This is a genomic window from Frankia sp. AvcI1 (genome assembly GCF_001420875.1).
GTDB classification, from domain to species: domain Bacteria; phylum Actinomycetota; class Actinomycetes; order Frankiales; family Frankiaceae; genus Frankia; species Frankia alni.
Map to the genome: position 1 here is coordinate 1 of NZ_LJFZ01000035.1, position 45,656 is coordinate 45,656.

Consider the following 45,656-nt stretch of genomic DNA (forward strand, 5'->3'; position numbering starts at 1 on the left):
GTCCATCACCCAGTCGACGATGCCGCGGACGGTCTTGATCGCCGCCAGCTCCTCGACGACCTCCTCGTCCAACTCCCCCGAGCCCGCCTCCACCAGCCCCAACCGCTGCGCCAACTCCCCCAGGATCTCCGTCCGCTTGATCGAGTCGATCGACAGATCAGCCTCAAGATCCAGATCCGGCTCCAACATCTCCACCGGATAACCCGTCTGCTCCCCGATCACCCCCACCACCGCATCCGACACCGCCGACCGCTCCACCACCGCCGACCGCGCCGCCGACGCCGCGGGGACGCCGCCTGCCGCGGGGACGCCGCCTGCCGCGGGGGCGCCGCCTGCCGCAGGGGCGCCGACCGGGGGCAGCGCCGCGTCCGCCGCGTCCGGCGCGGAGGCCGGCCTGGGCACCGCGGGAGTCACCGGCGCGGCGGTGCTTCGCGCCTGCTCCGGCTGGGCCTGGCGGGGGACCGCGGAGGTGGCCACGAAGCGGTCGACGCCGTCGACGCCGTCACGCGACGCCTGGCGGCCGGCACCGGTCGGGTCGTAGCCCAGGTAGCCCAGCACCACGTCGCGCTGCGCCGCGACCAGCTCTCGGGTGGTCCGCAGGAACTCCAACACCACGGCGTCCACCGGGCCGCCACCTCCAAGCTCGGGCAGTGCGGCGGCGAGGACCGCCGCATCGTCTGTCGGGTCAACGGGAACGAACGGTGGCGCCGGGTCCTGCGGGACGAATCCGCGCACGCCCGCGATCTCCGGACGCTCCCCGCCAGGAGCTGCCCGCGCCGCCGGAGCCGGACGGGCCGCGCCGGCCACCGCCGCTCCGGACGCCGCCGCTTCGGACGCCGCCGCTCCGGTCCGTGCCACCGTCGCGGGGGACGCCACCGCGGGGGAGGCTGCCGCCTGGGAGCCTGCCGCAGGGGTCTCCGACGGCGCCGCGAGGCCGGGCCCCGCGGAGGCCACCGCGGCGGCCGCGTCTGGGCCGGCGGCGAGGGCCAGTCGGGTCGGCGGTCGCAGGGCGCCCGGCAGGAAGCGGCCGTCGGCGGTGCGCACGTAGGCCCCGTCGATCAGCCAGCCGGGCCGGCGCGGCACCTCCGCGTCGCTCGCCACCCGAGCGTCGCGACCGGCGAACAGGGGCGCCGGGTCGACACCGACGCCGGCCGCCGCGAGCTCGGCGAGCGCGAGCAGCAACCGGCGCAGCCCCGGCTCCCCCGCGACGTCGGTGGCCACGACCCGGTGCGGCCGCCCGGCGAGGATCTTGCCGACGAGCTGCGAGAGCACCCGACCGGGGCCGGCTTCGACGAAGGTCCGCACGCCGGCCGCGTACATCGCCTCGATCTGCTCGACGAACCGCACCGGTGCCGCCACCTGGCCGGCGAGCGTCGCCCGCACCTGCTCCGGTGCCGTCGGATACGGCTGGGCGGTCGTGTTGGACCACACCGGCAGCGCCGGCGCGGCGACGTCGAGGGCGTCGAGGCGGTCGGCGAGCGCCCCGGCGGCCGCGGCCACGACCGGGCTGTGGAACGCGCAGGCCACCGGGATCGGCCGGGCGGTGAGGCCGGCGCGGCCGAGGGCGGCCACGGCCTCGGCCACGGCGGCGGTCGGCCCGGAGATCACGCTCTGCCGCGGGGCGTTGTGGTTCGCGACGACGACGTCGGCCGCGACGCCGTCGAGCGCCTCGCGCACGCGTTCGACGGACGCCTGGACGGCGGCCATCGTGCCCGGGTCGTCCCCCGCCGCGGCGAGGATCGCGGCGGCCCGCGCCTCGCTCAGGCCGACGAGGTCGGCTCGGTCGAGGGCGCCGGCGGCGCACAGGGCGACCAGTTCACCGTAGGAGTGCCCGCCAACGTGGTCCGGACGGACACCGAGCCCGGTGAGCAGATCGTGCACGGCCAGGCCGGCGAGGCCGAGCGTCGGCTGGGCCGCCCGCGTGTCGGTGATCGCCGCCGCCTGCTCGGCCTTCTGCTCCCGGGTGAACGCGGCCGGCGGGAACATCGTGTCGGCCCACTGGGGGGCCAGGTCGAGCACGGCACGCAGCCGGGGGAAGGCGACGAACAGATCCGCGAGCATGCCCGGCCGCTGGCTGCCCTGGCCGGGGAACAGGAAGGCGGTCTCGCCCGGCTCGGCGTCGTCGCGGACGAACAGCCCGGCGCGCGGGTTCGCCGTGAACGTCCGCGCCGCCTCGATGGCGGCGGGCAACCCGTCGAGATCCTCGGCGACGAACGCGACCTGCACCGGGCCGCCACCGGCCGCGCAGGTGGTGCGGGCCAGGTCCCGCAGGCGGAACGGCCGCCCGGCACCGTCGTTCGTCGTGACCAGGGCGGCGAGGCGATCCAGCGCCCGGCCGGCGGCCGCCCGGTCGGCGCCGCGCACCGCGAACAGCTCCGCGGGCCAGTGGTCCAGGCCGTGGGCGGGTTCCGGGCCGCCGTCATAGGCGGACAGCACGACGTGGAAGTTGGTCCCACCGAAACCGAACGCCGACACCCCGGCGTGGCGCTGGCCGGCGGGTGCCGCCCAGGGCTTGGCGGTCTCGTCGAAGTAGAACGGGCTGGTCTCGCCGTCCCAGAAGGCGTTGGGGGTGTCGATGTGCAGGGTCGGCGGGCGCANGCCGGTCTCGACCGCCTTCNCCACCTTGATCAGCCCGGCCAGGCCGGCGGCGCACTTGGTGTGCCCGATCTGCGACTTCACCGAGCCGACCGCGCACTGGCCGGGGGTGGCGCCGTGGTCGGTGAACACCTCGGTGAGGGTGGCGAGCTCGGTACGGTCGCCGACGACCGTACCGGTGGCATGCGCCTCCAGCAGGCCGACGTCCCTCGGCGAGATGCCGGCCCGCGCGTAGGCCCGTTCCAGGGAGAGCACCTGGCCGGCCTTGCGTGGCGCGGTCAGCCCGAGCGCGCGGCCGTCGGAGGAGCCGGCGACGGCCCGGATGACCGCGTGGATGCGGTCGCCGTCGCGCTCGGCGTCGGCGAGCCGCTTGAGCACGACGACGGCGACGCCCTCGCCCAGGCTGGTCCCGTCCGCGCCGGAGTCGAAGCTGCGGCAGCGACCCTGCGGCGACAGCGCGTGCACCGAGGAGAACAGCAGGAAGTCGTGGGCGCCGGCGTGAGTGTCCACCCCGCCGCAGAGCACCAGGTCGGAGCTGCCGGCGAGCAGCTCCTTGCAGCCGGCGTCGAGCGCGGCCAGCGACGAGGCGCACGCCGCGTCGACGGTGAAGTTCACCCCGCCGAGGTCGAGCCGGTTGGCCACCCGCCCGGCGATGACGTTCGCCAGCATGCCGGGGAAGGAGTCCTCGTCCAGCTCCGGCAGGAACTCCTCGAGCTCGGCGGGCAACTGCCCGAGCAGGCCCGGCCACAGCGAGCGCAGCCCGTAGGCGCCGGACAGGTCGGTGCCGGCCTCGGTGCCGAAGACGACCGAGGCGCGGGAGCGGTCGAACGGCCGACCCTCGCCGGCCGCCTTCTGNCCGGTGTCGTAGCCGGCGCTGCGCAGCGCGCGGGTGGCGACCTCGAGGGCGAGCAGCTGGCTGGTCTCGATGCTGCGCAGCGACCGCGGCGGGATGCCGTAGGCCAGCGCGTCGAACGGGACCTGCGGGAGGAAACCGCCCCACTTCGACGGGGTGCGGCGCCCGGCGTCCTTCACCACCGCGTCGGCGGAGTAGTACACCTCGGGATCCCAGCGATCGGCGGACACCTCGCGAATCGCGTCGTTGCCGGCGACGACGTTCGCCCAGAACGTGGCGAGGTCGGGAGCGTCGGGGAAGATCGCGGACATCCCGACGATCGCGATGTCGAGAGGCTGGCCGGCGGGACGGGAGCCCGCCGTCGCCGTCGCCACCGTAGCCGCCACACCCACACCCGCATCCACGCCCGCACCGGTACCCTCACCCGCCATGTCCGCCTCGTCTCCCTCGCCGCCCGCCGGGCGTCGCGTGCCGTCGGCCGACCCGACCGCGGGCTCCTGCCCGGCCGGCACGCCGAGTTCGGCGGCCCGGTCGGCGAGACCGGCGGTGGCCCGCGTGGTCACCTCGTCGTGCAGGGCGGCGACGCTCGTGCGGTCCGAGCGCAGGGCCGCCACCTGGCCGATCATGAACATGCCGTCCCGAGCCTGCACCGCCGGGTCGACCTGGACGACCTCGGCGCCGTCGCGGAGCAACCCCTTGCTGGCCACCCGCAGCCGGCCGAGGTTGAGCGCCTCCAGCTCCTCCCACATCTGCTGGCGGGGGGTGGCGGCGGCGAGCAGCTCACGGCGGCGGTCGAGGAAGGTGTGGACGTAGGCGGACTCGACGCACCGGGTGGCGTGCCCCGGAGAGGTCTCCAGCAGCACCGTGCGCTCGCAGTCGAGGGCGGCCTGTTGGAAGCCGGGCAGGATCGCGCCGGAGGCGACGGCCTCGTCGGTGAACAGGTACGCCGTGCCCATCAGCACGCCGATGCCGGCGCCCCGTTCGGCGAGCGGGGCCGCCGCGGCGGCGACCATGGCCGCCGAACGGGCGTCGTGCACCCCGCCGGCGAACANCAGGTGCAGGCCGGCGAAGAAGTCCGGGCCGGCCTGGTCGCTCTCACCGAACGCGAGCAGCCCCGCGATCTGCGCCTCCCACAGGGGGAAGCTCGCCCGCGGCCCGACGTGGCCGCCGCACTCCCGCCCCTCGAAGACGAACTTTCGGGCCCCGTCGGCCAGGAACCGGTGCAGCAGGCCCGGGGACGGCACGTGCAGGAACGTGTCGATACCGGCCGCCTCCAGCGGCGCCGCCTGCGCCGGCCGGCCGCCGGCCACGATCGCGCACGGCGGGCGGATGTCGCGCACGGCGGCGAGCTGTGCGTTGCGCAGGGCCGCCGGGGCGAAACCGAGCACGCCCACCCCCCACGGCGCGTCCTGGAGCAGCTCGGCGGTCTCCGTCAGCAGCGTGCGGCAGTCCTCGCCGCTCATGAGCGCCAGGGCGAGGAACGGCAGGCCGCCCTCGTCGGCGATCGCGCGGGCGAACGCCGCCCGGTCGCTGACCCGGGTCATCGGTCCCTGCGCGACGGGATGCCGCAGCCCCCGCGCGGCCGCGAACGGCGCGCCGACGGCCAGCGGCCGGGTGCGGGTGGCGGCCGCGATGCCGTCCCGGATGCCCTCGCGCACCGCCCGCACCACCCCGGCGGCGCTGACGTGCCGGTCGGCCAGCGTGGCGGCGAAGGCGCCGTCCTGGCCGATCGGGAGGAACTGTTCGACCAGGTCCCGGGCGCCAAGCCGGGCCGCGACCGCGGCGGCCGCGGGAGCAGTGACCGCGGCGGCGGTGACAGCGCCGTCCGAGGCGAGTTCGCCGCCNGTGTCCCGCAGGTCCGCGGCGGGCCGCTCCAGCCGGCCGGCGAGGGCGGCGATGGGCAGATCGGGCCGGACGTAGAGCCGGTGCCCGGCGTGCAGGATCGTCTCGCTGCCGTCCATGGCCCGCACGGCGGCGGCCACCTGCTCGGGCAGCTCCACCTCGCGGACCAGGGCTAGCTGGGAGTCGAGCACGACCCCCGCCGCACCGCCCGCCACCGCCGCCGCGGCCGTCGCGGGGCCGATCCCCCCGGCGGCGAAGACGGGCACCGCGCCGCCCGCGCCGTCCCGCAGCCCGGCAGCAAGCAGGTGCTGCAGCAGGGTGAACGTGGTCAGGTCACCGACGACACCGCCGGACTCGTTGCCCCGCGCGACGAGCCCGACCGCGCCGGCCGCGACCGCGCCCCGGGCCTGCGCGACCGAGGTCACCTCCGCCCACACCCGCCGGCCCCGCCGGATCAGCTCCGCCGGCTCCCAGCGCCGGTCGGTTCCCGGGCCGCCCGCCGCGGCGGGATCGCCGGCCGAGGAACCGTCCGGTCGGGGGGCGAGCACCACGAGATCCACCGCGTCGGGCAGCTCGTCCGGGTCGACCGGGCAGTCGGCGGCGACCCGCACCCCGAAGTGTCCCGGCGTCCAGCGGATCGCATCCCGCAGGGCGGNGCGCGCCACCCGCGCCGAGCGCCCCAGGTCGAGGACGCCGAGACCCCCGGCCCGCGTGACGGCGGCGACGAGAGCGGCGGCGGGCTCGGCGAACGGTGTGATCACGACGACAAGCTCGCGTGCGTCGAGGGGGTCGAGGGGGTCAAGCGCGTCGGAGCCGGCCGGGGAGGCCTCGGGTGACACGCGGGGTGCGGTGGTCATCGGCAGGTCCTCCTGGCAGGTCGCGGCCGGGGGCAGGGNGATGAGGGGGNCGAACTAGTCCGGGTCACAGGGCCCGCCGAGGCCGTCCGATCGTCCGACCGGTCCCGCGCTCCCGACGCGCGGCCCGTCCCCGAGTCACCACAAGGCCATATCCAGGACAAGAGGCACACCCACCAAACCAACGTGATGGACACGTTCCGGACGACGGGATCGTCCACATCATCGGTGACCNCCTGGCCGGTGCCGCTGGGCGACAGACGTCCCGGGGAAGCTACATCTGCACTGACTACGCGGAAAGCGAACGGACCCCCAACAACTCTCGCGGAACTGATGCGCCNGGCCGTCGGGGCGACCGACCTGCTTAGCCGATCCGACACCGTCAACGTGCGCGGAATACTAGTCGGCTCGGTCCGGAGCACTGCACGGTGGCAGGCCAAAGTCGCGATCACACACGCGTTGGAGAGCGGCCGTGATCGCCGTGACCTGGTCGGGACCCCTTCGGCCCAGCGGTTCCCTCGCCGCCGGACATCGCCGGTGATGTCGCGGATCGGGATTACNCAGAGCCCGCGCGGATGTGCACCGGGCGACCTCATCAATCCCGGTGACGATCGGCGGAGGTCACAAATTGGTAGCACGCAGGGCGGTATCCCGGACCGCCGAACCCGGCGGTTTCCATTCGACTTCGGTCGGCTAAAGGGGTGATGAACAGTCGAGGCCACATTCCGCGGACAGGTACCGGCACTCGCAAGCCCACAAAAAAACGGAAGCGAGACTGGCACCGCGGGAGGTATCGAACCACGGGTGTGGAGCATCCGGAAATCGATCGTGGTAACCGCCGGCCGGGTCAGTCACCGGCGGTCGGGTGGCCCCTTCGGGCCCCACCCGGCTAGCGAGGGACACGGGTCAACCTAGTCACAGTGTGCCATCAGCCGCAAGCGAGGCCGAGCGGAAAGATGTCGGCGCTCATCACCGTGCCACCCAACCGGACCTGCCTGCTACGACCAGCGAGGACCAGCATCCCACAGATGGGGCATGACGCGCATCTTACGCAGAAGCCACAAAAATAATGATCTACGCCAATCGGGCGAGATGGAACCGGCCGAGCCCGCCGATGGGGCCCCGGCCAGCGCTTCCTCGGCGGCCCCGGTTCTCGGGGCGGGGCGGACGGTATCCGACGCCCCCACCCGGGCAAGGCGCGGCGGCGATCCACCACGGGCGGTTACCCGAGCTGCGCGCGGGAAGCGCGTTGCGGTGCGTTCCGCACGATCCTCAGGCTCAGACCGTGCAGAACGCACCGCAGTCCGCCACCCGCCACGCCACAGCTCGGCTCGGCTCGGCTCGGGCTTCGTTCTGGGCATGGGCGGCGCGACCGCAGTGACAGGCGGTACGAACGGCAGCGGACAGGAACGGGCGGCCGCCGACGGCGCTGCGCGGGAACTCAGGACGACCGGAAGGGTCGGCGGCAGCAGACAGGGCGCGGCGCCGCGCGTGGAGCGGGACACCGGGGCCGCCCGGGCCGGGCGAACCCCGGACATGACGCGACCGCGGGTGGCGCGGCCGGTCTCGGCCCGCGCCACCCGCGGTTCGTCGGAACTCAGTTGTCGAGGCGCGCCCGTGGCGCGTCGCGTCGCGTCGGTGCGCCGGACTTCCGCCCTGTGGGCGGGCCGACCGGCCTGCGGGCCCCATGGGTCGATGGGCACCTGGCGCCCACGCCGTCGCGGCACGGGCCGGTCTCCTCGCCGGGCATGTCCGGCCTGGTAAGGCTGCCGGGCAGGCCCGGCGTTGTGCCGACCGGTGGACGACCGNCCGGCATGAGGACCGCCGCCGCAGCCAAGCACCGACCTCCGAGGTCCGACTTGGAGCCCGACCTCCGAGGTCCGACATCGGAGCCCGACCTCCGAGGTCCGACATCGGAGCCCGACCTCCGAGGTCCGACATCCAGAGTCCGGGGTGGGAGCGGCGGCAAGGGGCGGGGGCAGGGTGCCGGGGCGGCAGCGGGCCGCGGACGCGCGACCTCGAACCGTGACCCGCCGCGTCCGGACGCTGTCGGGGAGCTCCGACGGTCGGGTCAGTTCCTCAACCGGCGAGTCAGGGCCGGGGCGGGCTGGGGGGCGCGAACGCGCTGGTCTCGCGTTGCCAGGCGATGGCGAGCTGCGTGCGGTTCGAGCATCCCGTCGCCACGAGAGCGTGGGTGAGGTGGTGCTTGACCGTGTCGATGCTGATGCACAGCGCCTCGGCGACCTGCCGGTTGGACCGGCCCTCGGCGACGAGTCGCACCACGTCCCGCTCGCGGGCGGACAGCCGTCCCGCGACGGACGGGCCGGGATCGGTACGGATGTAGAAGCGCAGCAGGTTGCCGAGATGGCGGCCGAGGACGGCGCCGACCGCCCGGTCCCGCGGGCCGAACGCGCCCGGCCGCGAGTCCAGCAGGGAAATAAGCGCGCCCACGTTCGACGGGCCGAACAGGCGCACGAGCAGCTTGGCGTGGATGCCGTGCGCGCGCAGGAAGCGCTCGAGGCGCATCCGCACCTCGGGACGCTCCGGAACGCCCAGGTCGTCGAGGGTGGCGAGGCCACGCTCGCGGACCGAACGCAGGCTTTCCGGGTTGCTCAGCGCCTCCAGCTCCCGGTAACGCTCCATGTACGGGCCGGCGAGGCGCAGGGCGAGGCCCCGGCCGGTGGGCCGGGCGTCCTGGAACGCCGTCTCGATCGAGGAGCCCAGGAAGAAGGCCGAATGGCGATAGCCCAGGTGGCGGGCCATGCCGTCGAGGGCCAGTTCACGGAAGGAGGCGAGCGAGGAGGCACGCTCGCAGTCCTCCACGACGCGCAGGATGCCGCGCAGCTCGGCCGCGCCGAGTGCGAGGTCCCGCGGCATCGGGGCGCCCGCGCGGGCGGCCATGCCGGGGCGCATCGGCGCACCCGGAGCGGTCCGGGCGGCGGGCGCGCCCGGGACCTCACCGCGTCCCATGGGGGACCCGGTCAACGGGGGCCCGGAGCGGGGATGCGACAATTGACGAGCAGCAGCGCTTCCCGTGCTCGTGGTCGGTGCGGGGTGCCGTGCTGGCGCCGCGCGATGTGGGGTCGTCGGCGGAGCGGGTGAGCTCGCCGAGGCTCGCCTGGCGATGTGACCCGCCATGCCTATCTCGGTGGATGTGTCCACGGTCACGCCGATTCGCGGCCGATGGGGCGCGTCCTCGCCGATAGCATCGGTCGAGCGGGGAACTCGGTCGGTCACGCGTGCCTCCGGGGGTCAGACTCAGAATCAAACCGGGCGGTAGCCCGGCTGTGGCGATGCCACCGGGTGAATTTCCGGTGAAGATGGACATGTTCGGCAAGCGTAGGGCCCACCTCCCTCGCTACGCCACCAGTTGCCCGCGCCCCTCATGCGCGCTCGAGNCAAACCCACCGCTTCGGTGGGAGAATCNCGCCCCCAACCCGGCCATATATTTCCCGGGCCGCCACCCTCGCGCGTGAAGCGACCACTTCGCGTGATTTTTCCCTCCCGGAACCATCCCCTAAACGGGCCACCTCGCTAGCGGTATGCGGGCCCTGNGGCCCCCCGCTCGCCCCGCCCAGGCCGGGATCCAGCCCGTCGACGGGCAGACGGCGCCACGGACGCGAAACGTTCCCGCTGCCCGTCACCCTCCACAATGGGTGACCACCCACCCACTAAGTGCCTCGCCAGCATGGGCCATCGTCACCGAGGGTATTGATATAAGCGTCCCACCGTTTCGGCAGGTGCACCTCCGCCGGTCCCCCGCGAGGTCCCACGCCCACGACGCATCCCGCCGCATTCGCGAAGACCCGGTACGGTCTCGCGCCACCGATGCCCTCCCGCCGAAGCCGGGCGACTGGCGACCATCCCGGTCCGCCACCGCCCCGCGCGCGGGACGAACGAGGTGAACAACTGATGACCCTGGGTCTGTCGGTCTTCCTGGTTGTGGTGGGTGCCACGTTGCGATATGCCCTGACATGGCGAGTAGTCGGGGTAGATCTCCCGGTTCTGGGGCTGATTCTGATGGTCGCGGGGATCGTCATCTCGGTCATCTGCGTGCTCCGCGCCGTCGTGCCACTCCCGACGCGGGCCGCGACTCGCGAACGCGGCGCCGGCCTGCGCAGTTGGCCCGCCGACGCCGACGGCCGGGGCCCGGCGGGCGGTCGGCCGCCGCGTCGGACGATCCCGATGGCCGACGGCCGACAGGGGGGAATCGTGCGGCCCGCACCCGTCGATTCCCTGACCGTTCCAGATGCGCCCGGCGTCGCCGCCTCGTTCCCCGTCTCGGCTGCGGACGCGGACGCATTCTCGGAGCCGTATCCGGACCTTGCGCGACACCCGTATCTCAGGCTGGAACAACACGTGTTCGGCGACCGGGCCGAAGCCGACGAGCCGGTCGAGCACCGCGACGAAGCCGGGATCTGAGTCGACCGAGGCCGTCTTCAGCGCGTCAGGTCCTGGACCGGCTCGCGGCAGGCCCAGGACCGGCTCAGAGCAGGTGGAGTTCGCGGGCGCGGTGCACCGCGTCCCGGCGCCGCGGCACGTCGAGCTTGCGGTAAATGCTCTTCAGGTGCGTCTTGACGGTGTTCACCGAAACGTAGAGCTCGGCTGCGATCTCGGCGGTCGTCAGCATCGTCGGCAGATAACTGAGAACCGCGAGCTCCCGATCGCTGAGGCGGTCGCCGGCCGCCGGGCCCCCGCCGGGCCGCCGCCGGGCCGGTTCCCGGGACCACCGGTCCGACGCCTCGGGCGCTGACGCGCGCGGTGGCGTTCCACGGACCGGGCCCAGGTGCGGACCCGGATACGCGCCGCCGGGGGACCCGGGCGGCGGCGGGCGGCGCCAGTCGGGGGCGCCCGTGCTGCCGCGCGCACCGCCCCGGAGGTGGGGCGAGCCCGCTCCCACCGCCGGCGGGCCACCGACGCCCGGTGCCTTGGGCGAGCCGACGACGGGCGTCCCCCGCTCGGGCTCCGACCGGCCGGGCGGCGGCGCGTACCCCCCGCTCGGCCGGGAACCGCCACCGTGGCCGGCGCCGGCTCGCCCCGGCGGCGTGTCGCCGGATGCCGGCCAGGGCAGCCGACCGCCCGCGGCCGCGGGCCGGGCCGGCGGGACCGACCGGGCTGGAGCGGGCACCAGCACGCTCGAACCCCGTGTCCCGGTCTCCGGCGCGATCCGGCGCTGGTCGACGCCGGGCCTCGGGGGGATCTCGGCCTCCGCGACCACCCAGGTGCCGCCCGCACCGGGCCCGCCGGCCGGCCCACCTCCGCTCGCCCGGCCGGCTCCGCCCACCAGACCATCTGCACCCACCAGGCCATCTGCACCCACCAGGCCACCTGCGCCTGCCCGGCCGAGCCCGCCGAGCGCGGCAGGTCCACCGGGCGCGGCGACTCCGCCCGTCGCAGAAACTCCGCCTGCCGAAGGGGCTCCGCCTGCCGAAGCGGCTCCGCCTGCCGACATCGCTCCACCGCCCGGTCGGTCGCCGGGCGCCGCCCGCCATGCCGCGGCACTCGCGGCCGACGCGGCCGCGGCACGCAGGGTGTCGACGAACTCGGGATGGGCGGCGGCCAGCCCCGGATGCGCGTCGAGCAGCGCCAGCAGTTCATCGCCAAGATCGAGAAAAGGCGCGGCCAGTCCCTCGTCCTCGGCGAGGATCAGGGCCCGGGCGAGCAGCCCGGTTGCCCGAGCATGATCGTTTCGGCGGGCAGCCGCGACGGCCGCGAGCGCGCAGGCGGCGACGACCGGACCGCCCCCGCCGCCGTCGGCGCGCAGCAGGCCGGCGACCGCGTTCTCGGCCGCGTCCAGATCCGCGCACCCAAGATCAGCCCGTGCCATGGCCAGCGCCAGGACGTGGTCCGGGCGCCGGCCGTCGACGGGGCGCCCCAGCACCTGCCGCGCGGCCTGGGCGTTGCCGACCGCGAGCAGCAGGTCGACCTCGACGGCCTGCCACAGCGACACACACAGCGGCGGCCCGGCCGGATGGCCCCGCCCGCCGAGCAGGCGGCGGGCGGCACGAACGTCGTCCGGACGACCCCGCCGGCACCGTGACCGCGCGTCCAGCACGACCACGAGATCGAACAGATGCGGCGGGTGCCCAGGCCCCAGCCCGGACCGGGCAGCCTGGAGATGGCCGACCGCCCGCTCCCCGTCGGCCCGGGCGATGGCCACCATCGCCATCGCGAGATGCGCCTCGACCACACCGGTCACTCCCGGCGGACAGGCGACGATCCCATCACCTTCGGTCGCGCCGAGCTCCTCGGCGAGCACGGAGACGGAACCAGTCGTCACGTCGCCCCCTCCCACCGTGGTCACGGGACGGGTCGCCTCGGCGGGGTGGTCGCTCGGCTCTCCGACCGCGGCGAAGACCACCGCGGCCGCCGACTCGGCCAGACGAAGCCGGCCTCGCAGCGCGTAGGCGAGTGCCAACGCGCCGGCCGCGGACATCTCGACCATCCGGGCGCCCGCCAGCCGGGCCGTCTCGACCGCCTCGGTCAACGCGTCCACCGCAGGCTCGGCCCGGCCGAGCCACAGCTCTGCCCGCCCCCGCCCGCACCAGGCCAGCGCCGTGACGATCCCGCCGAGACGATCGTCGTCCAGGTCGGACGAGCCGAGCGGCCACGCCGGGCCCCGGCGGTCCGGCCGACCACCCTCACCACGGGCCAGGGTCGGTGCGACGCGAGCGGATGACGGCAGGTCGCCACGCCCGGCGGGCCGATCGGCGGGGCCGGTGGCCTGCCCGTCGCTGCGGGCGGGGTCGCCGGCGCGCGAGGGCACGCCCACCCGCCGGCCGGCACCCCGCCGCTGGCCGGCGCCGCCTTCCGGGCCGCCGCGCAGCAGGCGACGCGCCACCCCGAGCATCTCCTCGCCCGCTCCCGCCAACTCGGCCCGACGCAGCTCGACGAGATCAGCCTGGGTGGACAGCGAACGACGCCGGGGAACCGCCGCCGCCGCGATCGCCGCGCGCGCCATCTCCAGGCACCGGGTCGCCTTCGCCACCCGGCCGTGACGGAGATGCCCGACCGCGGCGACCAGCGCGCATTCGGGCGCCCACGATGCCCACGACGCCGGCATCGTCGCGAGGGTCGGTTCGAGCCCGAGCGCGCCGCCGGACAGCGCGTCCACCACCCCGACGCCGTCGACGAGCAGGCAGGACGCGTACCACCAGTCCCCGGCCCACGCCGCATGCCGCACCGCCTCGGCCGGCCGGCGGTGCGCGGCGAACCACAGCGCCGCTCGCAGATGCAGCTCGTCGACGTCCTCCGTGCGGTCCCGGGTCAGCTCGGCGCGCAGCAGCGCGGCGAACAGCCGGTGGTATCGGAACCGGATCCCGTCGCGGTGCGCCACCACGAAGCCCGACTGTTGCTCGATCTCCGCGAGGACCTGCGACGGGATGGCAAGGTCCGCCTCGCCCACCACGGCGTCGGCGAGCGGACCGGTCATCGACTCCAGCACGCTGGTACGCAGCAGAAAGCGGTGGACCGCCGGGGGTTGGCGGGCGAGCAGTTCGGCGCGCAGGAACTCGGCGATCTCCGGTATCGCGACCAGCGAGGCCGACGGCGGATCCGGATCCGCAGCCCGCAGCCGCCCCCCGAACGGCGCCCACTGCGGCGCGGAGGCCGACGACGCCCACGGCGAGGACGCTTCGGCCCGGCCACCGGCGCGCTCTGCGCCGAGCGCGCCGCCGAGTCGGGCTGCCGCCCCGCGCCCCAGGGCGCCCGCCGCCAGGCGCACGCCGGCCGGCCATCCTTCGGTGGCGTGCAGCAGGCCGCCGACCAGCGCCGCCGTCGCCGACACCCCCTGCGCCCGCAGGAGATCCGCGGCCTCGGACCGGGTGAACGCCAGCGCGTCGGCATCGATCTCGGTGACGTGCCCGGCGGCGCGCAGCCGGTGCAGCGCCACCGGCACCGTCCGACCCACCAGGATCGTCCGGGCACGCTCACCGGCCTCGTTGACCAGGAGCTCCAGCCCGTCGAGGTCGCTGCCCCCGCGCAGGAGGTGGACGTCGTCGAGGACGAGCACGAACGGCGCCGGCAGGTCCGCGAGCAGGTTGGCGAGCTGCCGGTAGCCGTGGTCGGACGGGTGGTGCGCCGCGGCGGCGCCGGGACGGGCGAGGTCGGCGCCGGCCGGGATGAGCCCGGCGCGGCCGAGACCGTGCAGCAGCTGCGGCCACAACGGCACAGTCGGACCGCCGGGAACGGCCGGCGTCGCCGCCGGATCAACCCGGATCCAGACGAGCGGTGGCTGNGCGGGCCGAGCGGCGGCCCAACCGGCGAGCAGCGTCGTCTTGCCCCACCCGACCGGGGCCCGGACCACGGTGAGCGGACGCCTCACGGCCTCNTCGAGTGCCTGGCGCAGTCGGGGCCGGTCGAGGCAGTCGGGCGGGGGTGTCGGCACGACGAAGTGACCGCGTACCAGGGGCAGGCCGGCGGTCACGACGGGCCGGGGCGCCGCACGGCCGCCCGGACGGCTCACGGTCTCGTCCGGACGAGCCCCGTCCTGATCCGGATCGGGGATGACGCCGCTCGGTCCGGGCAGGGAGTCCCGACCGGGCACAGAGTCCCGACCGGGCACAGAGTCCCGACCGGGCACCGGGCCCAGACCAGGCACAGGGTCCAGACCGGGGGCGCCCTCGGCCGAGCCGAGAGGGGCCCGGTGGGCGGCTGCAACGGGACGGGGCGGGACAGCACCGGGCACCCGTGACTGTTCGTCGAGCATTCCACACCACCCCCACGGCAAGTTACCCTTGGTAGTGGTACAGCTACTCAGCCGTATGGGCAACCTGTTGTCCACCGGCGGTGACACCATCGCGGGCCAAGCACTGGGCAGGCCGGACGGGCCCGGACAACTCGGCGTGTGACCGTTCCCCGAGCCGACATCCGCGACGCCGCCAACGGCGGACAGCTCGGCGGCGAGCCGACGAGGAGCGGGGGCACCAGGTCAGGGACCCGCGTTCGGGTGTACCGATCAGCCCCGCGACTCGCGCCGGACGGCTCTCGATGCCCGTAGCGCGGCGCCGGCGGCGGCGAACAGCACGGCAGATGTTGACGAACAACCAGGTGCCGCGCCGCTGGTAGGGGGTGCCCTGCCGGCCGGCGGCGAGCTGGCCCAGGATCAGCCACCCCGGCAGGCCGAGACCGACAGNGAGGATCACGAGGCGGCCGGCGAGCGCCACGCCCCGGGCCGCCTCGTCGATCGGCAGACGACAGTAGACGAGCAGGACGGCGGCCACGGTCACGAACGCGGTCGCGGCACGCCGCCCGGCGTGGGTTCGCGCCCCGCCGGGGTCATCCCCGTCGCGGCCCTCCCCCGGTGCTGGCGGTGCTGGTGATCAGGGCAGTGCTGGTGATCAGGGCGGTGCCGGCGTCACTGGTACTGGCGGACCGGACGGGGGCCGCGGCGGGCCGACCGGGGGCGTCGGATCGGTCGTGACGCCCGCCGTGTCGGCCGCCGCAACTGGCGTTGCACCGTGCCGACCGCCGATCCCCCGGCCCTGTCAGGCCGCGCAGTCCGAGCAGACGATACGGCGCGGATCCGCAAGCTGACTGCGGTGCTGCACCAGAAAGCACTGGGTGCAGGTGAACTCGTCCGCCTGCCGAGGAAGCACCCGCAGCGACAGTTCCTCGTCGCGGACCTCGGCGTCGGGCAGGTCCAGTTCGGCCTCGAGGGCGTCCATGTCGTCCCCGAGGTCCGCCGCGGCGCCCGCGCGCTGCGCCTTGAGCGTCTCCAGGCTCTGCTCCTGGAGCTCGTCCTCCTCGACATCCGTGCTTCGCCGAGCGTCGAAGTCACGAGCCATGCGTCTCCTTCCTTTCCCTGCCGTCGTTCACCCAGGGGTTATGCCAACCCGCGGGTGATGGTTCCCGCCGAACACGGGGAGCCATTCAACACGGCACCCCGGGACATCGGCTGGCTACGGTACGCAATGACCCCGAGGATGGGGGATGCAGTGCCTTATGTCCGCATTCCCGGTGCCTCCGCCACATCCAAGGGTCCCGGCCGGAACGCGGATCTCCAAAGCCGAGCGAAGGATACGGGGCGCAACCGCGTCAGGCCAGACAGGGGGCCGTCGGCGCGGTGTCGCTCCCACCACATTCACGACCGGACGTCACGACCCGGGCGGATCGCCTCCATCCCGATCGATGCGGCACCGTACACCACTCGGGCCCGGGGGCAGCGCCGGGTGGTCGGCGGATNGCGCCTGCACACCCGGCCGGGTTGCCCTCGCCCCGGGGCGAGGACTCAGAGATAGAGACCGGCGAGCCCGTCGTCGAGCCGCTCGGNCGCGACGGCGTGCACGTCCCGCTCCCGCAGCAGGACGTAGGTGGTCGAGTGCAGCTCGACCTCGGCGCGGTCCTCGGGATCGAACAGCACCCGGTCGCCGACCTGGATGGTCCGCACCGCGGTCCCCACCCCGACGACGTCGGCCCACGACAACCGCTTGCCCATGTGCGCCGTGGGCGGGATGACGATGCCGGCCTTCGACCGCCGGTCCACCGCGTCCTCCCGGGGCTCGACGAGCACCCGGTCATGAAGAAGCCTGATCGGCAGCGCGCCGGCCTGCATGACACCCGCCTGCGTGCCCGCCCCGGCCGCGCCGCCGCCCCCGTTGACACCGCCGGACACAACGCTCACAGGGTCGGACACTACCCGCCCGCGCCGGGCTCGCGGCACCCCCGGCGGTCTTTGCGTGCGGACGGCGCACCGTGGGTGCGTCCGACGGATCCGGTCGCCGTCCATCTCGGGCGTACGGCCCGGCNCCGCGCCGCCCCGGTTCGGCGTCCGCGGTGTCGGCGCACCGACCCGGATCGCCGCACACCGATCCGGATCGCCGCACACCCATCCGGATCGCCATCGTGCGACCGATTGACCTGGGGTAACGAGGTGATGCACTCAATCGGCGTTGCCGGCATCGAGCGCTTTCGGCGCAGAGCCCTGCGAAACCTCCCCGGATGGGGAATGGNCCCCCAACGCGGTATAAGCTGCCGCCCATCGCTGCCCGGGCTGGCGCTGACGGGCGGCGTGCCGTGGCACCTCTCGATCGTCCGTTGGCGCCCAGGTAACCGTCGGCACGTCACGAACCTCAGGGATGGGGCACCACCATGGCATTGCGCATCAGTGTCGATCTCGATGGTCTGCGCTGGGCCGATCTGTTCCGCTTCGTCGATCTGGCCCGTAACGGCGGGATCAGCGCGGAGGATCAGGTCGACGTCATCACCTACGGCAGCGACCCGATGTCGGTCAGCCTCTCCGCCCGCATCTACCCGGCGACCGAGAGCTTTATGGCCTCGGAGCAGCCGGAGGCGTCCGGTGATGGTCTGCGCGGTGCACCACTCTCGATCGCCCCTGGTAGCGCCACCCCCAATGGCTCGGGATTCGCCTACGACGGNGGTTCCGCCGAGCGGAACGCCGCCCAGAACGGCACGCATTACCCCGCGTTCGACAACGGCCAGGATCGCGCCGGCNCACCAGGCGGCGGCAGCCTGCCTCCGTACGGTCCCGGCTACGACGCGCCGACCGACCGGGGCGGTCCCGCGCCCGGCGGCCATTACCCCGCCTTCGACGGTCAGCCCGACCGGATGTCACCGAACGGTGGCGGTCAGTTCGCGGGATTCGAGCCATTTGATCGATCCGGACCGGGCAAGGAGCCCGGAGGTGCCCCCGGACAGGTCGAAAGTCCCTACATAGAGGAATTCGCCCGTCTACAGGAGGGTCTGATGCGCCAGGTTCGGCGCACCGACGAGGTCCGGCCGGACCGCTCCTGATCAGCGATTAGCCGCGCCGCGCCGCTGCGACTCCCGGGCCTCGGGCGGGACGTGACCGCGCATCCCTCGACCAGGTGGCCCGCCATCACGCTCACGGCAGGTGAGGAGGAGAAGACCGTCAGCGTCGCCCCGCACCGTTCGTCGGACGCGGACCGTGAGTCAGCCGTGACGGCACCCCCCATGGTTCTACGCCGTTCGCACCCTCTCGCCCGCTATGGTGCATGCTGCCTGTGATGGACGATCCGCGCCTTGCCGACGTCGAGCAATATCACGGGCGTTTGCGCTCCGAGCTCGACGTCATCGCGCGTGGGCCCGTTCTGGTCGGACCGAAGATCATAGAGCACATCCACTCTCTGATCACGCTCATCGATCTACATCAACCGAACNAGTTTGATCTCTGTCTGAGCTGCGACCGGCTCTGGCCCTGCGCCTCGATCATGGCCATCACCGGCATCTCGCAGGACGCCGGGGACGGCGGCCAGAACGGCGAGACCGAGCCGGGCTACGACGAGACCGAGGCCCAGAGCGCCGAGCGCGGCACCCTCGCGGTCGCCCATGCCACCGCGCCCGCCGCTGGCCGCCCCTCGTCCCCGTCGGCTGCCGGCTACCCGGCTGCCGGGTACGACGACCGGGAACAGAGCCGAGACGGCCGCTCCGATCGCGGAGCCGAGGACCAGCGCTTCGACGAGCCGCGGTTCGACGAGCCGCGGTTCAGCGAGCCGCAGTTCAGCGAGCCGCGGTCCGGCGAGCCGGAGTTCGACGACCAACGGTCGGACGACCGGCGGTTCGGCCCCCGCAGCGTCAGCGACCAGAGCTTCCACGACCCGAACTTCGACAACCCGCGGCCCGACGACCGCGCCTTCGACGACCGGCGCTTCGACGACCGGCGACCCGACGACCGGCGCTTCGACGATCACGATGCGGGCGGGCCGTACCAGGAGAGTCGACCGCGCGCCGGGCGGGGCCGCGACGATCGCGGCATCGACACCCATCCGGATGCCGGACGGGACCGCGGCTCCGTCCCGCCGCCTGGTCCGGGCCGTTCCCCGGCCGAGGTCGCGGCGCCGTCGCGCCTGCCGGGCACCCGACCCGCCGGCCCGCCGCCACCCGCCCGCCCTGGCCCGCCCACGCCGCCGCCATCGCCCCCGCCCTCGCCGCCGCTCTCCGCGCCGGGTCGGCCCGGCGGCACGCTGCCGGCGGTCGCGGCGTACGGCGGGACCATGCCCGGCGACGCCGACCGGTCCCCGGACCGAGCCCGTGACGGGTATTCGCCGGACCACGCCCGTGACGGCTATGCCGGCTACCCGTCGGCGGTCGCGCCCGGGCAGCCGACCCCGGCCCGGCCGACAGGCGCGACACCGCGGATCCCGGCACCACCCGGCCTGCCCCACCCGACCGGCGCGACGCCCAGGCTGCCCGGGATCGCCGAGGTGGGCCGGCGACCGGCCGCGGATGCCGGCCGCGACGACACGGTTTCGGGACGCCACTACGCGGCCCACCCGAACGGCACGGCGGCCCACCCGAACGGCACGGCGGCCCACCCGAACGGCACGGCGGCCCACCCGAACGGCACGGCGGCCCACCCGAACGGCACGGCGGCCCACCCGAACGGCACGGCGGCCCACCCGAACGGCACGGCGGCCCGGCCGGCGGCCGGGCCGCCGAACCTGCCCGGCACCACACCGCCCTCACCGGGAACGCGCCAACCCGGGGCATCCGGCTTCGCGCCGGCGCCCACGGCGACGGGCAGGCCGTCCTCGGCGCAGCCGCGGGCCACGGGCGCGGTTCCGATCGTGGGGGATGCCGGCCGGGAGCGGCCGGACGGATACGGCTCGGCGCTGCCGGGCCTGGCACCGCCCGTGCCCGCCGCCGGCCGACCGGTCCCACCGCTCGACGTCCCGGCGCGCCCGACCGGCGCTCAGCCCCGGTTGGCGGGCGGCGGCGTAGCCGGCCAGCGGCCGGACGGACCGCCGGACGCCTTCCCGAGCCAGGCCCGGCCGGTCGATCACAGCGCGCCGCCCGGATATCCCGATCGGGTGGCAGTGCCGGCGTCCCGCCCCGCACCGCCGATCTCCGGCCCGGTCGAGATGGCGGCGGCGCGGGCGAGCGGCACCTGGTCGCCCGGCCAGCACGCGCAGCCGACCCGCGCCGGCGGCCCGGCGGCCCGTGGCCCGGCGGACCCGGCCGGCGACGTGCCCGGCCCGCCTCGAGGACGCGACGCCGCCGGCCCGGCGGGAATGGGCCGGTCCGATGCTTCGGGCGGCCCGGGACGCCCGGACGGACCGGGCGGGCCCGGCCGAGCGGAGGGGCCACGCATGCGGGCCAATCCGGGAGGCGGCCCGAACCAGGACGGATCGCGGCTCTCGCCCGGCCGCGCCGGGGGCGGTGGTACGGCCACCCCCCGCCGCCACCCCCTGCCGCCGGGGGCCGACCGAGAACGGTCTGCCACGCTCGGCGGTGGCCCGCCGTCGCACCACGGCGACGTCCCCCTCGAGCGTCGGCCCGCGGGCGGGCACGCGGACGGCGATCTGCCCGGTCGTCCCGGCCAGGACGGCCAGGGATGGGCGGCCCCGGACCCGCGGGAGCGGTGGGGTCGAGGGCAGGCACCTGCGCCGGACCGGGCCGGGCCCCCCACCGGCGCGCCCCCACCGAACGGCCGATCGTCCTACCCGGCGCCCGCCGCGGGCCCGGTAGGTGCGGCGATGGGCGAGCCACGCCCGGGGAGTCCCGGCCGCGACCGTCCGATCGGGGCGGGCGGGTCCGGCACGCCGAATCCGCCGGGCCGCGGGCCGGACCCCCGCCCGGGGCGCCCGGGGCGGGCGGAACCGCCGCGCCGGCCGGGTGACCTCCCGGACCGGCCGGACAGGCTCCCGGACCGGTCGGAGACCGCGTCAGGCCGGGAGGCCGAGCTGTCCGCGGCGGCCGCGCGCATCGACCAGGCGCAGGTGGACGAGGTCACCCAGGCCTGGTTGGCACGCCGCGAATCCGTGCTGGACGGCATCGACGTCATCTGAGCCCCCGGTGGACCCCGCTGCGCCGCATGCCGAGCCGTGCCCGCGGCGCGTCGTGCCGCGGAAGGTCCCGTCGCGCGGTATCCAGATGCGGCACGTGGTCGTCAAGGCGACCGAGGGCCACGGACGGTGCAGGTTTGAGGTGGCGAGCGGTGTGGCAGGTACGCGTCGCCGGGCAGCTCGCCTGGCGCGAGGACGGCAACGGACGACGGAACCGTCCCGCCCGATTCCACGGAAGGTGAGGCGTGGCCGAGGCACTGACCGCACGCTTCGACCTGCCCGCCGATCCCCGGGCCGCCGGACGGGCCCGCCGCCTGGTCGCCGAACTGCTCGCCGCCTGGAGCCGCCCCGAGACCGTCGACGTCGCGCAGCTCCTCGTCAGCGAGGTCGTGACAAACGCCGTGCGGTTCGTCGGCGACCGCAGCGCGCTGTGCCTGAGCGTCGAGCTGCAGGCCGACCGGATCCGCATCGCCGTCGACGACGGGACCGCGCAGCATCCGGCGCTGAAGCCCGCCGGCGAGGACGACGAGTCCGGCCGGGGCATGCACCTGGTCGCCGCGCTGGCCCTGCAGTGGGGTGTCGTCGACATCCTGGACGGCCAGGGGCCGGGCAAGCAGGTCTGGTTCGATCTTCCCCGCCAGCCGGATCCGCCACGTCAGGAGGATTCGCTGGAGGTAGCCTGCGGCTCCTGACGGAGCTTCGAACGCCGCCCGGCATCGACCAGCCGAAGAAGTGTTAAAGCGGCATTTCTGCACATATCTCCCACATGTTTCCTACCGCGAAGCCGTGGCGGCCGACCTCGTGGCCCGCACCGGCACCATCGGATGATTTNTCCGCTCCCTGCGCCGACGACCGGAGTTAGTCAGGCCGACAATGCGGATGCTTCAGGTGTTGTTCAGCCAACTCGCGTACCGTGACCTGCGTCTCCATCGTCACGACCGTGACCACTGCTCCGGCCCTACGGGGGTTGTCATAGAGATCCCGGTCCTGCTCGGCGCGGAGAGCGCCCCCGTACCGACCGACCCGCCCGAGACGCTGCCCCGCCAGCGCCGCCGCCCGGCCAGGCCCGAGAACGTCGGGGCCGTGCCGGCGGAACACCCGGCCGGTGCCGTCGACCCCGACCGGCACGTCTTCGACGAGCCCCTCGCCGTCGGCCTGGCGCGGTCCCGGCGCCGGCCCCTGCTGTGCGGGATCGTCGTCGCGGCGCTGCTGGTCGTGCTGGCGGTGCGCTTCCGCGGGGACGCCGTCTCCCGGCTGTCCGGGGTGCCCGCCCCGCGATGGCACTGGCTCGCCGCGTGTGCCTGCTGCACGGCGCTGTTCTACGTCGCCAACGGCCTGTCCATGCGCGCGGCCAGCGGCCTGCGAGTGCAGCTGCGCACGGTGACGGGCGTCCAGGTGGCCGCCGCGGCGGCGAACCGGATCGTCCCCGCCGGCCTCGGCGCCATCGCGGTCCACCTGCGGTTCCTGGAGAAGCGCGGGATGACCCGGCCCGCGGCGCTCGCCGCCGTCGCGTCGATCAAGGCCGCGGGCGCGGTCTCCCACCTGGCCGGCATCGTCATCGTGGCCGGGACGCTCAGCGATTCGGGGATCGGCGCGGCGGTGGTCAGCCCGGTCCGGTCCACCCTCGAGGGGATCGGCGCGGGCCCGGTGCTGCTCGGCTGCGTGGTCGTCTGCGCGCTCGTGACCGGGACCGTCGCCCATCCGCGGGTGCGGGCGATGGCGCGTCCCGCCGTCCGGGCCTTCCGCGCTCATCTGTCGGTCCTCGCGCACTCCCCCGGACGCGCCACGGTCCTGCTGCTGTCCCAGGCCGGCACCCGCCTGTTCCAGATCCTGGCGCTGGCCTGCACGGTCTGGGCCTTCGGGGCCAGCATCTCGGTGATGTCGGTGGCCACCGTCTACCTCGTCGGCTCCATGGTGGCCGGCGCGGCGCCGACGGCCGGCGGGGTGGGCGCGCTCGAACCCGCGCTGGCCTTCGGGCTGGCGGCCGCCGGCGGCGACGCCGCGACCATGCTTGCCGCCGTCCTCGTCTACCGGGTGATCAGCTTCTGGCTGCCGGTCCTGCCCGGGATCGTCGCCCTGGCCGGCCTGCGGCGCAGCGGGAACCTGTAGCGCACGCCCGGCGGCGGGGGCCGACGCGGCACGGGGTCAGGCCGGCAGGTTGAGGGCCTCGACCACCGGCGCCTCGTGCTCGTGACCGAGCACCGACAGCCCACCCGCGTTCAGCACGAAGTACGCCCCTGCCCGGGGCGGCAGACCGAGCCAGCGGGCGGCGAGCACCCGCAGCATGTGCCCGTGCCCGACGAGCGCGACGTCGCCGCGCCCCAGCCAGGGGCGCAGCCGGTCCAGCACCGCGTCGGNCCGCGCGCCGACCTGCTCGGCGGTCTCACCACCGGGCACCGGCGCGGTCCACACCGTCCAGCCGGGCACCGTCTCACGGATCGTCGCCGTGGTGATTCCCTCGTAGTCGCCGTAGTCCCATTCGGCCAGGTCGTCCCAGCACTCCCGCGCGGTCTCGGAGGTGGTGACGAGGCCGGCGAGGTCGGCGGTGCGTCGAGCCCGCAGCCGCGGGCTGGTTGCGACGAGCCCGAAGGACCACGTCGACAGCCGAGCGGCCTGCCCGGNGGCCTGGCGTTCCCCCTCGGCGGTGAGCTCGACGTCCGTGCGGCCCGTGTGCCGACCGAGCCGGCTCCACTCGGTCTCCCCGTGGCGCAGCAGCACCACCCGGCCCGGCGGGACCTGTGCGGTCATGCGCGGCGGGAGGACCGCCGCCGCCGGCGCCGTACCCCGCCGGCGAACAGCAGCAGACCCCCGCCGACCAGGGCCACCCGATCCCACCGCACGACCCGCACGAGGGTCACGCCGCCGCTCTGGGACAGCCGGTTCACCCCGGACCCGCCGGCCCGGCCCCCGCCGGGGACCAGCACCCCGCCGGCCGTCGTGCCGGGACCCGCGGGTAGTTGCGGCGCGTCCGGGCCCGGGCCGAGCCCGAGCGCGGGGCCGTAGCGCTGCCGCAGCTCGGCAGCCCTGATCCGGAGCTGCTCCTGCGTGCGCTCGGCGATCCGGCGTGGACTGACGATCTCGGCGATCGAGTCGATCGTCTCGGCCAGTTCGGCGCGGGTCTCCTCGATCTGCCGCTGGATGACGGCCGGGTCCTGCGGCACGAATGTTGCCCTCTCGTCCGGTGCGGATGGCGGCGGTCACGGTGCGCGCCGATCGCTCGACGCCGCACCGCGGACGACCCCGTCAGGTGCGGCCCTGCTGGGCGCGGCCCTGCCGGGTGCGCCCCTGCCAGGNGCGACCCCCTCGGGTGCGGCCGGCCTGTTCTGATCGTGCCAGACCGACCACCCCCCGGCGAGGCGAAACGTCGAGTGGTCGCCAGGAGGTCTCTCACGTTTGCCCCCGCGTGCCGGCTTGCCCCCACTTCGGCGCCTGCCTCCGACCTGTCGCCCCCGGCCCGCGTCCGTGGATCAGCCCAGGCCGTCGACCGGCTCGCCGACGGCGGGCCGGACTGACCGGGGATCGCGAGGCGCCGGACATTACGCTGAGGGCTGTGCGCGGCGGTCGGCAACGGTCTGACCCGGGAGGGCATCGCCCCGGGCCGCCCAGTCCTGACCCCCCGCACCCGCGGCATCAACCGCGCCCACACCGCCCGCACCGCCCGCACCGCCCACAGCGCGGCGGCGTGCTCTGCGCCGTGGTCCCTCGCGGCGCTCTCGCCGGAGCCGCGTTCGCGGTGCCGGCGGTGGCCTGGGCACTGCTCGCTCACCTTCCGCTGACCGGCCAGGCGCCGCCGACCCGCCGGCTGTTCCTCGTCGCGCTGGTCGCCGTCCTGCTCGCCATCGCGGCCGAGATCGTCCGACCGGTCCTGGCCGGCCGCCGGGCCGCACCCGCGGCCCGGCACCAGCACGGCCCGCGCCGACGGATCGGCGGGCCGCGGACCTTCGGCGGCCTGCTCGCCGTCCAGGGCCTCCTGCACGCGGCGCTCGCCGCGGTCGGCTGCGGGGCCGCGCCACAGGCTGCGCGCGGCGATCGCCTGCTCGGCGTGCTCCTCTGCCACGATGGCCGCGCCGGCGCCGCATCGGCGGTGCAGGCCGCCAGGGCAGTGGTCGGCTCGGCGCTGCGCCCCGGGCCAACTGCTCCCGCGCAGGAGGCCGGTTCCGGGCTGGCGCACGTCGATCCGGCGCTGCTGGCGGCCGCCCGTCGGGTCGCGGCCGGGACCGGTTCAGCCGACGCGTCGGCCGCGGGCCACCGTCACGTCGACGGCCTGGCTGCGTTCGTTCCCGCGTCCGCCTCGGCCGGCGCGGCCGCCCTGGCGATGCTGCTCGCCCACGCCCTGGCCGCGGCGCTGATGTTCTGGTGGGCCCGACGCGGCGCGGAGGTGTTGGTGGCCGCCGGTCGGCTGCTGGCGTGCCGGCTGCCCACCCTCCAGGCGACCTCGCCGCGTGCGGCGCCGGCCCTGCGGTTCGCGCCGATCGGGCGAGCGGGATCGAGGGGGCGCCCGCGCCTGCTGTTGCTGCGTCATGCCGTCGCTCGGCGCGGCCCGCCGGTGCCGCTCGCCATCAGATCGTTCCGGGATGCGTGGCGGGTCGCCGCGGTCTAGCTGCGCTGCGCCGCGGGCCGGGCGGTGGGGCATCGCTGCGTTGCCTGTGCCGCCGTCTGGCTACCTGTGCGGGCCGTCTGTTGCCTGCACGGGCCGTCTGTGGCGTCGCCGCGCGTCCCGCTTTGCCTCATCAGTCCGTCAGCCCGTCACCCACGGCTTGTACGTCGATCATCTTTGATCACGCCCGCCGCCGGCCGGTGGCGATCCCGCGCGCCTGCGGCGCCCGCTCCTGGAGTGTCATGTCCCTGATCCGTCCCCGTCGCGAGGTCCCCGTCCGCCTCGGCCGGTCCACCTCCCGCCACGCGGTCCCACCCGTTCCCCTGTCCCCCCCGATCGGGCCGCCCCCGGCCACCCAGCCCTCCCCGGCCGGCCAGCCCTCCCCGGCCGGCCAGCCCTCCTCTGCCGGCTCGGCCGCCGCGGCCGTTCAGCCGTCGCTGCTCGCCCAGCCGTCGCCGGCGGCCGGTCGGCGACGGCCGCGGCGACTGTTCGCCATCCTCGGGTCGGCGTTGGCCGTCTCGTCGCTGTTGCTGGTCACCGCCTGCGCCGGTTCCGGAACGAACAACGGGGTGACCGTCGTCGACGCGGGCGACGGGGGCGATGACGGTCTGCACGGCACCGTTCCGGCGCAGCGGCTGGCCAAACCCGCCCTGAATCTGACCGATACCGACGGACGTCCCTTCGACCTGCGGGAACGGACGAAGGGAAAGGTCACCCTGCTGTTCTTCGGCTACACGCACTGCCCCGACGTCTGCCCGACGACGATGGCGGACATCTCCTCGGCACTCACCGAGGTCAAACCGGACGTACGGCAGCAGATCGCGGTCGTTTTCGTGACGTCCGATCCTGATCGGGATACCGGGCCGGTTCTCAGTCGTTGGCTTAGGCAGTTCGACGCGACCTTCATCGGTGTCCGTGGCACGTTCGACCGGATCCAGACCGAGGCCGAGGCCCTGGGCGTCCCCCTGGAGAAGCCCGAGGTCCAGGCCGACGGTTCCGTTCTGGTCACCCACGGCTCCCAGGTGATCGCCTTCTCCCGGGACGACCGGATCCGCGCGCTGTACCTGGCGGGCACGGGCGTCCAGGCCTACATCGACGACCTGCCCAAGCTGACCGCCGAGCGGTCCGGACCAGAAGCCCGGTCATGAACACGATTGCCTACCGCCTCACCACGCCGACGCAGCCGGCGAGCCGGGGCATCTCCACCGTCCTGCGTCTGGCCCTCGGCGCCGTCTGGCTCGTCGCCGGCCTGCTGAAGGTCAACGATCCGGACGGCATGCTGCGCTCGGTGCGGGCGTTTCGCATCCTGCCCGAGGCGCTGGTGCAGCCGGTGGCCTACGGCGTGCCGTTTCTGGAGATCGCCCTCGGCGTGCTGCTCGTCGTGGGACTCGCGGTGCGGGTGACCGCGCTGGTGTCGGCGCTGATGTTCGCCGTCTACATCGCGGCCATCGCCTCGGCGGCGGCCCGCGGCCTGCGCATCGACTGCGGCTGCTTCTCCTCCGGCGGCGACCTGACGGCCGACGCCCCCACGCACTACACCTCCGAGCTGGTCCGCGACAGCCTGCTGCTCGCCGCGGCCGCGCTGCTCGCCTGGCGGCCCGGCGGCTACCTCGCCGTGGACCGCATCCTCGACAAGCCGGTCAACGACCGTTCCAGGAGTGACACAGATGGCTTCGAGTTCTAAGACCCGCGGCAAGGGCGGGAACGGCCGCAACGTCCCGACCGCGACCAGGTCCGCCGGCCGATCCGCCGCCAGCTCCGCGGCCGGCTCCGAAGGCGGCGCCAGCTCCGGAGACGCTGTCAGCTCCGGAGGCGCTGTCAGCTCCGAAGGCAGTGCCGGCGCCCGCGGCGGTGCCGGGACGAGAGCGGCGGCAGGGCCGAGCTCCGCGGGGGCAGCCGGTGGCGGATCGGGTCCGGCTCGGCGGGGCAAGGCGGGCGCCGAGGACCGGCGGGCCAAGGCCGCGGCCGCCCGGGCTGCGGCGGCGGCTCAGGAACGGCGCCGGCGCAATCTGATCGTCGCCGGGGTGGTCGTCGTGGTGCTCATCGTCGCCGGCGTGATCGGCTTTGCCGTGCAGAACTCGCGGGAGGAGTCGAAGCCGGTCGTGCTGCCGGCCACGGCCACCGGGCGCGACAACGGCATCATCGTCGGCCAGGCGTCCGCCCCCGTGACGGTGGACCTGTACGAGGACTTCCAGTGCCCCGCCTGCGGGGCGCTGGAGACGCAGACCGGCCCGACGATCCGCGCCCTGCTCGATCAGGGCAAGATCAAGATTGACTATCACATGATGTCGTTCCTCGGTCCCGAGTCGAAGCGGGCGGCGAACGCGGCGGCCGCCGCGGCGAACGAGGGCAGGTTCCGCCAGCTTCACGACGTTCTGTACGCCAACCAGCCGGAGGAGAAGACCGGCGGCTTCACCAACGACACCCTGCTCACGCTCGGTGCCAAGGCCGGCCTGACCTCGCAGGCCTACAAGGACGCCGTCAACAACGGCACCTACGACGGCTACGTCGCCAAGGTCGACAGCGACGCGTCGAAGGCCGGCGTCGCGCAGACGCCGACCGTCGAAATCGGCGGCAAGCAGCTCTCCGGCACCCAGCTCACCCCCGACGGCTTCCGCGCCGCCGTCACCGCCGCGAGCTGACCGGGTCCCCGGCCAGGGCGAACGGCCAGCCCGCGCCGCGCCGGCCGTCTCCTTCCCCCTGGAAGGAACGGCCGGCCGCGGCCGCGCGTGCTGCTCCCTGGCCTCGGGGGACGGGGGCGGTTTGCCGTTCCGCGCAGGCCACGACTACTTTTCGGGCCATGACTGAGACCGCCAGCGCCGCCCGTCTCGCCCCCGGCGACCCCGCTCCAGACTTCACCCTGCCCGACGCCGACGGCAACGAGGTGTCGCTGTCGTCGTTGCGGGGCCGCCGCGTCGTCGTCTACTTCTACCCGGCCGCGTCGACGCCGGGCTGCACCAAGCAGGCGTGCGACTTCCGGGACAGCCTCGCCCAGCTCAACGACGCCGGCATCGACGTCCTCGGGATCTCCCCCGACAAGCCGGCGAAGCTGGTGAAGTTCCGCGACAACGAGTCGCTGACGTTCCCGCTGCTGTCCGACCCGGAGCGCAGCGTCCTGAAGTCCTACGGCGCGTTCGGCGAGAAGACGATGTACGGCAAGAAGACCGTCGGCGTGATCCGCTCGACGTTCGTCATCGGCGCCGACGGCCGGATCGAGGTGGCGCAGTACAACGTCCGCGCGACCGGCCACGTCGCCAAGCTCCTGCGCGACCTCAACCTCGCCACCGCCTGACCAACCCGCGCCGCTCCCCTCGCCCGCCACCCGCCGCCGCCACCTGCCCGGCCGCCGCCGCCACCCGCCCGGCCGCCNCCGCGCCGCGCCGCCGCTCGCCGCCTGCATATCCAGAGGGATAAGTCGGACACGGAACCCTCTGGATAAGCAGGGAGGTGCACGCAGCGCGCCGGGGTTGGCCCGCGGGGTTCTAGCTCGCCGGCCGCAGATCCCAGCGCAGCAGCACGTTCTCCGGCCGCCGCGGGTCGACCAGCACCGGGATGCNCCGTGGCCGACCGGAGGAGGNGATCGCCGCGCGGCTGAGATCCATGTCCGCGTCGGGCACCACCGCGCTGCGCACCACCGGATACGGCGCGCCCCCCGGCCGATCGACGAGCAGGTGCACCTCGGCGACGGCCCGGCCGTTCACCCGCACGCCTGTGTCACACAGCGTGTCCACGGTCGCGGTGGTGGCCTGCCCGGAGTGGATCAGCGTCAGCGCCCGGTTGCGCTCCAGCAGGGCACGCTGGGCGGCGTGCCGGGGCCCGGACCGCCCCATGCGCGACACGATCCGCGCGGCCCCGTCGGCCGCCGCCGCGTCCGCCACCGTCTGGTGCGCGCCAGGAGGAGCCGCCGCCGCGAGATGCCGCCGGGCACCTCGGGTTCTGTCGCCCTCGTCGAGGTCATCGTCGACGGCACCCGCGGGCACACCGTCCGAGCCCGACTGCCCCTCGGCGACCGTAATACCAGCGGAATCGGCCGGTGGGTCGTCCGAGTCAGACCCGTCGCCAACGACGTCGACGACGACACGGCCGACGGAGGNGGACGGGATGTCGATGGGTGNAGCGCCGGTCGAGTCCGCGGTGGGCACGGCGGTGTCGGTGGGCACGGCGGTGTCGGTGGACGCGCCGCCGGTACCCGGGGCCTCCGTCGTGGTCATTTGTTGTCGTCTCCCAGTCGTCCTCGCGCGGACCGGCGCACGCACCAGCCTGCCGCCGGACTACCACCCGTGCGGGTCGGGCTGGCGACAGCGAGACCGCCGCGCCTGTCGGCAAGGCGACCGTCGGACCAACGATGGCGGCCGACGACGCGAACCCTGTTGACGGCCCGGTATGTGTCCGGCTCCCATCCCCTCAAACCCCGCGAAACAGAACGAGACGCATCTGGACGGACCTCGCAGCGCACGGTGACCGCCGATCGACGCTTCGGAGGGCCGCCATGCCACCGTGGTGCCGGTCCTCGCTACCCTGGAAGCCACGCGGGAGTGGNGGAATGGCAGACGCAGCAGGTTTAGGTCCTGCCGCCCTAGGGCGTGGGGGTTCAAGTCCCCCCTCCCGCACCCGCTCCAGAGCGTCTACGGATTGTCGCTAGCTCGCGGTCGGCGCCACGCGACGACCGCGAGCAGTGGACAAGTAGCGCGACTAGTTCGCGGGTGGTAGCAGCCGCACCGCCATGCTGAAGAACCCACCGCCGGAGACCTGACGGACCCCGGACAGTGCGAGCNCCTTCACCGGTGATTCGCGGGTGGTTTCGGTGCCGTCTCCCAACGGGTAACGGCCCCACGCCCATACCGTGCCATCCGAGAGCAGCGCCAGGCTGTGGAGGTTTCCGGTAGCAATCTGGGTGACCGACCTGGGTCCCTGAGCGGCCCCGGACCCCTGAGCGGCGGAGGTCGTGGCGCCCGCCGGCGGTAGTCCGGGTATCCGCACCGGCGTCACGCGGTCCGTCCTCGTGCGGTCCCCCAGTTGTCCGCTGCTGTTGTCACCCCACGCGAACANCTGACCGGAGGAGAGGCCGGCGCCGCCGAGCAACGCCAGGCTGTGGGTCTCACCGGCAGCAATCCGAGCGACCCCGGTCAGCCCGGCAGCTCGCACCGCCGTGGTGGAGTCCCTCGTGGTCCCGTCACCCAGCTGCCCGTTCCGGTTCAAGCCCCAGCCCCAGACGGCGCCATCGCCGCGCACCACCAGACTGTGACCACCGCCGGCAGCGATCTGGGTGACGCCGGTCAGCCCCGAAACCTGCGTCGGCGTGGAACGGCTGGTGGTGCTGNCGTCGCCCACCTGCCCGAACTCGTTGTCGCCCCAGGCCCACACGGTGCCGTCGTTGCGTAGCGCGAGGCCATGCGCCGCGCCGGCGTCCACCTGGGTGATGCCGGCCAGTCCCGAGACCTGTACCGGTGTGTTGCGGCCCCTGGTGCTGCCGTCGCCCAGCTGTCCGTAGCTGTTTGCACCCCAGGCCCAGACCGTGCCGTCGGACCGCAGGGCGAGCGTGAAATGGCTGTTCGCGGCGATCTGGGTGATGCCGGTCAGCCCGGACACCGGTCCCGGCGTGCGGCGGTCCGTCGTGGTTCCATCACCCAACTCCCCGTTGAGGTTGAGGCCCGAGGTCCACACCGTGCCGTCCGAGCGCAGCACCACACTGTGATAGCCGCCGGCGGCGACCTGGGTGACGCCNTCAGTCAGTCCGACCACCTGCACGGGCGTGAGGCGCGTTGTCGTNCTCCCGTCGCCCAGCGCCCCGTCGGGGTTGAAACCCCAGGCCGCAGCACCGATGTGGTCGGCGGCGGTGGACGCGGCCACAGCCGGCCCCACCGGCGCGAACAACGCCGTGGCCCCCACTGCCACCGCCACCGCCCGGATGGCGCGCCCACGCCTGCGTGGCCATCTGCCAGCCGACCGCCCGTCGTGCACCGGCGAGTCCGAACGAACACCTACCGCGCTCACCATGATCCTCCCTCGACGTAGCCCTTCCACCACCGCCCGGCGGCGGAGCCAGACCCACGGCTGCGGTCCGGGCGGGCATAATCCGCACGGATTCAGCCTGGGTTGGGTCCTCCTGGGTGAGCCGTGACGTAGCTGTGACGCCCCTGTGCCGCCGTGATGCGCGGAAANCCCCGCCACGGTCAATCCCCGCCACCGGTGGGCGCGGGGTCTGNCGCATTGGCGAGGACGACGAGGAGTGCCGCAGCCTGATGAAAGAGTTCATCGAGGCGGAGCCGACCCTGTGGAGTGAGGACATCGGCGACTAGCCGGAGCGGCGGGCGACATCTGGCGCTCAGCACCGGACCAGGTCCGGCCTGACGTCGACGAGTTCGTCGCCAGGCCGGACCGATTCCGGTCAGGTACCCGTCAGGTACCGGTCAGGTACCGGTCAGGTACCGGTCAGGACAGCGGGTGGTTCAGGCGGAGGAGGAGGATCTTGCTCTTGACGCCGGAATCCTTGAGCTGGCCGGAGGTGTCGAAGGTGCCGAGGCCGAAGTCGTTGTCGTTGGCGACGGCGATGGTGCGGGGGCCGAGGACGGCGACGCCCTCGATCTTGTCGGGCATGCCGGGGACGGCCTCGAGGTCGACGGCGAGGCGCTTGGGNAGGACCGTGACGCCGGCCGTGGCCGGGTCGGCGAGGGACTCCAGCGACGGCGAGGTCGCGGCGCTGTCCCACGTGGTGCCGAGGATGTTCGTGGCCTTACGCAGGTCGACGGTGTAGAGGCGGGCGACGGGGTCGGTGCGCTCGTCGACGAGCAGGGTGTGCTCGTCGACCGCTGCGAGCGAGGAGATCTTCATCGCGGACGGGTCGCCGTCGGCGCTCGGGTCGAAGGTCCTGACGTCCTCGAGGCGGTAGACGAACTCGCCGGTCACCGTGTTCTTCGCGGTGTCGAACCGGAAGATCCGGGTGGTGCGGGACGCCTCGCCGGTATCGGTGTCCGGCACCAGCAGCGGGCTCTGCACGGCCAGGTAGAGCGTCCGGCCGTCGGGCGCCAGCGCGATGCCCTCGAAACCGCGGTTGATCTTACGGTCGGTGAGGATCGCGGGCAGCGACGGGATGACGGGATAGTCCGTCCCGGTCAGCTTCAGGCCGGCGGGGACGTACCGGGCCAGNACCTTTCCGCGGGCGCTGATCCGTAGCAGGGACGGGCTGTACTCGTCCACCAGCCAGAACTCGCCGCTGCGCGTGCGGACGAGGCCCTCCGTGTCCAGACCGTTCGGGTTGAACGGGAGCTTCGTCTGGGCGTCCCAGGTGTAGGGGGTCTCGTCGAAGCCNTCGATGTTCGACAGGCCGGTGACGGGTGCTCCGTGCGCGGTGGTGATCGGCAGGGATTCCAGGACCTTGATGGCCGATCCGTCGACACGGACCTTGAGGATGGCCGGGTCGAAACCGGGGACCGGGAAGGTACGCCGGTTCTTGCCGGCCACCTTGATCTGCCCGTTCGGACCGCGGTCGGTGACGGTCCAGAACTCGTTCGGCCGACCGGCCGGGTACAGATCACTGCCGATGCCNCCGAGGTTGACGCCGCGGTCGGTGTCCACCGAACCGGGGATCAGCCCGTTGGAGAACTCGGCCAGTCGGGTGTCCGGCAGTGTTCCTGTCGCCACCACCGTCGNCACGGTCGACCCGCTGCTCGCCGAAGCGGNCGACGCGATTCCCTGCCCCGCGACGAGGCCGAGCGGCACCGTCAGTGCCAGGCCCGCGACCGCCCATCCACGAAGTCGTCTCGATGCCACGACACTCCCCCCTGATTCCCGCATCGGAATCTCCCGTCGTTTCCCCAGGTACCGACCGTCGACACGGCCGACAACGGACGCTAGGGCCCGGNGATGGACATCCGATGAACCGCAGCCGTCCGGCGACCCTCCGCACTACGACCAACGGACGGAAACGCCCTTGTCACACGCCGCGCAGACGCACGCGGGGATGCATCCGAGAACCGGAACGAGGGGCGCGGACATTACCCGGCATGGGGCGACGATGACGGGTGCGGGGGATGAGGCCGATGGGGACGGGGACGAGGCCCTCCTGGAGCAGGCCGGGCGAGGGGACGGAGCCGCCTTCGGGCGCCTGTTCCGCGCGCATGCGGACGCGGTCTACGCTTACTGCTTCCACCGGCTCGGGACGTGGAGCGCCGCAGAGGACGCGACGTCGGTCGTCTTCCTGGAGGCCTGGCGACGGCGCGCCGACGTGGTGACGGTGTCGGTGTCGGGGTCGGGGACGGGGTCGCTGCGGCCCTGGCTGCTCGGGGTGGCCACGAACGTGATGCGCAACCAGCGGCGGGCGGCCCACCGGTACGACGCGGCGCTGTACCGGCTGCCACCGTCGTCCGCGGAGCCGGATCACGCCGACGAGGTCGCGGCCAGGCTGGACGACGAGCGGCGGATGCGGGAGATCNTTCGCGANCTCGCGACGCTGGACCGCGGTGCGCGGGAGGCGATCGTCCTGGTCGCGTTGGAGGGCCTGACCTACCCGGAGGCGGCGGTGGCCCTCGGCGTTCCGGTGGGGACGGTGCGTTCGCGGGTGGCCCGGGCCCGCAGGCGGTTGCGGCACGGCGTGCCGACGGTGGCGAGGGCATCCGACGACGCCGTGACCGGTTCCATGCCGGAGCCCTGGGATCGGACGGCAATCAAGAATCGGCCGGGCCCGAAGGCGGTGCGAGATGTCTGATCCGGGACGCATGCGGCCACCGCTGCCGCGGTCGATTCCCACGCGGCGCCTGGAGCAGCGGTCGGCGCTGCTCGAACGTCACGTTCGCGCGTCCCAGGAACCCGCACCGCGGTGGCCGTGGCCACCCCGGTACTTGCGGCGCTCGCAGGTCTGGTGGCGGCGGAGAAGGGTGCTGGTGCCGGCCGTGGCCCTGGCCGTCTGCTGCCTCGCCGCCGCCGGCTGGGGGCTGCGGCCCGCTGGGCTGGCCACCCGGGCCACCGCAGTCGGCTGCTACTCGGCGGTCAGCCTGACCAGCGACACCGCCGTCCTCGGTGGGCAGGCGGCGGCAGACCCGGTCGCGGCATGTCGGGACATCTGGCAACGGCCGGGGCCGGGCACGGGCGCAGGGGCGGGTGCCGGCTCGAGGCTGGGTCCGAACACGCCCGCGGCGGCCTGCCTTCGTGCGAACGGGAGCATCGCCGTCTTTCCCGCGACAGATGCCTGCGCGTCGCTGGAACTCCGCCCGTTCGCGGGGGTGTCCGACGCCGCGCGGCGGTTCGCGGCGTTCCAGCGCGAGGCGGTCGACATCGTCGCCGCCGACCACTGCCGCCCCCGTGGGCAGATCGTCGCGGTCCTGCGGCAGAAGTTGGACGACTACGGGCTGCGTACCTGGTCGATCGACGACAGCGGATTCGGTCAGCCGTGGGCACGGGGCCGGCCCTGCGCCGGGCTCGCGGTCGACCACGATCGGTCGCGCGTGGTCATCGTGCCGATGCCGTGACCAGTGGGGCGGGCGGCGCGAGCCGGACGGGCAGGGCCTGCCAGCCGTGGACGATGAAGGAGGGGGCCTGCGGCAGGTCATCCGCCGGCGTGGCGAGGGCGAGGCCGGGAAAGCGGGCGAACAGGGCGGGCAGGGCGTACCCGGCCTCCAGCCGTGCCAGCGGGGCGCCCAGACACCGGTGGACGCCGACCCCGAACGCGAGGTGGTCGGCCGCGTCCCGGCCGGGCTCGAACCGGCTGGCCCCGGGGCCGTGGTGGCCGGGGTCGTGCCCGGCGGCGAGGATGCCCGCGACGATCGCCGCCCCGGCGGGGATGGTCACCGCGCCGGTGTCGATGTCCGTCACGGCGAAGCGCAGCGGGATGTTGGCGATGCTGGGCGCCCACCGCAGCGTCTCCTCGACGACCTGATCCCAGGTGATCTCCCCGGCGCGCAGCCGACGGAGCTGGCGATCGTGGGTCAGCAGCGCGTGCACGGCGTTGCCGAGCAGATGCCGGGTGGTCTCGTGACCGGCGCTGATGAGCAGGAGCAGGGTGTCGAGCAGCTCCCGGTGCGCCAGCCGGTCGCCGGTGACCGCGTCCCGCACACCGATGAGCTCGCTGGTCAGATCGTCACCGGGTTCGCGCACCTTCCTCTCGACGAGGGTCGCCAGGACCGACCGGGTACGGCCGAGGTTCGCGGCGGCCTGCTCCGAGCTCACCGTCGTGTTCATGATCTGCTCGACGACGTGGGCGAAGTCCGGGCGCATCCGGTCCGGGATGCCGAACAACCCGCTGATCACCGCCAGCGGCAGCGGCTGCGCGAAGGTGCCCACCAGGTCGACGACCGACCCGGCGGACCCGGCGGACCCGACCGACCGGGCGGACCCGACCGACCCGGCGGACCCGACCGACCCGGCGGACCCGACCGACCCGACCGACCCGACCGACCCGGCGGACCCGGCGGCCCGGGCTGACCCGGCGGCCAGGTCGTCGAGCAGCCGCTCGGTGACCGCCACCACGGCGGGACGCAGCAGCTNGGTGCGCCGGGCGCTGAAACTCGGCGCGACCAGCCGGCGCAGCCGGGCATGATCGACACCGTAGGTGCTGAGCATGTTCACCACGCCCACCCATTGCAGGACCCAGCCCCATTCGGGCCGGCGGCACGCCTCGTCCCACTGCGCCCAGTGACGGCGAGGGTCCTTGCTGACGCGCGGATCGAGCAGCAACGCGCGCAGCAGCGCGTGCTCGTTGACGGCGTACGCGGGGATGCCGCCGGGCAGGGTCACCTCGGCGACCGGCCCGCGGGCACGCAGGGCGGCGGCCTCCGCGACGAGGCTCGGCCCCGCTGCGGCGACGGACAGCGGCTGGACGTGAACCACGCCGATCCCCCCGCCTCTGGTCGGATGCGCGCGGCCGGCCGGGACGGCACCCGGCGGGCGTCGCGCACCGATGTCCGCGATCCCCGACCACGGGGTGATGCCCGCCGGTGGCGGTCAGCGCACCTGGCCGAGCCGGACCAGGGTCGTCGTCCCGGGCAGCACCGGCGCGTGGCAGTGCCCGCACACCATCTCGGGATGGAGCTCGGCGCCGCAGTCGTGCTCCCACCTGGTAGGCCCCGGGCCGTCGGTGACGTAGCGGTCGCCCCACTCCATCAGTCCGAGCAGGATCGGCCGCAGCGCGCGGCCGGCCTCGGTGGGGACGTACTCGTAGCGCGGCGGATGCTCCTGGTACCGCACCTTGGCCAGCACCCCGCGCTCGACGAGGGTGCGCAGCCGCGCCGCGAGGATGTCCCGGCTCGCCCCCGTGTTGCGGGCGATCTGGTCGAAACGGCGCTCACCGAGCAGCACCTCGCGCAGCGCGAGCAGGCTCCACCGCTCCCCGACGACTCCGAGCGCGTTGGCGATCGAACAGTCCCGCCCGGCACCGGCCATGGTGACCATCCCCTCGACCGCACGCTCCGCAGTCCGACCCGGCCCCGCCGCCCGAATCTCCCGGGCAACCGGCGGAAGGTGTCGGTCCGGTAATCAAACTTATCACCTCCCGACGGGCCAGCGACCAGTAACAGCGACCAGTAACGCAGTCACCGTGCGCGATGAGCCGAAACGTCAACGGCGCCCCGCACCTCGCGGTAGACAGGACCGTGGAGCCACCAGCCACCGAAGGAGTCCTGCCATGACCACCGCGGGAGAGGACCGGCGACCGGTGCGGAGCCGGCGGGACGGCCCAACGATGCCAACGACGCTGAGGTGCCTCGGGCCGTCGCCGGACCCGCCGTTCGAGCGGGTGACGAGCGCGTCGGTGGTGGCGGTCACCGACGACGGCCGACTGGTCGTCGCCGAGCTGACCCGCGGACTGGACATACCCGGCGGGCATGTCCAGCGCGGCGAGTCGTCGATCGACGAGACCGTGCGGCGGGAGGCGTGGGAGGAGGTCCGGGCCCGGCTCGGCGTCCTGCACCCGGTCGAGGTGATCGAGTCCGACTACTTCGGCGCCGACGACTGGACCTACATGGTGATCCGCACCGCCCGGGTCACCGAGCTCGGCCCGTGGGAGACCACCCACGAGTCCGCCGGCCGGATGCTGATCGAACCCGAGGACTTCCTGCGGCGCTACCGCGGCGGGGACCCGGCGCTCATGCGCCACCTCGTGACCACCGCCCTCGCCGCCCTCCCCGCCCCCTGACCAGGACCGGCCGNACGGGTGGCCAAACGCGTTGGCCTCCCGTGCAGGCTCACGCCGGCAGGTCACACCACTGCCTCAGCCAGGCCCCCACCGCCGGGGCCCCGTCACCACGCCGTTCGCGCACCGTCACCAGCCTGTCGACCGCCTGAAGGCACATCCGCTTCCAGCAGGCGGCTCGTTTCTCCGGCGAGGACTCGATCACCGGGATCGAGATCTCCTCGGTGGCGTGCAGATTGTGCAGCGCCGCCGCCAGCCCGGTCCCACCGTCCGCGCGGCTGCCGGGCGAGGGCTCGGCGATCGTCCCCGGCCCGCCGGCGAAGCGCAGCAGACTGCGGCCGTCGCACGCCTGGCACTCGCAGACGAGCAGCCGATCCTGATGGTCGTCTGCCAGTTCCCGCAGCCGCCCAGCCGGGACGTACGTGAGCAGGTCCGGGACGAACAGGTGGGGATCGGAGGAGGCTCGTCCTCCACCCCCGGGCCACGACTGGTGCCGCGTCGAGGGGAGAAGCCCCACCGCTCCGAGAGCCGCGCCGTGGGCCACCGCGCCGATGGCCGAGACGTCGCAGCGGATGAGGCCGATCGGGACCGGTCGCGTCTCCCGCAGCAGGGCCACCAGGCCGGCCACGGTCCCGGCGCGATCGAGCGGATTGCTCCGGTGGGCGAGGACGATGGCGACCGGCCGGTCTNCCGCGATGATCTCCTTGATGAGGGTGTCCAGGCCTCCCGACAGCAGCCAACCGAGCGGCAGCGCAAGCACCACGACACCCGGCTCCGGGGCACCCAGCGCCAGGACAAGGGCGTCCCGGTCCGCCACGGCGATGACCGGGCCGCCCAGCAGCCGAACCGGGCTGGCGGACGAGCCCGGCCACGCGCCGACACCCGGCAGATCAGCCGCGACGCCGCCGGTCAGGTCCAGACCCGGCGGTGCGCTGGCCCCGTCCCCCTCCGCGGCGGCCTGCTCGGCCGTGCGGTACGTGGCGGGATCGACGAGCACAGGCTGGTTCCGGTACCGGATGCCGATCACGGAGCGGTCGGATCGGCCGGCGACAACCGCGCCGCCGACGATCATCAGGGCCTCGTCCAGCAAGGAGAGGCCACTGTCGGTGAGGTAAGGCAGAACTGATCCGTCGGGGACCGGGTGGAAAGCCGCCGCCGATCCGGGCGGACGAGGAGCGAGCATCGAAACACCGCCGCCTCACCAGAGGATCTACCAATGAACGACTACTCGATGAATTGTAATCATTTCATTGCATCAGGTGAGCGATTCGACTCGTTCCGTGCGCCCCCGCCGCGACCGCCCGCGTCAAGGTCCGGACGGCCCTACCCGGTGACTACTCAAGGCTGCCGAGGTTGGGCCGCGGCGATGTGACGCGAGTCTCGCGAGACGCATTACAGTGATCTATAGTGAGGTCACACAGTGTCACTCACAATGTGGCGACGGTGAGAACTTCGCTGCCGATGACTGCGTCGCGGAGGTGGAGCCATGTTCGGTCTGACGGTGNGCTTCGAGGTTCGCCCGGACACTGNGGACGCGTTCGACGCCCTGGTGGCGCAGACGGTGCCCCTCATCGCGGAACGGGAGCCCCGCACGTTGATCTACACGACGCACCGCGTCGCCGGCGACCCGAACGCCCGGCTGTTCTACGAGCTCTACCGGGACCGCGATGCCTTCGAGGAGCACGAGAACCAGCCACACATGCACCGCTTCGCCGCCGGCCGGCAGTCGCTGCTGACCGGACCGCCGCGCATCGAGTTCATCACCTTCACCGCCGGCACCGGCGTTCCCGTCGCCACCGACGCCTGACGGCCCGGCGACCCCCGGCCACTCTGCCTGTCGGTGGCGGGCCAGACTGCGGTGTGTCACCGACAGAAGCGTCCGAATTCCGGCAGTCAGGAGCGTGACGGATGAGGATCGGATTCATCGGCCTGGGCGGGATGGGCGTCGCCATGGCCCGCAACCTGGTCGCTGCGGGCCACACCGTGCTGGTCTGGAACCGCTCCCCCGGGCCCGCGGCCGAGCTGGCCGCGGCCGGCGCCGTCGCCGCGAGCATCGAGGAGGCGTTCGCGACCGGGACCGTGCTGAGCATGCTGGCCGACGACCAGGCCGTGACGGAGCGCCTGCTCGACCCCACAGTGCTGGCCGCGGCGCCCGCCGGCGCCCTGCACGTGAACATGGCGACGATCAGCACTGCCCTGGCAGAACGCGCCGCGCGCGAGTACGCCGAACGGGGGCTGCGCTATCTCGCCGCGCCGGTGTTCGGNCGGACGGAGNCCGCGGCCGCGGGCAACCTCACCATCGTGACCGCCGGGGAGCCGGCGACGATCGCCGAGGTGCAGCCGCTCTTCGACGTCCTCGGCCGGCGCACCTGGACGGTCGGCGAGGCGCCGGCGCACGCCAACCTGGTCAAGATCCTCGGCAACTACCTGATCGCATGCTCCATCGAGGCGATGGCCGAGGCGACGACCGTGATCGAGGCGGGCGGGTTGGACCCGGCCCTGTTCATCGAGGTGCTGACCGACAACCTGTTTGCCGGCCCGGTCTTCGCCGGCTACGGCGGCATGATCGGGAAGAGGAGCTACGAGCCGGTCAACTTCCGGCTGCCGCTGGGATTCAAGGACGTCGGCCTCGCGCTGGCCGCGGGCCAGGAGCGCAACGTCCCCCTGCCCTTCGGCGGCGTGCTGCGTGACGCGTTCATCGAGGCACTCGCGCACGGCCAGGGCGAACAGGACTGGTCGGCGGTCGCCGAGACCTCCCGCCGCCGCNCCGGGCTCGTCTGACCCGACTCCGGCGGGTCGGGCGCTCGGGTGGCCGCCGACTACGCGAGGCCCGGCGAAAGCCGTCCCAGGATGCGGTGTCGCAGCCCGCCGGGTCGCAGGCTGAACGGCGACGAGTCCACCCGGTCGGCCCGACGGAAGTCCGGGTGCGCGCTCGCACCCGCCGTCCCGGCCGACTCCGCCGGTGCGCGTCGGCGGGCGCCGCTCGCCGCGTGCCGCCCGCCGACGGAGCACCGGTGAGCGGCCCCGAGCCGTCCCCGGCCCGCCCGGCCCGCCCGGGCGCTGGGCGCAGAGCAGGAATGACGATGAGCGCAGCTCCGTCCCGACGTCCCGCCCCGACCTCATGACCAGGGCCGTCACCTTCGCGGTCCTGGTGGTGACCCTGTTCGCGGCCCACCAGCTCGCCGATCACGTGCTGGGCCAGACCGACGCCCAGGCCCGGTTGAAGACGACGCCGGGCCCGGCCGGCTGGGCGGCGTTGGGACGCCATCTGGCCGCGTATCACGCGGTCGTCGTGGTGATGGTGACGGTGGCGGCGGTCGGGCTCGACCTACGGCTGTCCGCGTTCGGGGCTGTCGCCGGGCTGGTGATCTCGGTGGTCAGCCACGCGCTGTGGGACCGCCGGGCCGCGGTGCGCTGGCTGCTGACCAGGACGGGTGGCGGNGACTTCGCCGAGCTCGCCGACAACGGCATGAACGGCATGTACCTGGCCGACCAGTCGCTACACGCGGCCTCGCTGTGGCTGGCCGCGCTGGTCACCGTGCTGCTGTGAGCCGTGCGCCCGCCGACCTGGGCAGACCCGTCCTACCAGCGATCGTCGTCGGCACCGTCGCGGCCGGCGTAGTCCCAGCATGACGACCACTCGTCAGCGCTGGGTTCGGCGGCGAGGTCACCGCTCGGCCAGTCGAACCCGACCGGGGCGAAGCCGAACGACGACGAGCCACCGGCGGAGTCGGAGTGCGCGGGCTCCGACCGCTCGGCGGCCCCGGACGCCGAAGCGAACGCCGAGCCGACAACATGCGGGATCACGAGCCAGGCAGTGATGTTGACCCCCACGACGACGAGGATGATGACGAGCGGGACCAGGTAGCTGTATGCGGGTGGGAGCACGAGCGCCACGGTGACCAACCCTGCCACCAGAAGGGCGACGCCCGCGGCGCCTGCAGCGAGGAACCGTGCCATAGCCATGTTCCTATCGCCCTCGACAGGGCTANGACCTCGATCGACGCCAACCCGACAAGCTGGGAGGGCGGTTTGACGGTGATCATCCCGCTTGCTCCGTCCGTCCTGGGGCGGCGGCCGCGACGCCGCGGTCAGCGGCGGCACCGGACCCTGGCAGCGGCGCTGGTGACGCCCCGAAATCTCCCACTGGCGCTCGATGACCTGCCCGCCCACGGCAGCGACAATCACAGCATCTCGTCATGGTAGGGGCACTGGGGGACAGCGGGGAACGACCCACAACCTGAAACGCGGACGGATCGCGCCCACCGGCGCGGCGCTGCGGACCGACCCGCGACCCGACCGGCTGGCCGGACGGGGGCACTCCGGCGCCGCTGCCCGCGCGGCACGGACATTGGCCCGACGGTGCCGGTCAGGGCATCTCCCTGGATGCCTCGACCGGACGCCGCCGAGCTCGAGGATGCGACTGGGGCATCGCGGTTCGGGGACGGATGGGAACGACCCGGACACCTCAGCCGCGTCCTCAACCTACCTGGTCGATAGCTTTTAGTCACTGATCGATTACAGGCAGTTCTAGCGTACACCCCGTTTGAGGTCCCTGTACCCGTATGCCGCTGCCAGTCGGGCACCTTTCGTCGCGGGAGGACGAGCCCGCACCGGATCGTTCCCGACCCGATCGGCCGGAATTTGCGAATTCCCCTGCGGCCAGGGGCCACCGAGGGGATGTCGACCCCGCCACACATCGTCCGGCCCCGGCACACCGGGGCCGGAGCATGGGTAGCAACGACGTATGACACGCGGCGAGGCAACCCGAAGCGCCGGACAGATCGCCACGATGTGCGACTTGCGCATGCTGTCCCGTATTGGACAAAGGTTTCGTGATGACAGCCACAGGGTGAGCATCGGGTTTCCGGCTTAGTCTGATCGCTCATGAGCGGCGCGCCGGTCGGGGTGTTCGACAGCGGAGTAGGCGGTCTCACGGTGGNGCGCGCCATTCTGGACCAGCTTCCGCATGAGCCGTTGNTCTATCTCGGCGACACCGGACGGGCACCCTACGGACCACGCCCCATCGCCGAGGTACGCCGCTACGCCCTCGAGTGTCTTGATCGTCTGGTCGACGAGGGGGTGAAGCTGCTCGTGATCGCCTGCAACACGGCCAGCGCGGCGTGCCTGCGCGACGCGCGGGAACNCTACAGCGTCCCGGTCGTTGAAGTGATCATGCCGGCGACCAGACGCGCGGTGGCGGCCACCCGCAGCGGTCGGGTGGGCGTCATCGGCACGGTGGCCACGATCGGCAGCCGCGCCTACGACGACGCGTTCACCGCCGCCGCGGGCGTCGACCTGACCGGCGTCGCCTGCCCCGCGTTCGTGGACTTCGTCGAGCGGGGTATCACCTCTGGGCGGCAGCTACTCGGACTGACCGAGGCATATCTCGCACCGTTGCAGGAAGCCGACGTCGACACGGTGATACTCGGATGCACCCATTACCCGCTGCTGACCGGGGTGATCGGCCTCGTGATGGGAGAGGGCGTGACATTGGTGAGCAGTGCCGAGGAGACGGCGAAGGACACCTACCGGGTGCTCGCGCGGGACGGGCTGTTCCGTGACCCTGACCTACCGCCACCCAGCCACCGCTTCCTGACCACGNGTGACCCCACGCTGTTCACCCGGGTGGGGCGCAGGTTCCTAGGGCCCGAACTCGTCCAGGTCTCGGCCGTGGCCTCCGGGGAGCCGTCCCTTCCGGTGCCGTCCCCGCCACCCGCCACCAGGACCTCGACCGCAGCCGTCTGGACCGCCCGACCCGCGGCGGATCAGGATTCCTCCCAGCAGAGCCCGGTGGTGCCACGGTGAAACTGACCATTCTCGGATGTTCCGGCACGTACCCGGGGCCGGCCTCCGCCTGCTCGTCGTACCTGGTGGAGTCGGACGGGTTCCGTCTCGTCCTCGACGCGGGCAACGGGTCGATGGGCGAACTGCAGCGGCACTGCGACCTGCGCGACATCGACGCGGTCCTGCTCAGCCACCTGCACGGCGACCACTGCCTGGACCTGGTGGCAAACTCCTACGCGCGGCGCTACCACCCCGAGGGCATGCCGCCCAAGCTGCCCGTCTACGGCCCGATCAACACCCAGGAACGGCTGTGCGGCGCGTTCGAGAAGTGGCCGGACGACAGCCTCGCCGACATCTACGACTTCCGCACCATCGGCGCCGGCTGCCTGCACGTCGGGCCGTTCCGCATCGACCTCACCCGGGTGGCGCACCCGGTCGAGGCATACGGCGTCCGGGTCACGGCGGAGGATCGGGTGCTCACCTACTCGGGCGACACCGGCGCCTGTGACCGGCTCGTCCGGCTCGCCCGCGACAGCGACCTGTTCCTGTGCGAGGCATCCTTCCTCGACGACGAGGACAACCCGCCCGACCTGCACCTCACCGGCCGGGAGGCCGGCGAGCACGCGCAGAAGGCCGGTGTGGGGCGGCTGGTGCTGACCCATCTCGTCCCCTGGGGCAACGCCGCCCGTTCGGAGGAGGAGGCGGCCGGGGCGTTCGACGGGAACCTGACCATCGCCGCGCCCGGGGCCACCTACGAGATCTGACCGGCTCGGGCGGGGCCGGGCGGCCGGTCCGGGGCGGGCCGATAGTGTCGCGGGCGTGACACGAGTCGATGGCAGGAAACCGGACGATCTCCGGCAGGTGACGATCCAGCGGGGCTGGCAGGAGCACGCCGAGGGATCGGCGCTGATCAGCGCCGGCAGGACCAGGGTGCTGTGCGCCGCCTCCGTGACCACCGGCGTCCCGCGCTGGCGCAAGGGCAGCGGCCTGGGCTGGGTGACAGCCGAGTACTCGATGCTGCCGCGGGCCACCAACACCCGCAACGACCGCGAGTCGGTGCGTGGCCGGATCGGGGGGCGCACGCACGAGATCTCCCGGTTGATCGGGCGCAGCCTGCGGGCCTGCATCGACCTNGCCGCGCTTGGCGAGAACACCATCGCCATCGACTGCGACGTGCTGCTCGCCGATGGCGGCACCCGCACTGCCGCGATCACCGGCGCCTACGTCGCGCTGGTCGATGCCGCCCGCTGGCTCGGCCGGCCGGCGGCGATCACGACGAGCGTCGCCGCGGTGAGCGTCGGGGTCGTGCGAGGCGAGNCGATGCTCGACCTCGCCTACACCGAGGACTCCACCGCGGACACCGACATGAACGTGGTCTGCACCGGCGCGGACGGGTTCGTCGAGGTACAGGGCACCGCCGAGGGCGTCCCGTTCGACCGGGCGATGCTCGACAACCTGCTCGACCTCGCCGTGTTCGGCTGCGCCCAGCTCGCGGAGATCCAGGCCGAGGCGCTGCAGGGTCCGGCGCCGGCGGGTCCCGCCCGACCGGAGGGGGCACGGTGACCGCGAAGCCGGTGCGGGTGGTCCTCGCCAGCCGCAACGAGGCGAAGCTGACGGAGCTGCGCCGCATCCTGGCGGCCAGCGGCCTGTCGGTGGAGCTGGTGGCTCTCCCCGACGGCGAGGAGGTCGCCGAGACCGGGACAACCTTCGCCGAGAACGCCCTGATCAAGGCGCGGGCGGCGGCCGACCAGACCGGCCTGCCCGCCGTGGCCGACGACTCCGGGCTCGCGGTCGACGAACTGTCCGGCATGCCCGGCGTGCGCTCGGCCCGCTGGTCCGGACGCCGGGACGGCACCCGCGTCGAGCGCGACGAGGCGAACAACGCCCTGCTCCTGGCCCAGCTCGACGACGTGCCACCCGAGCGCCGCGGCGCCGCCTTCGTCTGCGCGGCGGCCCTGGTCACCCCCGCCGGCGTGGAGNGGGTGACGCACGGGGAGCTGCGGGGCGTCCTACTGACCGAGCCCCGCGGCCAGGCCGGCTTCGGCTACGACCCGCTGTTCCTCGCCGACGGCCAGACCCGGACCAACGCCGAGCTGACCGCGGCCGAGAAGGACGCGATCAGCCACCGCGGCCTGGCCTTCCGCGACCTGGCCACCCTTCTGCGCGAGGTCCTCACCTCGTAACCCACCGAACGGCGCCCTGGGCGAGGGGTCCCCACAGATCGCCGAAGGCCCCAACGGCTCCC

At 73.9% G+C, this 45,656-nt stretch carries 26 protein-coding genes, 1 tRNA gene and 24 pseudogenes; 27 read left to right on the forward strand and 24 right to left on the reverse strand.

Features of this window, described 5'->3' with window-relative positions; translation table 11 throughout:
* From UK94_RS66765 to UK94_RS26880, 5 genes and pseudogenes are all read right to left on the reverse strand, one after another.
* On the reverse strand, nucleotides 1-2,475 hold a 2,475-nt coding region (locus tag UK94_RS66765), incomplete at its 3' end, for an acyltransferase domain-containing protein (protein WP_313949602.1).
* 143 nt (nucleotides 2,476-2,618) lie between these two features.
* Nucleotides 2,619-3,450, reverse strand: a pseudogene (locus UK94_RS66770) (polyketide synthase); the annotation flags it as partial.
* Nucleotide 3,451: 1 nt separating this feature from the next.
* Nucleotides 3,452-4,499: pseudogene (locus UK94_RS66775) on the reverse strand (beta-ketoacyl synthase N-terminal-like domain-containing protein); the annotation flags it as partial.
* A gap of 1 nt (nucleotide 4,500) precedes the next feature.
* Nucleotides 4,501-5,292, reverse strand: a pseudogene (locus UK94_RS66780) (hypothetical protein); the annotation flags it as partial.
* Between the two features lie 2,943 nt (nucleotides 5,293-8,235).
* Nucleotides 8,236-9,057: a LuxR C-terminal-related transcriptional regulator gene (locus UK94_RS26880; protein WP_011602733.1), complete on the reverse strand. Its 822-nt coding sequence runs from the start codon at nucleotides 9,055-9,057 to the stop codon at nucleotides 8,236-8,238.
* Between the two features lie 999 nt (nucleotides 9,058-10,056).
* Here UK94_RS26880 and UK94_RS26885 point away from each other — a divergent pair.
* A complete protein-coding gene (locus UK94_RS26885) occupies nucleotides 10,057-10,566 on the forward strand; it encodes a hypothetical protein (protein ID WP_193790325.1) in 510 nt (169 codons plus the stop codon).
* A 64-nt stretch (nucleotides 10,567-10,630) separates the two neighbouring features.
* Here the strand turns inward: UK94_RS26885 and UK94_RS34455 are convergent.
* The 3 genes and pseudogenes from UK94_RS34455 to UK94_RS26905 all read right to left on the reverse strand — a co-directional run.
* On the reverse strand, nucleotides 10,631-14,380 hold a 3,750-nt coding region (locus UK94_RS34455), incomplete at its 5' end, for a LuxR C-terminal-related transcriptional regulator (RefSeq protein ID WP_235490088.1).
* A gap of 1,249 nt (nucleotides 14,381-15,629) precedes the next feature.
* Nucleotides 15,630-15,929: a DUF4193 family protein gene (locus UK94_RS26900; protein WP_009740125.1), complete on the reverse strand. Its 300-nt coding sequence runs from the start codon at nucleotides 15,927-15,929 to the stop codon at nucleotides 15,630-15,632.
* 485 nt (nucleotides 15,930-16,414) lie between these two features.
* Nucleotides 16,415-16,765: pseudogene (locus UK94_RS26905) on the reverse strand (co-chaperone GroES); the annotation flags it as partial.
* A gap of 467 nt (nucleotides 16,766-17,232) precedes the next feature.
* Between UK94_RS26905 and UK94_RS66785 the strand changes: the two are divergent.
* The 4 genes and pseudogenes from UK94_RS66785 to UK94_RS26925 all read left to right on the forward strand — a co-directional run.
* Nucleotides 17,233-17,519, forward strand: a pseudogene (locus UK94_RS66785) (hypothetical protein); the annotation flags it as partial.
* Between the two features lie 77 nt (nucleotides 17,520-17,596).
* A pseudogene (locus UK94_RS66790) lies at nucleotides 17,597-17,895 on the forward strand (hypothetical protein); the annotation flags it as partial.
* A 3,256-nt stretch (nucleotides 17,896-21,151) separates the two neighbouring features.
* Nucleotides 21,152-21,598: an ATP-binding protein gene (locus tag UK94_RS26920; RefSeq protein ID WP_011602723.1), complete on the forward strand. Its 447-nt coding sequence runs from the start codon at nucleotides 21,152-21,154 to the stop codon at nucleotides 21,596-21,598.
* Between the two features lie 187 nt (nucleotides 21,599-21,785).
* Nucleotides 21,786-23,015, forward strand: a complete 1,230-nt coding sequence (locus UK94_RS26925; protein ID WP_231861542.1) for a YbhN family protein — start codon at nucleotides 21,786-21,788, stop codon at nucleotides 23,013-23,015.
* Between the two features lie 36 nt (nucleotides 23,016-23,051).
* Here UK94_RS26925 and UK94_RS66795 read toward each other — a convergent pair.
* The 4 genes and pseudogenes from UK94_RS66795 to UK94_RS26935 all read right to left on the reverse strand — a co-directional run.
* Nucleotides 23,052-23,263: histidine phosphatase family protein (locus tag UK94_RS66795; protein WP_235490090.1), on the reverse strand; the 212-nt coding region annotated here is incomplete at its 5' end.
* Between the two features lies 1 nt (nucleotide 23,264).
* Nucleotides 23,265-23,527: pseudogene (locus UK94_RS66800) on the reverse strand (histidine phosphatase family protein); the annotation flags it as partial.
* Nucleotide 23,528: 1 nt separating this feature from the next.
* Nucleotides 23,529-23,654 (reverse strand): annotated as a pseudogene (locus UK94_RS66805) (histidine phosphatase family protein); the annotation flags it as partial.
* Nucleotides 23,651-24,067, reverse strand: coding sequence for a DUF3618 domain-containing protein (locus UK94_RS26935; RefSeq protein WP_011602719.1), 417 nt, complete (start codon nucleotides 24,065-24,067; stop codon nucleotides 23,651-23,653). The pseudogene UK94_RS66805 and the gene UK94_RS26935, both read right to left, overlap by 4 nt.
* A 521-nt stretch (nucleotides 24,068-24,588) precedes the next feature.
* On the opposite strand from UK94_RS26935, the gene UK94_RS26945 reads away from it, so the two are divergent.
* From UK94_RS26945 to UK94_RS26975, 6 genes are all read left to right on the forward strand, one after another.
* Complete coding sequence (locus UK94_RS26945; RefSeq protein ID WP_231861541.1) at nucleotides 24,589-25,506, forward strand: hypothetical protein; 918 nt, start codon at nucleotides 24,589-24,591, stop codon at nucleotides 25,504-25,506.
* Between the two features lie 239 nt (nucleotides 25,507-25,745).
* Nucleotides 25,746-26,651, forward strand: a complete 906-nt coding sequence (locus UK94_RS26950) for an SCO family protein (RefSeq protein ID WP_231861540.1) — start codon at nucleotides 25,746-25,748, stop codon at nucleotides 26,649-26,651.
* Nucleotides 26,648-27,187 carry a MauE/DoxX family redox-associated membrane protein gene (locus UK94_RS26955; protein WP_011602715.1) on the forward strand — a complete coding sequence of 180 codons (540 nt, stop codon included), beginning with the start codon at nucleotides 26,648-26,650 and terminating at the stop codon, nucleotides 27,185-27,187. The genes UK94_RS26950 and UK94_RS26955 overlap by 4 nt, the downstream gene beginning before the upstream one ends.
* Nucleotides 27,171-28,145: a thioredoxin domain-containing protein gene (locus UK94_RS26960; RefSeq protein ID WP_041938935.1), complete on the forward strand. Its 975-nt coding sequence runs from the start codon at nucleotides 27,171-27,173 to the stop codon at nucleotides 28,143-28,145. The genes UK94_RS26955 and UK94_RS26960 overlap by 17 nt, the downstream gene beginning before the upstream one ends.
* 158 nt (nucleotides 28,146-28,303) lie before the next feature.
* Entirely contained in the window at nucleotides 28,304-28,795 is a 492-nt protein-coding gene (gene bcp / locus UK94_RS26965) for a thioredoxin-dependent thiol peroxidase (RefSeq protein ID WP_011602713.1), read from the forward strand.
* A 1,237-nt stretch (nucleotides 28,796-30,032) separates the two neighbouring features.
* Nucleotides 30,033-30,113: transfer RNA gene (locus UK94_RS26975), tRNA-Leu, on the forward strand.
* A 165-nt stretch (nucleotides 30,114-30,278) separates the two neighbouring features.
* On the opposite strand, the pseudogene UK94_RS66810 reads toward UK94_RS26975, so the two are convergent.
* From UK94_RS66810 to UK94_RS66845, 9 genes and pseudogenes are all read right to left on the reverse strand, one after another.
* Nucleotides 30,279-30,551: pseudogene (locus UK94_RS66810) on the reverse strand (hypothetical protein); the annotation flags it as partial.
* A 1-nt stretch (nucleotide 30,552) separates the two neighbouring features.
* Nucleotides 30,553-30,823 (reverse strand): annotated as a pseudogene (locus tag UK94_RS66815) (RCC1 repeat- and reductase domain-containing protein); the annotation flags it as partial.
* Between the two features lies 1 nt (nucleotide 30,824).
* Nucleotides 30,825-31,227 (reverse strand): annotated as a pseudogene (locus UK94_RS66820) (RCC1 repeat- and reductase domain-containing protein); the annotation flags it as partial.
* A gap of 1 nt (nucleotide 31,228) precedes the next feature.
* Nucleotides 31,229-31,272: pseudogene (locus UK94_RS66825) on the reverse strand (hypothetical protein); the annotation flags it as partial.
* A 1-nt stretch (nucleotide 31,273) separates the two neighbouring features.
* Nucleotides 31,274-31,500 (reverse strand): annotated as a pseudogene (locus tag UK94_RS75180) (hypothetical protein); the annotation flags it as partial.
* Between the two features lie 435 nt (nucleotides 31,501-31,935).
* On the reverse strand, nucleotides 31,936-32,139 hold a 204-nt coding region (locus tag UK94_RS66830; protein WP_235490092.1), incomplete at its 5' end, for an esterase-like activity of phytase family protein.
* 1 nt (nucleotide 32,140) lies between these two features.
* Nucleotides 32,141-32,649, reverse strand: a pseudogene (locus tag UK94_RS66835) (esterase-like activity of phytase family protein); the annotation flags it as partial.
* A 1-nt stretch (nucleotide 32,650) separates the two neighbouring features.
* Nucleotides 32,651-32,811 (reverse strand): annotated as a pseudogene (locus tag UK94_RS66840) (esterase-like activity of phytase family protein); the annotation flags it as partial.
* A 1-nt stretch (nucleotide 32,812) separates the two neighbouring features.
* Nucleotides 32,813-33,045: pseudogene (locus UK94_RS66845) on the reverse strand (esterase-like activity of phytase family protein); the annotation flags it as partial.
* 472 nt (nucleotides 33,046-33,517) lie between these two features.
* Between UK94_RS66845 and UK94_RS66850 the strand changes: the two are divergent.
* Both UK94_RS66850 and UK94_RS26995 read left to right on the forward strand, forming a co-directional pair.
* Nucleotides 33,518-33,934 (forward strand): RNA polymerase sigma factor (locus UK94_RS66850; protein ID WP_235490094.1); only part of this gene is annotated, 417 nt, incomplete at its 3' end.
* Nucleotides 33,935-34,382: 448 nt separating this feature from the next.
* Entirely contained in the window at nucleotides 34,383-34,967 is a 585-nt protein-coding gene (locus UK94_RS26995) for a hypothetical protein (RefSeq protein WP_235490097.1), read from the forward strand.
* Here UK94_RS26995 and UK94_RS66855 read toward each other — a convergent pair.
* Entirely contained in the window at nucleotides 34,948-35,712 is a 765-nt protein-coding gene (locus UK94_RS66855) for a cytochrome P450 (protein WP_313949603.1), read from the reverse strand. The two genes, UK94_RS26995 and UK94_RS66855, sit on opposite strands and share 20 nt — an antisense overlap.
* A gap of 726 nt (nucleotides 35,713-36,438) precedes the next feature.
* Entirely contained in the window at nucleotides 36,439-36,876 is a 438-nt protein-coding gene (locus tag UK94_RS27005) for a helix-turn-helix domain-containing protein (protein WP_041940239.1), read from the reverse strand.
* Nucleotides 36,877-37,174: 298 nt separating this feature from the next.
* Between UK94_RS27005 and UK94_RS27010 the strand changes: the two genes are divergently transcribed.
* The 4 genes and pseudogenes from UK94_RS27010 to UK94_RS66865 form a co-directional block, all read left to right on the forward strand.
* Nucleotides 37,175-37,627 (forward strand): NUDIX domain-containing protein, encoded by a 453-nt coding sequence (locus tag UK94_RS27010; protein WP_235490099.1) that lies wholly within the window; start codon nucleotides 37,175-37,177, stop codon nucleotides 37,625-37,627.
* 1,527 nt (nucleotides 37,628-39,154) lie between these two features.
* A pseudogene (locus UK94_RS27020) lies at nucleotides 39,155-39,431 on the forward strand (antibiotic biosynthesis monooxygenase); the annotation flags it as partial.
* Between the two features lie 101 nt (nucleotides 39,432-39,532).
* Nucleotides 39,533-39,888 (forward strand): NAD(P)-binding domain-containing protein (locus UK94_RS66860; RefSeq protein WP_268761668.1); only part of this gene is annotated, 356 nt, incomplete at its 3' end.
* Between the two features lie 11 nt (nucleotides 39,889-39,899).
* Nucleotides 39,900-40,390: pseudogene (locus tag UK94_RS66865) on the forward strand (NAD-binding protein); the annotation flags it as partial.
* Nucleotides 40,391-41,206: 816 nt separating this feature from the next.
* On the opposite strand, the gene UK94_RS27035 reads toward UK94_RS66865, so the two are convergent.
* Nucleotides 41,207-41,584 carry a hypothetical protein gene (locus UK94_RS27035; protein WP_011602697.1) on the reverse strand — a complete coding sequence of 126 codons (378 nt, stop codon included), beginning with the start codon at nucleotides 41,582-41,584 and terminating at the stop codon, nucleotides 41,207-41,209.
* A 927-nt stretch (nucleotides 41,585-42,511) separates the two neighbouring features.
* Between UK94_RS27035 and UK94_RS75185 the strand changes: the two genes are divergently transcribed.
* From UK94_RS75185 to UK94_RS66915, 10 genes and pseudogenes are all read left to right on the forward strand, one after another.
* On the forward strand, nucleotides 42,512-42,566 hold a 55-nt coding region (locus tag UK94_RS75185; RefSeq protein WP_268761671.1), incomplete at its 3' end, for a hypothetical protein.
* Between the two features lie 39 nt (nucleotides 42,567-42,605).
* Nucleotides 42,606-42,770, forward strand: a pseudogene (locus UK94_RS66880) (glutamate racemase); the annotation flags it as partial.
* Between the two features lies 1 nt (nucleotide 42,771).
* Nucleotides 42,772-43,228, forward strand: a pseudogene (locus UK94_RS66885) (aspartate/glutamate racemase family protein); the annotation flags it as partial.
* A gap of 1 nt (nucleotide 43,229) precedes the next feature.
* A pseudogene (locus UK94_RS66890) lies at nucleotides 43,230-43,432 on the forward strand (glutamate racemase); the annotation flags it as partial.
* Entirely contained in the window at nucleotides 43,429-44,175 is a 747-nt protein-coding gene (locus UK94_RS27045; protein ID WP_041938931.1) for an MBL fold metallo-hydrolase, read from the forward strand. The pseudogene UK94_RS66890 and the gene UK94_RS27045, both read left to right, overlap by 4 nt.
* A gap of 55 nt (nucleotides 44,176-44,230) precedes the next feature.
* The coding region (gene rph, locus UK94_RS66895) for a ribonuclease PH (RefSeq protein WP_235490104.1) at nucleotides 44,231-44,544 on the forward strand (314 nt) is incomplete at its 3' end.
* A 1-nt stretch (nucleotide 44,545) separates the two neighbouring features.
* Nucleotides 44,546-44,728 (forward strand): annotated as a pseudogene (locus UK94_RS66900) (ribonuclease PH); the annotation flags it as partial.
* Nucleotide 44,729: 1 nt separating this feature from the next.
* Nucleotides 44,730-44,974: pseudogene (locus UK94_RS66905) on the forward strand (ribonuclease PH); the annotation flags it as partial.
* Nucleotides 44,971-45,390 (forward strand): non-canonical purine NTP pyrophosphatase (locus UK94_RS66910; RefSeq protein ID WP_235490106.1); only part of this gene is annotated, 420 nt, incomplete at its 3' end. The pseudogene UK94_RS66905 and the gene UK94_RS66910, both read left to right, overlap by 4 nt.
* Nucleotide 45,391: 1 nt before the next feature.
* Nucleotides 45,392-45,594, forward strand: a pseudogene (locus tag UK94_RS66915) (non-canonical purine NTP pyrophosphatase); the annotation flags it as partial.
* Nucleotides 45,595-45,656: the final 62 nt, after the last annotated feature.

What these genes read in the sequence shown, in the direction of transcription:
- UK94_RS26880 (WP_011602733.1), bottom strand. Translation starts at nt 9,057, where the DNA reads ATGCGCCCCGGCATGGCCGCCCGCGCGGGCGCCCCGATGCCGCGGGAC.
- UK94_RS26885 (WP_193790325.1), top strand. Translation starts at nt 10,057, where the DNA reads ATGACCCTGGGTCTGTCGGTCTTCCTGGTTGTGGTGGGTGCCACGTTG.
- UK94_RS26900 (WP_009740125.1), bottom strand. Translation starts at nt 15,929, where the DNA reads ATGGCTCGTGACTTCGACGCTCGGCGAAGCACGGATGTCGAGGAGGAC.
- UK94_RS26925 (WP_231861542.1), top strand. Translation starts at nt 21,786, where the DNA reads ATGCTTCAGGTGTTGTTCAGCCAACTCGCGTACCGTGACCTGCGTCTC.
- UK94_RS26950 (WP_231861540.1), top strand. Translation starts at nt 25,746, where the DNA reads ATGTCCCTGATCCGTCCCCGTCGCGAGGTCCCCGTCCGCCTCGGCCGG.
- UK94_RS26955 (WP_011602715.1), top strand. Translation starts at nt 26,648, where the DNA reads ATGAACACGATTGCCTACCGCCTCACCACGCCGACGCAGCCGGCGAGC.
- UK94_RS26960 (WP_041938935.1), top strand. Translation starts at nt 27,171, where the DNA reads ATGGCTTCGAGTTCTAAGACCCGCGGCAAGGGCGGGAACGGCCGCAAC.
- bcp (WP_011602713.1), top strand. Translation starts at nt 28,304, where the DNA reads ATGACTGAGACCGCCAGCGCCGCCCGTCTCGCCCCCGGCGACCCCGCT.
- UK94_RS66855 (WP_313949603.1), bottom strand. Translation starts at nt 35,712, where the DNA reads ATGCGCCCGGACTTCGCCCACGTCGTCGAGCAGATCATGAACACGACG.
- UK94_RS27005 (WP_041940239.1), bottom strand. Translation starts at nt 36,876, where the DNA reads ATGGCCGGTGCCGGGCGGGACTGTTCGATCGCCAACGCGCTCGGAGTC.
- UK94_RS27010 (WP_235490099.1), top strand. Translation starts at nt 37,175, where the DNA reads ATGCCAACGACGCTGAGGTGCCTCGGGCCGTCGCCGGACCCGCCGTTC.
- UK94_RS27035 (WP_011602697.1), bottom strand. Translation starts at nt 41,584, where the DNA reads ATGGCACGGTTCCTCGCTGCAGGCGCCGCGGGCGTCGCCCTTCTGGTG.